The organism is Agromyces lapidis (assembly GCF_009749405.1).
In the GTDB taxonomy this organism is placed as follows: Bacteria; Actinomycetota; Actinomycetes; order Actinomycetales; family Microbacteriaceae; genus Agromyces; species Agromyces lapidis.
Genome location: NZ_WBIQ01000008.1, coordinates 223331 through 281001, shown reverse-complemented (window position 1 = coordinate 281001; position 57671 = coordinate 223331). Strand labels below are relative to the sequence as shown.

Below are 57671 nucleotides of genomic sequence, written 5' to 3'. Positions count from 1 at the left end.
TCGGCGCGAGCCTCGTTCGCGCTGTCCTCGTCGTCCATCTCGAGCGCGAGCTCGACGAGCACGTCGAGGTCGTCGAGGCGCTGCTCGACGTCGGTGATCTTCTTGAGCTCGGCCTGGCGGTGGCTGAGCGCGCTCGTCACCTTCTGCGCGTTGGCCGTGTCGTCCCACAGGTCGGGCGCACCGGCCTCTTCGGAGAGGCGGGCGATGTCGGCTTCGAGGGCATCGACGTCGACGACGGCGCGGATGTCGTTGAAGGTGGCGCGGAGTGCGGAGATCTCGGGCGCAAGGTCAAGTTCGAGCATGGCGCCCTCCAGCCTAGTCGCGCGCGGGGCCGATGCTCACGCGGATGCCTCGCGCGAGCACCCGGGTCGCGGGGCGACCGGGTGTAGCGTCGAGGTGATGACCACCGCCACGCCCTCGTTCTCGTGGCGTGGCATCGTCCTTCCGGCCTACCTGCCAACGCTGCTCTTCTCGCTCGGCGAGGGGGCGATCATCCCGGTCATCCCGGTCGTCGCGACCGAGCGCGGCGCCTCGCTCGCGCTCGCGGGCCTCATCGCGGCGATGCTCATGGTCGGCGAGCTCGCGGGCGACCTGCCCGCCGGATGGCTCGTGGCCCGCATCGGCGAGCGCAACGCGATGATCGGGGCGGCCCTGCTCGCCGTGACGGGCGTGCTCGTCGCCCTCGCCTCCCCCACGACCTGGGCGCTCGGCATCGGCGTGTTCCTGCTGGGGCTCGCGACGGCGGTGTTCGGGCTCGCCCGGCACGCGTTCCTCACGAGCTACGTGCCCGAGCGGGTGCGCGCCCGCGCCCTGTCGACGCTCGCCGGGGTGTTCCGTGCCGGCTGGGCGATCGGCCCGTTCGTCGCGGCGGGCATCATCGCGCTCGCCGGGTCGTCGGAGCCCGTGTTCTGGGTGCTCGTCGCCAGCTGCTTCGCGGTCGTCGTCGTGCTCGTGCTGCTGCCCGACCCCGAGCGGGTGTTCGGGGCGGCGCGGCTCGCGCGCGAGGCATCCGCTGCGCCGGCCGGTGAGGCGGCGCTCGCCGACGGCGCGCTCGCCCCGGGCGAGCGGCAGGGCGGGGCGGATGCCGCGTCGCACGGCGTGTTCCGCGCGATCAGGACCCATCGCGGGGTGCTCGCGCGCATCGGCACCGGGGTGGGGCTGCTCGCGGCGATCCGGGCGAGCCGCACGATCATCCTGCCGCTGTGGGCGGTGTCGATCGGCGTGCCGCCCGAGCAGGCGGCACTCGTGATCGGCGTCTCGGCGGCGATCGACTTCGCGCTGTTCTACGTGAGCGGCCAGGTGATGGACCGGTTCGGCCGACTCTGGAGCGCGATCCCCGGCATCGTCGGGCTCGCGGTCGGACACCTCGTGCTCGCGTTCACGCACGACGTGCCCGCCGCGGTGGCCTGGTTCACGGGCGTCGCGGTGCTCTTCGGCGTCGCGAACGGGCTGTCGAGCGGGGTGATCCTGACGCTCGGCGCCGACCTCGCGCCGAAGGCGAACCCGGCGCCGTTCCTCGGCGCGTATCGCACGATCGGCGACGCCGGGCAGGCGATCGCGCCGCTCGTCGTCGCGGGGGTGACCTCGCTCGTCTCGATCATGGCGGCGGCCGCGACGATGGGCGTCGTCGGCCTCATCGGCGCCGCGGCGCTGCTGCGCTGGGTGCCGCGCTACGTGCCGCGCCGGCACCGCTGAGTGCGCTGACGCGCCGACGGTGCTGCGCCTCGGCGGACAGCGGGCTCAATCGGCGGCGGGCTCAACCGGCCTCGGCGTCCGTCTCCGCGTCCTCTTCGGCCTGGAGCGTCGCGAGCACGCTGAGCAGCAGGAAGCCCAGGCCGCCGACCGCGATGAGGCCGACGAGCCAGTTCGCGACGCCCGCAACGGGCCCCAGCCCGTGCAGCTGCACGCCGATGACGCTGAGACCGAGCCCGACCAGGGCGCCGGCGACGATCGTGAACGTGACCGCCCTGAACCAGCGTCGGCGCCGGATGCCGAGATCGATCGAGCGCTGCTCGAGCACCACGGTGATCAGCACGAGCGGATAGACCGCACTGAGCACCGCGCACGTGGCTTCGGTCATGTGCGCGAGCCTAGCGCCGGCGAGCGCGTCGAGGTGCGTTCGCCGGCGCCTGGCGGCGATCAGCGACCGTTGAGCTTCTCGATCTGCATGACGAGGATGACCCGATCGGGGTGATCGGCGGGGACGGCGGTGTCGGCGTCGCCGTAGCGCTGGCCGAGGTGCACGTAGAAGGCGCCCTCGGGGTCGGGGACGACCTCGGCGAGGCGCCCGCGCACCTCGACGTACTTGTGCGCGTTCTCGGGGTCGGTCATCGCGAGCGTCATCGCCGGGTTCTGCTGCAGGTTGCGGAACTTGCCCCGCTTCGTCGTGTGCGTGAAGCGGATGGTCTGCGTGTCGGCGTCGAACTCGAACCACATGGGGTTCACCTGCACCTCGCCGTTCGGGCGGGTGGTGCCGAGGAAGGCGAACACGGGCGCGTTCAGGATGCGGGTGAAGTGGTCGTTGATCTCGATCGTCATGCTTCAAGTCAAGCAGTCACGGGCGCCGGGCATTCCCGAGGCGATAGGGATGCCCCGGCGGCAACCTCGCCCGAGCAGCGAACGCCACCTCGCCATCACCACGATCGGCGCCTGCCGGGCAATCAAGCAGCTAGCGCCCGTGCGATCTGCGGTTTGTAATACGCGGCGAGAGAACCCCCATCGAAGTCGATCGAGGACAGACACGCCACGATGATCGAGTGGTCACGAACGTTCGTTCGGATCTGCTCATCGGGCAGACCTGCCTTCACGACGTAGCGCAGGTACCCCGCAATCCATTTTCCCTTCACCAGTGTTCCTTGTTGGGAAGTGACGAACGCAGCATTAATGTGTGCGTCCACTCGGGCTAGATCTGTCTCCCATTTCGCCTGATCGACACCTTTCGAGAGTTCCTTGGTGAGGGACTCCAACGCTCGATCATCCAGAGTGCCGTATGCCCCAGCGTGGATCTTGGAAGTCTGCGCAAATCGAGCGCCGGCGCCGGTGTCGCAGGCCATCGCAATCAGCCGGAGCCTGATCCAATCACGCCAGAGGGTAGCGAGCGCGGAAAGAGGTTCTCCAACACGCTCGCCAACTCTCCGCACGTCGGCGTAGGCCAGGCCGAATGCTGTCGCGACAGCTCGATATGCGTCCCCATTCGCAAAGATCTCAGCCTCAATGTCCGAGTGTTTGGTGTAGATCACATGGTCGCTTTGGACGAGCGCGCTCCCAAAATCGTCGTCGTCGCGGTCAAGGAAGAACGACACGGTCGCTTTCCCTTCGGCGTTCTGCTGAACGAGCGAATCGGACTCATGAAAGAACCGGTACAGCGCAAGAGCGTGCGACTTCCCACCGGCCGCTACCCCATCTATTGAAATGTCCTGGGCAAGCCGAACCGAAAAGCGCGGTGGGCTTGGCTCTGTCGATGCCTCGATTACTCGCTCGTAGAAGGAGCGATCGTGATCAACTCCCTCGACTAGCACCCACAAGCGTGTCCGCCCCATCTTCACGCGTTGCCGAAACGCCCGAGCGTCCTGACGCAACTTACTCATAGTTCGAAGACTCTCTGGTCGGGGACATCAACCATCACCTCCGGTGAATGAGTTGCGAGCAGCAACTGTGCTCGGGGGTTGATGCGTTGCATCGACGCAACCAAGCGCTGCTGCCAATCCACGTGCAATGAGAGTTCAGGTTCATCGATCATCACCGTCGAACTACCCGCAGAGAGAACCGCCAAGAGCACCTGCAGAAGTTGTTTCTCACCGGAAGAAAGCGAAGCGAGTGGGATTTGCTTGTCTGCAAGGACAACCTGCAACGCGTCAGAACGCTGATTGAGCACTAGATGCTTGTTGCCGAGATACATCTCGTCGATAACGGCCTGCAGTTCGAACTGCGGGGCGAGCACCTCCTCTACGCGTGCGTAGACCTCTTGGATCTGCGAGACAACCATCTGGTTCTCTGTCGACTTCACGTAGCGGTTGATGAAGTCGTTGCGCCCGAGCTTCAGATAGAGGTCCTGTTCGCGCAAGAAGTTGGTCACGACCTCGTAGGCTTCGTCCGGGCTGTCGACTATCTGCCGCTCAACCAACTCTCCAGAGGCACCGCCAAAGAGAGTCGCGAGAACAGACGCAAGACCCTGCTGTTGGACCGTTCGAATGCGGGCGTTGCTGAGAGCAACATAGTTCCCCCAGACTTGGCGGACTTGCTGTGCAAAGGTGCGTTCCGGCGAAGGGCGACCTGTTGCGGCCGTCGTATATGGGTCGCGGTAGCGATTGCCACGACCCCGCGGGTCAACAACACGCGAAATCGGAAGATACGAGTGACCGAAATGACCCTCTCGCGCACGCCCCGGAATCTCGGGCCCGCTCAGCACCCGCGTCGTCCACTTGGCGGGCACCGCGCCACGGCTCGCACGAGCGATGTCAATCTCGCCGCTCGGCTCAAGATCAAACAGCTCGTCCTCTAGATCGATGAGACCGGGCGCATGAGATTGAACATAGGTTCGCTTGACCTCGATCCCCCATTCCTCTGCAAAGAAGACAACCTCAGCGGAGTCGAATGGCAGGGAGTCCAACCCCTCCGTCTCATTCGCCAGCGCAGAGTCCAAGATCTTGAGGAGCGTGGTCTTGCCGGTCCCGTTTAGACCCCAGAAGACGTTGACATAGCGATCGAGAACGCGACGAATACGACCGCCTCGCCCGGCGAGGTTGTGAACTGTGAATGAGCGGATGTACGCCATCGAGCCCTCTCAAGTAGGAGTTTCGCCTCACCATAGCGGTCGAACACGCCCGTGCTCCCTCAGGACCTCTCGAACTGGGGTCGTCATCACGAACAAAGGGTTCCTAATCAAGTACTTGATCTGTTACAGTACTCGACATGATCCAAGATTCAGCGGCATCCGGCGACGCCTTCGCGGCCGACCTGCTGCGCGGGCACACCGACACGATCGTGCTCGGCGTACTGCGCGAGCACGACAGCTACGGCTTCGAGATCTACAAGCACATCCGCGACGCGACCGGCGGCGGCTACGAGATCAAAGAGGCCACCCTCTACGCCAGCTACCGCCGGCTCGTGCGCGACGGCCTCGCCGAGGCGTACTGGGGCGACGAGTCGCAGGGCGGCCGCCGCAAGTACTACCGCATCACCGACGCGGGCCGCGCCGCCTTCCGCCAGAACGTGGCGAGCTGGGTCGCGACCCGCACCATCATCGACTCCCTGCTCGGCAGCCAACCGGCGCCGGCGAACACGAAAGGCTCACTGCGATGAACGACCGCAGCCCCCGCACCTCGACCGAGGTGCACCGCCTCCTCGACGAGGCCTTCGCGGGCATCGACCCCACCCCCGAGGCGCAAGACCTGAAGGAGGAGATCCGCGACAACCTGCTCTCGCGGGTCGCCGAGCTCGAGGTCGCGGGCGCCACCCCCGCCGAGGCGGCCCGCCGCGCGGTCGACGAGCTCGGCGACGTGCGCGAGCTCGTCGCTGCGGCCTCGGGCGAAGCCGACGTCCACGCGGATGCCACGGGGCAGGCGCCCGCGACCCGCGGCACCCGCCCCGGGGCATCCGCCGCCGAACTCGCCGAACGCAACCGCGTGCGCCCGAAGCCCGCCTTCGTGGTGCGCACCGTGGTGCTCGGCATCGTGGCGGCCGCCGCCCTCGTGACGCTCGTGCTCGGGCTCACCCCGCTGCTGCCGCTCGCGACCGGCGCCCTCATCGCGATCGCCGCGGTGCTCGGCCTCGCGATCGGCGTGATCACGGGCGACGCGCTCCACCAGGAGACGACGACGAACTACCCGCTGCCAACCGGTCGCGCCGTGCTCTTCGGTGCAGCGACGGGCCTGCTCGTCGCCGGGCTCGGCTTCGCGGCCGTCGTCGCGGTGCGGCTCGACCTCGTGTGGCTCGTGCTCGCCGCGGTGCTCGTGGTCGTCGCGATCGCCGTGCTGAGCGCCCTCGGCGCCACCCAGACCAACCGGCACAAGCCCTGGGTGCTCACCCTGCACCGCGACGCCGCCCGGGCGGGCAACCGCTTCGAGGAGGACCCGGCCGCGGCAGCCCGATTCGGCATCTACTCGGCCGTGATCTGGCTCACCGCGTTCGTGCTCGTGCCGGTGCTCGGCTTCACGGTGGGCTGGTGGTGGGCACCGCTGCCGGTCGTCGGCGCGTTCATCGCGATGATGCTCGTGCTCGCGCGCATGCTCTTCGGGCACGACGCGTCGCGCACCTCGCGCTGACCCGCCTGACACGCGCCCGGCGCCCCTCCGCGACACCCGCGGCGGGGCGCCGCCGTTGCTAGGCTCGGCTCACCCGATCCACCCGCACCCGGAGACCGATGACCGCAGAGCCGCGATCGACCCCGTCGACGCCAGAGCCCGCCTCCGCGCCCGCGCCCGTCGCTGACGCGACCACCGCCCGCACGGGCGATGGGGGAAGCCCTCGCGCCGCCGCCTCGCGCGACCTCGTGGTCGACCTCGCCAGGGTCGCGTGCATCCTGCTCGTCGTCGTCATCCACCTGCTCATGATCGGCGTCGGGTACGCACCCGACGGCTCGCTCGTCGTCTCGCGTCCGCTCGAGGCGCAGCCGTGGTTCGCCGCGGCGACCTGGTTCGGGCAGATCATGCCCCTCTTCTTCGCCGTCGGCGGCTTCACCGCCCTCGCCGCATGGCGCAGCCTCCGTCGCCGCGGCGGCGACGCGACCGCGTTCGTGCGCGGACGCGTGCTGCGCCTCGCCGGGCCGGCGCTGCCGCTCTTCGTCTTCTTCTCGGTCGTGCTCGGCGCGGCGACGCTCATCGGCGTCGACCCCGCCCTCCTCGACACGGTCGCGACCGGCACGGGTTCGCCGCTCTGGTTCCTCGCGGCGTTCCTCATCGCCCAGTGCGCGGTGCCATGGATGTCGCAGCTGCACGAGCGGGCTCCGCGCGCGACGCTCGTGGTGCTCGCTGCCAGTGCCGTCGCGATCGACGCGCTGCGCATCACGACGGACGTGGCCGAGATCGGCCTCGCGAACCTCTTCTTCATCTGGCTCTTCGTGCAGCAGCTCGGCTTCTGGTACTCCGACGGCTGGTTCCGTCGACGCCGCGTGGTGACGCTCGTCGGCATCGCCGCGGCCGCGTACCTCGTCATCTGGCCGCTCGTCGCGGCCGGGTGGTACTCCCCCGACATGCTGGTGAACCTCAACCCGCCGACGGTGCCGCTCGCGCTCCTCGGCATCGCGCAGATCAGCCTGATGAGCGCCCTGCACCGCCCGCTCAGCGCGCTCATGCGTCGCCGCCCCGCGCAGGCGGTCGTGCACCTCGTCGGCAGCCGGGCCATGACCGTGTACCTCTGGCACCTGCCGGTGATCATCATCGTCGAAGGGCTCTCGCTGCTCATCCCGGGTGCGGCGCCCGAGCCCGGCAGCGCCGGCTGGTGGGCCAGCCGCCCGCTCGCGCTCATCGTCGTGCTCGGCATCGTGTTCGCGATCGCGCCGCTGCTCGTGCGCTTCGAACGACTGCCGACCGCGATCCCCGAAGGGTTCCGCGCGCCGTCGCCGGCGGCCACCGCGGCCGCGGCAGTGCTCGCGATCGTGCCGCCGTTCCTCGTGATGCAGTGGTTCCTCGACCTGCCGATCGCACTCGTCGGCACCGCGCTGCTCGTCGCGGTGCTGCTGCTGCTCCGACCGCGACGCGGTGCGCTGCGCGCATAGACTGTTCGGGCACTCGCGGGAGTGGTGAAATCGGCAGACACGCAGGATTTAGGTTCCTGTGCCTTCGGGCGTGAGGGTTCAAGTCCCTCCTTCCGCACGAACGGAGACGCGGCCTCGGCCACCCCGAGAACTCCGGGACGTCGAGGCCCTCAGCGGCCTCCTGGGCGAGATCCCCGCATGGGGCCGGCGAGGAGTCAAGGGGTGGGCCGCCCCGCAACACGTGAGTATGTTGATGAGATGTCCTCACTGACAGAGCGACTGGCGCCCGCACTCGACATCGACGCCCGGCTCACCGAGATCGAGCGCCGCGTGAACCTGCTCGTCAACGTCACTCCGCTCAACGCTGCGGAGGCGTGGGCGGACTTCGAACGCAGCGACTTCGGCACGATCCCCACCCTGCGACTACGTCCACTGGACTTCGATCCCGACCTGGCGCAGCGCGAGCTGTACGACCTCCGGGTCGAGAACGTGGACGACCCGGCATTGCACACGCTCTTCCGGGCGAAGCGGGACGAGATCGCCCGACAGATCACCGCGCTGGAGGACCGCGACACGTCGCGCTTTCTGTACGGGTCGCTCCAGCTCTACGGAACGGTGGCACCTCCGCTGGCTGCGGCGGCAGCGGAGCTGCTCGAGACCATCCCCGCGCAGGCGCCCAGCACACAGACCGTCACGGCCGGGGCGTTCGCCGACGCGGCCCGCGCGGAGTTCGAGCGCTACCGCGCCGTGTACCCGGACTTCCCGGTCCGCGTCGAGGTGCGGGACGACATCTCCGAACTGATGGTGTCGTTCGGCCGCCTGCTCATCCCGGAGTCCGCCGCCTTCCGCGCCGATCGGGTCGAGCCGTTGTTGCACCACGAGGTCGGCACCCACGTGGTCACCTACCAGAACGGCGCCCGGCAGCCATTGACGCTGCTGACCATCGGCCTGCCCGGCTACGACGAGACCCAGGAGGGCCTCGCCGTGCTCGCCGAGTACCTGACCGGCGGGCTGGACCCGCGGCGACTGCGCGTGCTCGCGGCCCGAGTGATCGCGGTCGGCAGAATGCTCGACGGTGCCGACTTCCTGGACATCTTCGAGTCACTGCGGACCGACCACCGCATACCGGCACGGACCGCCTGGTCCATCGCCATCCGCGTCGTCGTGGGGGGCGGGTCGGTGAAGGACGCGATCTACCTGCGCGGGATCACACGTATCCTCGACGCCCTCGCCGAGGGCAGCAGCCTCGAGGTACTGCTCGTCGGCAAGCTCGCGCTCGACCACATCCCATTGGTGCAGGACCTGCTCGACCGCGAGGTGCTCCGCGCGCCGTGGGTTCGGCCACGCTGGCTGGACGCGCCCGGCGCACAAGCACGCTTGGAGAGGCTGCGCGCGGGCGCGACGGTCACTGAGCTGTACGAGGGAGAGGTGGCGGCATGAGGCTTGCATTTCTGGTCAACGACGTCGACACCGAGGTGGACGAGTACACGACCACCCGACTCGCCAGGGCCGCAGCCAAGGGCGGGCACGAGACCTGGTACATCGGCGTCGGGGACGTCGAGCTCGGCAGCGACGACGGACTGCTCGCGGCCATGGCTCGCGCCGCGAGGTGGAAGAGCGACGACACCCTCGCGAGCTTCATGGAGGGGATCAAGGCGCGCGACGCCGAGCGGATCATCATGGATGACCTGGATGTGCTCGTCCTGCGCAACGAGTCGATCGATGACCTGCAGGAGCGCCCGTGGGCCAGCCCGATGGGCGTGGTGTTCGGACAGATGCTCGCGGCCCGAGGTGTCACGGTGGTCAACGACCCGAACACCCTCCATCGAGCGACCAGCAAGCTCTACCTCGAGGAGTTCCCCGAGACGGTCCGCCCACGGTCGCTGGTGACACGAAACGCAGCGGCGATCGAGCGGTTCGTCGACGAAGTCGGCCACTGCGTCGTCAAACCGCTCTACGGTGCCAAGGGCCGCAACGTCTTCATGATCGAGGGCCGGGAGGAGACCAACCTCGCACAGATGACGGAGGCCGTCCTGCAGGACGGCTACGCCATCATCCAGGAGTTCATCGACGGAGCCGCGGACGGCGACGCTCGAATCTTCCTGCTGGAGGGCCGCATCCTCGAGCGCGACGGCAGGCCGGGCGCCTTCCGACGCGTGCCCACCGGCAACGACCCGCGCGCCAACATCAGCACCGGTGGTCGGTCGGCACCCATCGAGATCGGTGAGACCGAACTCGGCATCGTCGAGGCGCTGGGCGACAAGCTCGTCGCCGATGGATTGTTCCTCGTGGGCATCGACGTGATCGGCAGCCAGGTGGTGGAGATCAACGCGGAGAGTCCCGGCGGATTCCAGAGCATCGAGCGGCTCTACGACATCGACATCGCCGAGACCGTCATCGAGGCCCTGGAGCGCCGCACGAGCCCGGGGCCCTGACCCGTACCGCCGGTCATCCGGCCCCGAGGAGCTCCCGGCCCCGAGGCAGGCGCCCGAGCTCGGCGAGATGGCGGTGGCACTCCCAGGACCCAGCGCATGCTGCGGACTGCGACTCGCGGGCACCCGATAATGAAGCATGTCCTCCTCTCTCGAACGCCGTTCCAATCCGGCTGCCTGGGCCGCTTTCTGGCTCGCGCTGGCCGGCCTCGTGCTCATGCCCATCCCGCTGTTCATCGGGCTGATCCTCGGCGGCGCCCTCTCGATCGTCGCCGCGATCTTCGCCGTGATCGGCCTCCTCAAGGGGCTCGCGCGGGGCGGCACGGGCATCGCGCCCGTCGTGTTCGCCGCGATCTTCATCGCGCTCACGTGGGGCGGCATCTCGGTCGGGGGCGGCACCGTCTGGTAGACCGACGCGGCCGGCTCAGTCGATACGCGGCGGCCCCGCCGCCACCCGCTCGCGCGAATACTGCTCGATGCGCTCGGCGGGCACCGACCAGTCGGTGTCGAGCCACCAGGTCGCGCCGGCCTCGGCCCAGGGGCGCACCGCGGCGGCGTCGGCGATCGGGTCGAGCCCCGCGGTCGTGCCCTCCTGCACCCAGTCGAACGGCTCGGCGGCGACGCCGAGCCGCTCGCGCTCGGCGGTGATCCAGGCCATCGCCTCGGCGCCGATCTCGGGCGTGAAGAGTTCGCGCTGCGCATCGGGCCCGGCCGCGCCCTCTCCGGGCGGGGCGAAGTTCGGTAGCCAGCCGTCGAGCCGCGCGACGCGTCGCATCGACCTCGGCCGCGGCCAGAGCCCGACGGCCCAGATCGGAATGCGCGGCTGCACGGGCGGCAGCGGCAGCATCGTGTCGGTGCGGCGCACCGTGTAGTGCGGCCCCTCGTGCTCGAACGGCTCGCCCCGCCAGAGCTTCGGCAGCAGTTCGAGCGACTCGTCGAGCAGTTCGGCGCGCACGCGTCGGCCGGGGTCGTGCTCGAAGATCCAGAAGCGGTCTTCGGCCGATTCGGGCACGCCGAGTCCGACCGAGAGCGTGACCCGCCCGCCCGAGAGCCGGTCGACCGTCGCCGTCTGGCCGGCGAGCTCCCACGGACGACGACGCGGCACCGGGGTGAGCATCGTGCCGAGCCGGATCTGCGAAGTGCGCATGGCCGACGCGGCGAGCACCGACCACGGGTCGGTCGCCCAGATGCCCTCCCACACGAAGAAACCGTGCCAGCCGTGAGCCTCGGCGAGTTCGGCGAGTTCGACCGCGACGACGGGATCGCTGCCCGGGTAGATGAATCCGTAGCGCATGCGGGCGACGTTACGCCCGACGTCCGACATGCGTGCTGAAATCCCGAGCAATGCACGGTAAGGTAAGCCTTACCTGCCGAACTCCTCCACCCGAAGGACCGAAATGTCGAGCGTCTCCACCACCGCCGCCCCGCGCTCCGTCGGCGCCCAGCACGAGTCGGCCGAACCGCTCGACCCGGCCGAACCGCTCGACGTGGCCGCGCTCGTGCGCGCCGCCTCCGCCGACGACCACCGCGCCACCGAGTCGCGCGGCTTCATCACCGAGCTCATGGGCGGCGAGCTGACGCTCGACGACTACACGCGCTACCTCGCGCAGTTCGCCTGGGTCTACGAGGCGCTCGAGGCCCGTGGCATCCGCGCCGGCGACCCCGCCGTCTTCGACCCCGAGCTCGCCCGCATGGCCGCCATCGAGTCCGACCTCGCGGCGCTCGGCGCCGCCGATTGGCGCGAGACCCACCCGGCACTGCCAGCAACCGCCGAGTACGCCGCGCACCTCCGCGCCCTCGCCGACGACGACGTGCGCTACCTCGCCCACCACTACACCCGCTACCTCGGCGATCTCTCTGGCGGCCAGGCCATCGCGCGACTCGTGGCCCGCCACTACGGTGCGACGCCCGAGCAGCTCGCCTTCTACCGCTTCGACATCGCCGCCGACGAGGGCGTCGTGCGCTACAAGCGCGGCTACCGCGAGGCCATGAACGCCCTCGCGCTCGAGCCCGAGCAGGTCGACGCGCTCATCGACGAGGTGCGCAACTCGTTCCGCCTGAACGGTGCGATCTTCGACGCACTGGCGGCCTGAGGCCCCGCCGCGACCCGTCACGCACGGCGGCCGTCACTCCGCAGAGTGAGGCCCGCGTCATCCTGCAGCGGGATGCCGCGCTCGGCGAGCGCTCGGTAAACTGCAACGAAACCCCGCCGCCTGCTGACCACACCGCGCCCTGCGGCACGGTGACGGGTCCGACGACTGGAGCCACCGCACATGGTCCACACCGCACTCATCCCCTGGCTCGACCCCGAGACGATCATCGCCGGGGCCGGCCCATGGGCCCTGCTCGTCGTGTGCGGCATCGTCTTCGCCGAGACCGGCCTGCTCGTCGGCTTCCTGCTGCCGGGCGACACCCTGCTCGTGATCTCGGGCCTGCTCTCGCACCCGCTGCCCGGCTCGCCCGAGGGCGTCTTCGGCATCAGCGTGTGGTGGGTGGCGCTGCTCATCGGCCTCGCCGCGTTCCTCGGCGGTGAAGCCGGGTACTACATCGGGCACAAGGCCGGCCCCGCGATCTTCGAGCGCAAAGAGTCGGGGCTGTTCAGCGTCAAGAACGTCGAACGCACCAACGCCTTCTTCGAGCGCTTCGGCGGGCTCACGATCATCCTCGCCCGATTCGTGCCGATCGTGCGCACCTTCGCGCCGGTCGCCGCGGGCGTGGGCCACATGCCCAAGGGCAAGTACACCCTCTACAACTTCATCGGCGCGGTGCTCTGGGGCTTCGGCCTCACGATGTTCGGCTACGCGATCGGGTTCATCCCCTTCGTCGCCGACCTCGTGAAGGAGTACATCGACCTGATCCTGCTCGCCGCCGTCGGCGGCACGGCGCTCGTCACGCTGTGGCATTACCTCAGCGAACGCCACAAGGCGAAGAAGGCGGCCGCCGCGGGCGAAGACGTCATCACCGACGAAGAGGAGGCCGAGCAGCTCGTGCTCGACGCCGACGTCTTCGAGCGGGGCCCGAAGCACGACGAGCACTGACCGTCGAAGACTCGAGGATGCCCCGGGGCCGCCGTCTGCGGCCCCGGGGCTCTTCTCGTTCTCGAGCCGTGCGCTCGTCGGCGGATCGTGCCGTCGCCCGGTCGCGCCGTCGCGGTTCGGTGACGCGAACCTTCAGCAGTGCGAGCCCTGCTCCTGCTCGGCACGGCCGCCGGGCTCGAGCTGGAAGGTCGAGTGCGCGACGTCGAAGTGCTCGCTGAGGCATCCGCCGAGCTCGTCGAGCAGCGCACCCGTGCGGCCCGTCTCGAAGACCTCCGACTCGACCTCGACGTGCGCCGTGAACACCGGCTGCCCCGAGGTGATCTGCCACACGTGCACATCGTGCACGGCGACCACGCCGGGCGTGCGCAGGATGTGCTCGCGGATCTCCGCGACATCCGTCTCGGCGGGCGCGCTCTCGCTGAGCACCCGCACGACGTCGCGCAGCAGCGACAGCGCTCGCGGCACGATCAGCACCGCGATGCCGAGCGAGGCGATCGGGTCGGCCGCGCTCCACCCGGTGAGCAGGATGACGACCGCGGCGACGATCACGAGCGCCGAGCCGATCGTGTCGCCGAGCACCTCGAGGTAGGCGCCGCGCAGGTTGATCGAGTCCTTCGCGCCGCCGCGCAGCACGAGCATCGCGGCGATGTTCGCGGCCAGGCCGACGACGGCGACGACGAGCATCAGGCCGCCCTGCACCTCGTGCGCCTCGCCCTCGGCCCCGGTCACGAGCCGGTCGATCGCGCCGAGCGTGACGCTCACCGCCACGACGATCAGGATGACGCCGTTGATGAGCGCCCCGAACACCTCAGCGCGTCTGAATCCGTACGTCTGCCGGTCGGTCGCCGGACGCGCCGCGACGAACGCGGCGACGAGCGCGACGACGAGGCCGATGAGGTCGCTCGTCATGTGCCCGGCATCGGCGAGCAGGGCGAGCGAACCGCTCACGATGCCGCCGACGACCTGCACGACGACGAACGCGCCGATGATCGCGATCGCGATCCAGAGTCGGGTGCGGTTCGCGGTCGCGGCGTGGTCGTGGGAGTGATCGTGTGCCATGTCCCCTCCAGCGTAGGTCGGGTGAGGCGGCCTTCGGGGCGGTTCGGCCCAATCAGGAATGAGTCGCGTTCTCAGCGGGCGAGCGGGTTCGCGCCCGAGGGTCGCGGTCGCGACCCGCTCGGCCCTAGGCTTCCGGGCATGTCGTCGCGTCGAACGCTCGCCGTCGCCCTGTTCCTCGGATGCCTCGCCGCCGCGCTCTCCGGATGCGCCGCCGATCCCGGCTCAGGCTCCTCGCAGCCGCCGGCCGCCTCCCCGAACTCGAGCGAGACCGGCGAGGCGGCCGCGGCGCCGACGTCGCCGTCCGAGCGCTGCGGCGACACCGGCGTCGACTCCTCGGCGATGTGGCTGCCCGTCGGCGACGCGCGCTTCGACGTCGGCGTCGCCGGGGAGGGCACGACCACCGCGATCTTCGCGCACCAGCGCAACCAGGACGCATGCGGATTCTGGCCCTACGCCTCGACCCTCGCCGAGCAGGGCGTGCAGGTGCTGCTCGTGAACTCCTGCGGTTACGGCGAGACCGAATGCCCCCGCGACGCGAACCACGTCGTCGACGACGGCGCCGACGCGATCCTCGCCGCCGCCGAGTGGGCGCGCCAGAACGGTGCAGAGCGGGTGGTCGCGGTCGGTGCATCGATGGGCGGCACCACCGCGATCGTCGCGGGCGGGCGCGACGGCAGCGCCGGCCTGCTCGACGGCGTCGTCGACCTGTCGGGGCCGCTCTCGTTCCGCGGCTACGACTCGCTCGACGACGCGCCGGCGCTCACGGCCCCGCTCCTGCTCGCGGTCGCGCCCGGCGACACGTCGGTCGGCGCCGCCGAGCTGCAGCAGCTCGCCGACGCGACCGCGAGCGACGACGTCACGGTCATCGACGACGGCGTCGGCCACGGCTGGGCGATGCTCACCACCGGCACCGGGTTCAACGATTTCGCCGACCGGGTGACGACGTTCATCACGGGGTGAGGCCGGCCGATCCGGTCTACTCGGCCGTGGCCCTGACCCGACCGGCGATCCGCTCGAGCTCGGGGATGAGCGCCTCGAAGGCGCGTGCACGATGGCTGATCGCGTTCTTCTGCTCGGGAAGCAGTTCGGCCGCCGTGACCTCGCGCCCCTCGGGCTCGAACACGGGGTCGTAGCCGAATCCGTGCGATCCGCGAGGCTCGTACGCGAGCGCGCCCCGCCAGAGCCCCTCGGCGACGAACTCCTCACCGGCCGCCGAACCGTCCGCGGCTGCACCGGCGAGCACTGCCGGCACCACGACCGCGATCGTGCAGTGGAACGCGGCGCCGCGGTTCGGCCGGCGCACGTCGCCGAGCTGCGCGAGCAGCAGCTTCACGTTCTCGACGTCGCCCGCAGAATGCCCGGCCCAGCGCGCCGAGAAGATGCCGGGCGCCCCGCCCATGACGTCGACCGTGATGCCCGAGTCGTCGGCGAGCGCGATGCGCCCCGTGTGCGCCGCAGCCGCACGAGCCTTGATGAGCGCGTTCTCGGCGAAGCTGGTGCCGTCTTCGACGGGCGAGGGCCCGTCGTAGGGCAGCACGGTGATGCCCGGCATCCGCTCGCCCAGGATGCGTTGGAACTCGGCGACCTTGTGCGCGTTGTGGGTCGCGAGCACGACCTCGAGCGCGCCGGAACCCGCCGCGGCCACGCTCACTCCCCCGCCGCGAGCGATGCGGCGAGCGCGGCGCGCTGCAGCTCGGTGAGCGAGGCGGTGCCGGCGAGCGCCAGGTCGAGCAGCGAGTCGAGCTCGCGCCGGTCGAACGGCGCTCCTTCGGCGGTGCCCTGCACCTCGACGAAGAGTCCACGGCCGGTGGCGACGACGTTCATGTCGGTCTCGGCGCGCACGTCCTCGACGTAGGCGAGGTCGAGCATGGGCGTGCCGTCGATGATGCCGACCGAGACCGCCGAGACGGTGTCGATGAGCGGGGTCGACCGCTGGCCGATGAACTTCTGGCCGCGGGCCCACTCGATGGCGTCGGCCATCGCGACGTAGGCGCCGGTGATCGCCGCGGTGCGGGTGCCGCCGTCGGCCTGCAGCACGTCGCAGTCGATCTGCAGGGTGTTCTCGCCGAGCGCCTTCATGTCGACGACGGCGCGGAGGCTGCGACCGATGAGGCGGCTGATCTCGTGCGTGCGGCCGCCGATGCGGCCCTTCACGCTCTCGCGGTCGTTGCGCGTGTTCGTCGCGCGCGGCAGCATCGCGTACTCGGCCGTGACCCAGCCCTTGCCCTTGCCGTTGAGCCAGCGCGGCACGCCGTTCGTGAAGCTCGCCGTGCAGAGCACCTTGGTGCCGCCGAACGAGATGAGCGCGCTGCCCTCGGCGTGGGCGCTCCAGCCGCGTTCGATGGTCACCTCGCGCAGCTGATCGGGGGTGCGCCCGTCGGCACGGATGATCGCGGGGGCGGATGCCTCGGTCATAGGTTCTCCTGTGTGAGCTGTTCTCGGTCTGGGATGGTGACCGCTCCCGTCTGCACGAGCTCGACGCTCGGGATCTCGGGGGCGATGAGTCGGTGGGCGAGGTCGAGGAAGGCGCTCGTCGAGCGGCCGGTCGCCTCGTAGCGGTAGCTCGGCGGTTCGGGGGCGCGACGCTCCATGCCGTTCGACACGAGCACGCGGTAGACGTCGTTCGCGGTCTCGACGTCGCTCGAGACGAGGGTGACGCCCTCGCCCATGACGTACGAGATGGCGCCCTTGAGGAACGGGTAGTGGGTGCAGCCGAGCACGAGGGTGTCGATGTCGGCACGGCGCAGCGGCGCGAGGTACTCCTCGGCCACGGCCAGCAGTTCGTCGCCGGTGGTGACTCCCGCCTCGACGAACTCGACGAAGCGCGGGCAGGCCCGCGAGAAGAGCTCGAGGTGCGGGGCCGCGGCGAAGGCGTCGTCGTAGGCGCGCGACGAGATCGTGCCCTGCGTGCCGATCACGCCGACCCGGCCGGTCTTCGTCGCGGCGACGGCGCGGCGCACCGCGGGCTGGATCACCTCGACGACCGGCACGTCGTAGCGTTCGCGGGCGTCGCGCAGCATCGCCGCTGACGCGGTGTTGCAGGCGATCACGAGCATCTTCACGCCCTGCGCGACGAGGTCGTCGAGCACGGCGAGGGCGTAGCCGCGCACGTCGGCGATCTTCTTCGGCCCGTACGGCGAGTGCTCGAGATCGCCGATGTAGAGGATCGACTCGTTCGGCAGCTGGTCTTTGACGGCACGGGCGACGGTGAGTCCACCGACCCCCGAGTCGAAGATTCCGATCGGCGCATCCGTCACGAGGTTCAAGCTTAGGCGAGTCGGCGGCACGCGGTGGCGGGATGCCCCTGCGTCGCCCGTGCGCCCCAGTAGGCTCGAGTCCGTGACCGGCTCAGCTGCCCTCTTCACCGACCGCTACGAACTCACGATGGTCGATGCCGCCCTGATCGACGGCACCGCCCACCGCGAGAGCCTCTTCGAGGCCTTCGCGAGACGCCTGCCCGACGGCCGCCGCTATGGCGTCGTCGCCGGCACGGGGCGCCTGCTCGAACTCGTGCAGCGGTTCCGCTTCGACGACGCCGAGCTCGAGTGGCTCCGCGAGCACGAGGTCGTACGCCCCGCGACGATCGACTGGCTCGCCGACTACCGCTTCACGGGCGACATCTGGGGCTACCGCGAGGGCGAGGCCTACTTCCCGGGCTCGCCGCTCCTGACGATCCAGGCGAGCTTCGCCGAAGCGGTCATGCTCGAGACCATCGTGCTCTCGACCCTCAACTACGACTCGTCCGTCGCGAGCGCCGCGGCGCGCATGGTGTCGGTCGCGCTCGGCCGCCCGATCTCCGAGATGGGGTCGCGCCGCACGAGCGAACGGGCCGCGATCGCCGCCGCCCGTGCGGCCTACATCGCCGGCTTCGATGCGACCTCCAACCTCGAGGCGGGCCGCACCTGGGGCATCCCGACGATGGGCACCGCAGCCCACGCCTTCACCCTGCTGCACGACAGCGAAGAGGATGCGTTCCGCGCCCAGGTCACGGCGTTCGGGCCGAAGACCACCCTCCTCGTCGATACGTACGACATCACCCGCGGGGTCGAACTCGCGGTGAAGGTCGCCGGCCCCGAGCTCGGCGCCGTGCGCATCGACTCGGGCGACCTGCCCACCGTCGTCGCCGCGGTGCGCGAGCAGCTCGACTCGCTCGGCGCGGTCGACACCCGCATCACCGTCACGAGCGACCTCGACGAGTTCACGATCGCGGGCCTCTCGGGCGCCCCCGTCGACGCCTACGGCGTCGGCACCGCGGTCGTCACCGGGTCAGGGTTCCCCGCGGCCGGCATGGTCTACAAGCTCGTCGCCCGGCGCGACGACGCCGGCGAATGGATCCCCGTCGCGAAGGCGTCGACCCAGAAGGCCAGCGTCGGCGGCCGCAAGAACGCCGCACGGCGCCTCGACGCGACGCGGACCGCCCGCGAGGAGCTCGTGTTCGTGGGCGACGGCCCCGACGGCGAGGCCGAGTTCGACGCGGGCGACCGGCTGCGCCCGCTGATGGTGCAGCTCGTCTCGAAGGGCGAGGTCGACCCCGCATTCCTGGGCGCCGCCGGCACGACCGCCGCCCGAGCCCACCGCGCCGAGGTCATGCAGGAGCTGCCGATCGAGGCGTTCCGGCTCGGTCGCGGCGAACCGGTGATTCCGACGACGTATCGCTGAGACGCCGACCGGTGCGACGACACCCGCCGTCGACGCGGACTACGCCGACTTCATCCGCTCGTAGATCTCTTTGCAGCTCGGGCAGACCGGAAACTTCTCGGGGTCGCGACCCGGGGTCCACTTCTTGCCGCAGAGCGCCTTCACCGGCTTGCCCGTGATCGCCGACTCGAGGATCTTGTCTTTCTGCACGTAGTGCGAGAAGCGCTCGTGGTCGCCCGGCTCGATGGCCTCCTCGTTGAGGAGCTTCTCGAGTTCGCGGTCGAGGACGTCGGTGCCGCCACCCGGCTGACCGGGGTCGGCGATGCTCGCGCGCACGGTGTGGATCATGCGCTCGATTCTACGCGTCGATCACGCGGTGATGGCCTGCGCGGCCGCGACCGTGCCGCTCACGCGCGGATCGCCGCGGCGATCATCTCGGGTCCACGGGCGTCGAACACGCGCCCGCCGAACCACACGCCGACGACGAGCACCAGCAGGCCCAGGCCGACTCCGGCGGCGAAGGCAGCCGCGTGCCAGCCGGGATCGACGAGGATGCCGAGCGCGGCGAAGTACGCCGCCGGAGCCGCGACGAGCACCGAGGCGAACATCGTGAGCGACTGCACGAGCGCGGTGATGCCACCGGTCGACTGCGGCTGCTGGAACGGGCTGTCGCCGGGCTTCACCGCCGGGTACGGGAATCGCGCCGAGGTGATCGAGCCGACGCCGAGGCCCGCGAGCAGCAGGGCCGTGCTCACACCGAGCAGCGAGGGCAGCAGACGCCAGTCGTTCAGCACGAACACCGTGACGGCGCTGCCGAGCCCGATCACGAGCACGCCCGCGACGAGCACCGGCACGAGCCGACCGAGCCGGTCTGCGTTGCCGCGCACCCCGGAGGTGATGTGCAGCCAGATCGCCGTCGAGTCGTACGCGGTGTCGTTGTGCAGGCTCCAGCCGAGGAACAGGCACATGAGCGGCACCGGGATGAGCCCGAGGTACTGCATCGGCACCCCGGCGACCCCGAGCGGCACCATGACGAGCACGGGCACGATCGGCACCATGACGATCGACACCCAGTAGCGGGCGTCGCGGAACCAGTACGTGAAGCTGCGCGCCGCGACGGCACCGGTCGCACCATGGGGCATCCGGTCGAACCAGCCGAGCCCGCGGTAGCTCTTCGCCGACGCCTCGCGACCGGGGGTGACGAGCATCTTCGCGACGAGCGCCTGCCAGGCGAGCCAGATCGCGCCGAGGGTGGCGACGGCGATCAGCAGTTCGAGGATGGCCGGACCCCACGCGCCGGCGGCCGCGTCGCCGGGCACCGCGAAGACGGCGCCGAACGGGGTCCAGCCGAGGATGTCGCCGAGGACGCCGAGGATCTCGAGCCCCGAGTTCGCCCAGTCGAGCGTGACGAGCACGACGATGATCGGCGACAGCATCACGATGAGCAGCAGGCCGATGACGCCCATCAGCTCGCGCGCACGTCGCGTCGACAGCAGGAACGAGGCGAGGGCCGTCGTCACCCGGGCGAGCAGCAGGCAGGTCGCGAAGGCGAGCGCCGCGGAGATGAGGGCGAGGATCGTCTCGGCGACGCCGCGCGACCACGTGACGACGGTGCCGAGCAGCACGATCGCGAGCACGAGCGCCGGGATGCCGATGAGCCCCGCGACCGCGAGCGCCAGGGCGAGGGTGCGATCGGGCAGGCCGAAGAAGGCGAAGCGCCGCGGGTCCATCGTGTCTTCGGTGCCGAAGACGAGCGGGAACACGATGAAGCCGACGACGGTCGCAGCCCCTGCCACGACGAGCACATCGCGGATGACCGCGACGTCGTCGACGAGGCGCAGCCCCACGAGAGAGAGGAAGAGCAGCAGCGCGAGACCCAGTCCGTAGACGAGGCCGAGCACGATGCCGACCACTTGCCAGGTGCTGCGGCGGAAGATGTTCGCCAGCAGGCGCAGTTTCAGTCGGAGAAACTGTGCAACCATTCCATGCCTTCCGCTGCCTTGCGCCCGCCCGCGAGCTCGACGAATCGGTCTTCGAGGGTGTGCCCGGCCCGCACCTCGTCGAGCGTGCCCGCCGCGAGCACCCGGCCCGCGACGATGATCGCGGCCGAGTCGCAGACGCGCTCGATCAGGTCCATGCCGTGGCTCGAGAGCACGACCGTGCCGCCGCCGGCGACGTAGCGCTCGAGGATCTCGGTGAGGTTCGCCGCCGACACCGGGTCGACCGACTCGAACGGCTCGTCGAGCACGAGCAGCCGCGGCGAGTGGATCATGGCGCACGCGAGCGCGATCTTCTTGGTCATGCCGGCCGAGTAGTCGGCGACGAGCCGGTCGACGGCGTCGTCGAGGCCGAAGGCCGAGATGAGGTCGGCGCTGCGCTCGCGCACGGTGCGATTGTCGAGCCCGCGCAGCACGCCCGAGTAGTAGAGGAGCTGCGCGCCGGTCAGCCGGTCGAACAGCCGCAGCCGGTCGGGCAGCACGCCGGTCGCGCGCTTCGCGGCGTGCGGGTCGGCCCACGCGTCGATGTCGTGGATGCGGACGGTGCCCGCATCGGGCCGCAGGAGGCCGGTGATCATCGAGAGCGTCGTCGTCTTGCCGGCGCCGTTCGGCCCGACGATGCCGAAGAACGACCCCGCCCGCACATCGAGGCTGATGCCGTCGACGGCGGTGTTCTCGCCGAAGCGCTTGACGAGGCCGGTGATCGAGAGCACGTTCGGCGTGCCCTCGGGCGGCGCCGGGCGAGCGACGCGCAGCGTGCGCTTCTTGCGGGGTGCCGCGTTCTTCTTCGCGGGGATCACGGCGACCGATTGGGCCGCGATGAGGGGTGCGGATGCCTCGGCCGACGCCGTCTCGTCGATCGTCGTCGTGTCGGCCGGGGCGGGCTCGAGAGCCGCCTCGTCGACGGGCTCGACGACCGGCTCGGACTCTGGCTCGAGCTCTGGCTCGGGCTCAGCGACGGGCTCGGGCTCAACGGCCTGCGCGGGCGTCGGCTCGGCCGTCTCGGTCTCGACCTCGGTCGCCGCGGCCTCAGCCTGGGCGGCCTCGCTCGCCGCGACGGCGGCCGCGGCGGCACGGACCTCGGCCACCGGCGTGCGCCGGTCGGTGGTGGTCTCGTCGATCTCGTCGCGGCCGGGCTCGTGCTGCTCGGCGACGACGGGCGGCTCGCTCGTCGTCGCGGGAATCGTCTGGTCGACCGGCTTTCGCGGGGCGCGCTCGGCTGCAGTGGTCTCGGTGGTGACCGACGCGGCGACGCGCCGCTGCGCCTGGCGCTGCGCGCTGGCCGCGGCCGTCGCCCGGCTGCGGTCGTCGGGGGTGCTCGCCGCGCTCTTCGCAGCAGAGCCGCGTGCCGTGCGGGCGGCCTTCGCCCCCGCGCCGCGTGCGGTGCGCGCGGCCGAGGAGGCGGCGTTCGACGCCCCGGTGCGCTTCGAGTCGATCGTCTCGGCGACGGTGCCCTGCTCGGCCGCCTCGGCTGCCGCGGCCTTGTTCGCCCGACGGGTCGCCGCAGCCTTCTTCGCGGCGGCCGATCGCGCGGCCGCCCGTTCGGCGGGCGTCATCGTCTTCGTGGAGGACTTCGCGGCGCGCTTGCGGGCACCCGAGGCCTCGCTGTCCGACGCTCCCGGCACGGTTCCGCTCTTTCGAGGCGCCCCCGCACCGGTGCCTTCGGCAGCTTCGTCGTCGTGATCGGAGCGCGAAACGGAAGTCACCAAGCCAACCTACCAACGACCGCCCGCCGAGCGCGCCTCGGGAGCAGGATCGCCTGACTGTGGATTCCCTGTGCGTCATATCACGATCGCACTACGACCGGTGCCCCCGAATGGCGACTCGCGAGCACCCCCGGATACGCTGGGTTGCGGCATAACGGCGTGTCCACATGTGAACTTCCGGATGAACTCCGGGCGAACTCCGCAGAACGAGGTCGCCCGGTGGGGGCATCCGACCCACCGAAGGAGATGCAGTGACCACCCAGATCGTGATTCTCGCGGCCGGCATGGGAAGCCGGCTCGGGCGATCCCTCCCCAAGCCCCTCACCGAGCTCAGCGACGGCCGCACCATCATGCGCCAGCAGTTCGACAACGTCGAGCACGCGTTCGGTGCGAACGCCAACGTGACGATCGTCGTCGGCTACAAGCTCGAGCACATCATCGAGGCGTTCCCGCAGGCGTCCTTCGTCTACAACGAGGAGTACGACCAGACGAACACCTCGAAGTCGCTCATGCGCGCCCTCGCGGCCTCGCAGTCGGGCGGCGTCCTGTGGATGAACGGCGACGTCGTGTTCGACCCCGCCATCCTCGACCGCGCCCTCCCCTTCATCGCGCGCGACCAGTCGTTCGTGACGGTGAACACGGCGAAGGTCTCCGACGAAGAGGTGAAGTACACGACGAGCGCCGAGGGATACATCAAGGAGCTCTCGAAGACCGTCAAGGGCGGTCTGGGCGAGGCCGTCGGCATCAACTACATCTCGGGCCGCGACAAGGCCACGTTCCTCGCGCACCTGCAGCGGGTCGGCGACCAGGACTACTTCGAGCGCGGCCTCGAGCTCGCGATCGAGAAGAACGGTCTCCTCGTCGAGCCGATGGATGTCTCCGACCTCTACGCGGTCGAGATCGACTTCGCCGAAGACCTGGAGCGTGCGAACCACTTCGTGTGACCTGCACCGCACAGCGCAAGAGACGAAGGGCGGATGCTGCGGCATCCGCCCTTCGTCGTACCCGGCCGCGACGCGGTCGGGGCTCGCTCAGCGCAGGGTGCGCGCGACGCCCGCCCGCGACAGCGAGGCGGCGATGACCCGGCCGAGCCAGGTGAACAGCACGGGGCTGAGCGCGAACATGACGAGGTAGATCGCCCAGAACCACGGCGCGTAGTGCTCGGGACCGAGGGCGATGAAGGTGCCGACCGCGAGGATGATCCCCGAGCCGCCCGCGGCCACGTAGTAGAGCCACGGAGACCAGTTCTTGTAGCGCGTGAGGAAGAAGGGCAGCTCGAGCAGCGCACCGACGAGCAGGCCGGTGCCGAGGAAGCGCAGGATCCAGTGCGGGGCGAAGGCCGCGCCGACGAGGCCGGCGATGAATCCCGTGAGGATGCCGACGCCGGGGCGCTTCAGCAGTGCCAGGGCGACCGCGCTCGGCAGGAAGTGCGTGCCGATTGTGATGCCGTAGAGCATCGGCGCGATGCCGGCGACGAGGCCCGCGAAGTACCCGGAACCGGCGGCTACGAGGCCACCCCCGACCCCGATCGCGGCACAGCTGAGAATGACGCGGGTGCTGGTGCGATGCACGGGGCGCTCGATTCCTTCCGGGTCGGGCTCGGCACGTCGCCACCCGTCTGCATCAAATCTACCCCGGAGAGCCATCTACGATGAGAGGCGTGATGAGCACAACATCGGTGTCGTACCGAGACGCGCATCCGCTGCAGCGGACGCCGTTCGCGAGATATCGGCATGCGCTCTGGCTGCTCACGACGCGGGACCTCAAGGTGCGCTACTCGACCTCCGCCCTCGGTTACGTCTGGTCGGTGCTCGACCCGCTCATCATGGCGGGCATCTACTGGTTCGTCTTCACGCAGGTGTTCGACAAGGGCGTCGGCACCGATCCGTACATCGTGTTCCTGCTCTCCGCGCTGCTGCCGTGGATGTGGTTCAACGGGGCCGTTTCCGACTCGACCCGCGCGTTCCTGAAGGACGCGAAGCTCGTGCGTTCGACGATGATCCCGCGCACGATCTGGGTGAACCGCATCGTGCTCTCGAAGGGCATCGAGTTCGTCTTCGCACTGCCGGTGCTCGCGCTGTTCGCGATCGTCTTCGGTGCAGAGCTCAACTGGCAGGTGGTGTACTTCCCGCTCGCGGTACTCCTGCAGGCCGTACTGACGGCCGGGGTCTGCCTCATCGTCGCCCCGCTCGTCGTGTTCTTCCGCGACCTCGAGCGGGCGGTGAAGCTCGTGCTCCGCTTCCTCTTCTACGCGACCCCGATCATCTACGCCTCGACCGACCTGCCCGAGGGCATGCAGTTCTGGGCGGCGTTCAACCCGCTGTCGGGCATCTTCTCGCTCTACCGTGCCGCGTTCTTCCCCGAGCAGCTGATCTGGTTCGAGGTGGCGGTCGCGGCGCTGATGTCGCTCGCGTTCCTCGCCGTCGGGCTCTGGATCTTCCGTCTGTCCGAGCGTCAGGTGCTGAAGGAGATCTGATGACCGAGGCATCCGTTCGCGAACTCGGGCAGGAGTCGCCCGAGTCGTTCGACATCCGCGTCGACGGGCTCGGCGTGCGCTTCCGTCGCAACCGTCGCGGCCGGCGCTCGTTCAAAGACCTCTTGGCGGGGCGCCGTCGCCGCACCCGGCCCGGCGAGTTCTGGGCGCTGCGCGACGTCTCCTTCGACGTGCGCCAGGGCGAGGCGATCGGGGTCGTCGGCCGCAACGGCCAGGGCAAGTCCACCCTGCTGAAGCTCGTCGCGGGTGTCATGCTGCCCGACGAGGGCTCCGTCACCGTCACCGGCGGGGTCGCCCCCCTCATCGAGATCACCGGCGGCTTCGTCGACGACCTCACCGTGCGCGACAACGTGTACCTCACCGCGGGCCTGCACGGCATGTCGCGGGCGCAGATCGACGCGCGTTTCGACGACATCATCGGCTTCGCCGAGATCGGCGACTTCCTCGACACCCCGTACAAGCACCTCTCGAGCGGCATGAAGGTGCGCATCGCGTTCGCCGTGATCTCGCAGCTCGAGGAGCCCATCATGCTCGTCGACGAGGTGCTCGCGGTCGGCGACAAGGCCTTCCGCGAGAAGTGCTACCGCCGCATCGACGAGCTCCTCGCGGGCGGGCGCACCCTCTTCTTCGTCTCGCACAACGAGCGCGACCTGCGTCGCTTCTGCACGCGCGGGCTCTACCTCGACAAGGGCGCGCTCGTGCTCGACGCCTCGATCGACGAGGTGCTCGAGCACTACAACCGCGACTACGACACCGGCAAGTAGGCACGGCGCGCGCGCTGCCGCCTCCGCCCCGCCGCGCCGCACGCCGCACGCCCCGCCGCGCCGCCCCCGTCCCGCACCCGCCGAGTCGCCGAAAACCGATGTAAACGGCGGGATTTCGAGCAGTTTTCGGCGACTCGCTGAGCGCGTCGGCGCAGGCGCGTCGGCGCAGGCGCGTCGGCGCAGGCGCGTCGGCGTCGGCGCGTCGGCGTCGGCGCGTCGGCGCAGGCGCGTCGGGCGTCGGCGCGGGCGCATCCCTCCTCAGTCGGACGTGCAGATGAAGTTCTCGAAGTGGCCCGGAGTGCCCGAGAACGCCTTGCCGGTGTTGTTCTTGAGATCCTTCGTGTAGACGATGGCGGCCTCGCGGGCGGCCGAGCCGCTCGCCTGCACGTCGCCGAGGGTCGGCGCGCCGTCGAAGTCCGCCCTGGCACCGGTCACGTAGGCGAGCTTCTCGAGACCGGCGATGTTGTTCGGGTCGATCTTGCGCACGTCGTTCCAGCCGCCGTACGCCGAGTTGCACGCCGTGTACAGGTTGTACGCCCCGCCCCAGTCGAGCAGCTTGTCGCCGTCATTCGGGCCGTTGGCCGAGACATCCGCCTGCAGCACGTCACGGTCCCACCCGCCGTACTGCCAGTCGGTGCCGTGGTGGTGCTGGCGCGTCTCGGTGCGACCGGCGGCGCCGGCGCCCTCCGGCGCGGTATCGGCGTAGGCCTGCACCATCGCGAACCACGACGCCGGGTCGACCCCGGAGCGCGGCTGGTAATCGATGATGTCCGCACCCGCTTCGCTCGTCGATGCCCCGTAGCCGCCGAAGAGCACGTCGATCCACTGGCCGTCCTCACCGGGGGCGTTTCGGCCCGGCAGGTCGGGGGTCCCCACCTCCGGGTCGCCGCGTCCGCCCCACATGACGTCAGCGCCGTCGTCGCCGTAGGCGTAGTCGCCGCCCGAGTCGCCGTTCATGAGGTCGGCCCCCTCGCCGCCGTGCATCGAGTCGTGTCCCGGCCCACCGCGCATGCGGTCGGCTCCGCCCTCGTCGTGCCCGTTCTTCACGAGCACCGAGCCGTCGCGGTCGTGCGTGAGCGAGGTGCCGCGATAGAGCGGATGGGCTTCGAAGGGATGCAGCACCGCGTCCTGCGCGCCCGAATCGGGTCCGCCGAGGTTGATGCCCGGAGGGCCCTGGCTCGTGTGCGTCAGGATGTCGGGGTCGCCGGCATCGCTGCCGTCGGTCTCGACGAACCGGGTCTGCACACCGCCCCGGTCGCCGACCATCGCATCCTCGCCGGCGCCGCCCCACATCGTGTCGTCGCCGAGCTCGCCGAATTGGTCGTCGTCGCCGTCCTCGCCGAACAGCCGGTCGTCGCCGTCCTGGCCCCACTGGCTGTCGTCGCCGTCGTCGGCCCCCGCCGAGATGAGCGGGTTGGTGCCGTTGCCGCCGAAGACGAGGTCGGCGCCCCAGACGCCGGCCGCAGCGGGCGCACCCACGTCGTAGCGAGTGACGTCACGTTCGATCACGGCCGAACCGTCGTCGGGCGCGTCGTTGTCGGGGTACCGCTCCTCGTACACCGCGTACGCGGCGTCCGACCCCTCGCCCTCGACGGTGCGGTTGAGCTCGCCGTTGTCACCGAGCTGGAAGTCGGCCTCGCCGTCGCCGAAGAGCCAGTCGCCCGCGTCGCGGTGGCCTGCGAGGTTCGAACCGCCGAACTGGTCGTCCTGGCCGTCGGCCTCAGCCGGCCCCATGAGATCGGCTCCGACGCTCGGCGCACCGGGCAGACCGCCCGGGACGGCCGGCAACGCGGGCAGAACTCCCCCGACCTCGGGCGGCAGCTCGATCCCGCCGTAGGCGTCGACCGGCCGGTCGCCCACCACGATGTCGGCGGCGCCGTTGCCGTGCTGGAAGTCGGCGCCGCCGTCGCCGAAGAGCGCATCGCCGCCGTCCTGGCCGAACTCGGCGTCGACGCCGGAACCGCCGTTCAGGATGTCACGACCGAACTCGCTCGGGAACGGCCCGTCGAGGTCGTGGTACACGAGCCCGCGCCGCGTCTCGACGCCGAGCTGGCTCGTGACGTAGTGGAACTCAGAGGGCGCCGGGTCATCGAGCGCCGGGCACGAACTCGGCGCGAACTCGATGCCGGGCACATCGCGCACGATGCACGCGTTGTCGCCGGCGAGCACATCGGCCCCGCCGCCGCCCCAGAGCACGTCGCCCGCGTCGGGCTGGTCGGGGAAGCTCGAGCCGCCGACGAGGTCGTCCTCGTCCGCGTTGCCCTCGAGCCAGTCGCCGTCCTGGTCGCCCTCGACGAGGTCGTCGTGCGCGTTGCCCTGCACGAGGTCGTTGCCGCCTTCGCCGAACATCCGGTCGTTCTCGTCGTTGCCGAGCATGAAGTCGCCGCCCGATACGGCGTCGAGGTCCGCCCCGGTCTTCTCGGTGTCGAGCAGCTCGACCTCGCGGAACACCCCGCCGGTCACCGGGTCGGTCAGCCACGCATCGGCGTCGTCGGGGTCGGGATGCCTCGTGAGCACGGCGTTGTCGCCGGTCATGACGTCGTCCTCGCCGTTGCCCTGCATCTCGAGCTCGCCCTCGTCGAGCGCGTTGTTCGCGCCTTCCGGGTCGGCGAGCGGGTTGACCGGCGAGGAGCCGCCGAGGAGGTCGTCGGCACCGTCGGACACATGGTCCGAGTCCTCGTCGAAGCCGAAGATCCGGTCCTGCCCGCCATTGCCCTCGAGGTGGTCGTCGTGGGGGCCGCCGCGCAGCGTGTCGGTGCCGTGGCCGCCGAAGCCGCGATCATCGCCGCCGGTCGACCACGGGGCATCCACGGTGTCGAAGTCGCCCCAGACGAGGTCGTCACCGCCGATCGTCGGGGCGACGAGCGTGATGTCGGTCACCGGTGATCCGTTCGGCGTGCGCGGCTGCCAGCCGTCCGCGGGCGGCTCGACGAGGCGTGCGGGTGGGGCGATGACGCCCTGGTCGCCGACGAGGTCGTCTGGGCCGGCGCCGCCGATGAGGCGGTCGCCCGCGAGCTCTCCGAAGAGCTGGTCGTAGTCGTCGGCGCCGTAGAGCCGGTCGGCGGCATCCTGCCCGTGGAACTCGTCGGAGCCGGCGCCGCCGTCGCCGAGATCGGGCCCGAAGGTGCTCGGGTCGCCCGACGGGGTGATCGTGACCGCGTCGAGCGCGTCGAGCACGCCGTTCGCGCCGCCGTCGATGTCGACGTCGTCGCCGAACGCACGGTCGTCGTCGGGGCCGCCGTACATCGTGTCACCGGCATCGGGCCCGGTCACCCCGTAGTGGCCTCCGATGATGAGGTCGCCGCCCTCCTGGCCGTGCAGCTGGTCGCTGCCGGCGTTGCCGAAGAGCACGTCGCCGCCGGGGCCCCCGAAGCCGAAGTCGTCGTCGGCGTCGCCCCAGACCTCGTCGTCGCCGGTCTCGCCGAAGAGGTGGTCGGCGCCGCCGTTGCCGTGCACGAGGTCGGCCCCGGAACCGCCGAAGGCGTTGTCGGCACCGCCCTCGCCGTAGACACGGTCCGGCCCTGCACCGCCGCCGAGCGACGGGTCGCCGACGCCGACGGTCTCGCTCGGATGCGCCACGCGGGCGCCGGCGGCACCGTCGACGGTGCCGTTGTCGCCGAGCACGAGGTCGGCGCCGTCACCGCCGTCGGCCGTGTCGCCGCCCATCGTCGCGTCGCTCGCGCCGTCGCCGTCGCCGATGAGCTCGTCGTCGCCGGCCTCGCCGTTGATCGTGTCGGCGCCCGGGCCGCCCCACAGGCGGTCGCCGTCGGTCCCGCCGTTGAGCGCCGGGTCGGCGTCGGACTGGCCGTGCACCTCGTCGGCACCGGCCTCGCCGTTGATCGTGTCGGCGCCGCGCCCGCCGTAGAGCAGGTCGGCGCCGTTCGACCCGAACAGCTGGTCGGCGCCGTCACCGCCCTGGATGCGGTCGGCCGAGTCGTCGACTCCGCTCGCGACGAGCCGGAACCCGCCGAAGAGCAGGTCGTCGAGCCCGCCGCCGAAGATGCGGTCGGCACCGCCCTCGCCCTCGACGCGGTCGTTGCCGTCGCCGGGCTGTGCGGCGGGCGACTCGTCGCTCACGTCCTCGGCGATCTCCTGGTCGCCGTAGAGGCGGTCGTCGCCGCTGCCGCCGAGCACCGTGTCGTTGCCGGCGCCGCCGATGATGGTGTCGATGCCGTCGAGCTCGTTCTGCACGCCCTCGGGCAACGGCGCGCCCGGAGGCACTTTGAGCTTGTCCTTGCCGCCGCGCAGGGTGTCGTTGCCGGCGTCACCGCGGATCGTGTCGCCGCCGAGGCCGCCGTCGATGACGTCGTTCTTGCCGCCGCCGCGCAGCGTGTCGGTGCCGTCGCCGCCCGTGATCTGGTCGATGCCCTCGCCGGTGCCGTCGGCCTCGTCGCCCGATGCGGTGTTCGTGCCGTCGCCGAGGGTGATCGTGTCGTCGTCGGGGCCGCCGACGACGACGTCGTCACCCGAACCGGTCACGATCGAGTCGTTGCCGGTGCCGAGCCTGGCGTCGCCGACCGGCGCGGTGAACGGCCAGCGGTTCGGGTCGTCGGGCGGGGTGTCTCCGCCGACGTTCGATTCGTTCTCCGGGTCCTCGCCCGCTTGGGCACCCTCGCCGGATCCCGAGAACAGGAACGAGTCGTTGCCGGTGCCGGAGTCGAGCTTCACTCCGACGCCCTCGTAGGGCTGGCTGTACCCGAACGCCGTGACGATGAACGGGTAGTCGCCGTCTCCGTCGGGTTCGGCCGCCATCTGCCGCACGGTGAAGCTCTCGTTCTCGACCTCGGTGAACGCCGTGCGGGCACCGGCCCGCGGGCCGACGTTCAGCACGACCCATCCACCGATCTCCTCGGCGAGCACCGGCTCGTTGTCGGCGCAGGAGGAGGAGAACTCGAAGAGCGTGATCTCGGCGAGCCGCCAGCTGTCGGAGTAGCAGAACGGACACACCCCGAACTCGGCGAACACCTCGAGGAACGCGACGAGCTTGCCCTCGATGTCGAAGAGGCAGATCGGCGTCGGGAACTTCTCGATGATCTCGTCGATGTGCATGCGGCCGTCGGCTTCGGGCGTGTCGTTGAGGTTGAGCCCGAACGTCGCCGTGATGCCGCCGCGCACGCCCGCCTCGGCGATGAAGATATCGAGCTTCGCGCCGGCCGTGATCGTGCCGGAGACCTCGAACTCGGCGATGTCCTTGCCTTCGGTGTCGAGGTCGGTGAGGTACAGGCTCTGCAGGAACGGCGTCGCGATCGACTCGGCGTCGAGCGTGATGCCGTCGCCGCCGATCAGCTGCTCGCCGAGCATGCGGATGCCTCGCGTCGAGACGCCCGCGCCGATCTCGGCCTTCGCGTCGAGCGCGCCGCCGATCGTGACGTAGAGCACCCCGAAGAACGGTCCGAAGCTCATCGTGTACTCCATCTGCACGGTGAGCGGGTCGGGCCGCCATTCGACGACCGCGCAGTCCTTGCCGAGCAGGAGGCCCACGAGGCACGACGGGTCGTCGAACACGGGGTAGCTGAAGTCGGACGCGTCGCCGGAGCCCGTCGAGGCGCCGAGCGCATCGAAGTCGTCGGCCTTGCCGTCGTCGGCGAGCGGGTCCTTGACCTTCGATGCGAACTCCGACTTCTTCGCGGGCGAGCCGGCCTCGCTCTCGACTGCGTCCTCGTCGTAGAGCTCCTCGACCTCGTCCGGTGTCGGCGGTGCGCCATCGCGCGCCGAGTCCGCGGAGAGCGAGAGAGATTCCACGAGCACGATCGACTCGCCGTTCGCGAGCGTCTTCGCGAGCTCGAGGAACTCGAACACCTGGTTGATGTCCTTCAGCAGTGAGACGTCGACGGCCCCCGTCAGCTCGGCGAGGTCGACCATCGTCACCGGCGGTCCGTCGAAGAGCTCGGAGAGATCGCTGATCACCGGGATCGGCGAGAACAGGAATTCGCGGAGCGGTTCGATCGGCTCGATGATGGGGTCGATCGTCGCGATGACCTCGCCGAACATCTTCGTGAAGAGCTCACCGGCCTTCACCCCGATGTCGTTGAGTTCGATCGTGGGATCCGAGCTCGTGTCGCCGTCGAAGCTCCAGTCGAGCACGAAGTCAGCGGTGAAGCTCGGCAGGGTCTTGTTGACGGTGCTGTACGTCTCCCCGCTCGAGATCCCCGTGTCGATGCCGAGGTCGAGGTGGATGCCGCCGGTGATGCTCGGCTCGGTGAGGAAGTCGCCGACCTCACCCGAGACGAACGACGCGATGGGGATGATGCCGGTGCAGTGCTGCGCCGCATCGACGACGCCGGCGTCGTACGGTGCGGCCAGGTTCTCGCAACCGGATGCCTCGAGCCCGAGCTGCGCGGTGAGGCTCGCGCCGCTCGCGGCCCCGCCGGGCTCGTTGTCCGTCGCCTCCATGCCGATGAAGCCGATGCGACCTGCGATAGGTGTGGCTGCCGTGAGGTGGGCGCCGAGGTTCACACGGACCTCCTGCGGGCCGTCGGCGTTCTCGGGGTCGGCGGCACCGGTGCCGGGCACGGGGTTGTCGAGCAGGTAGAAGCCGTCATCGCGCGAGATGCCGAAGCCGAGCTCGACGGTCCAACCGGCCTGCGCCGTGACCTTGCCGGTGAGCGAGAGCGGCAGGCCGGGCAGGCCGAGGTCGAGCGGGATCTCTGCGGTGCCGGGGCACGCGGTCGTATCGGGGCACCCGTCGCCGCTGATCGTGCGCGCGCCCTGCCCGAGCTCGAGTTCGATCCGCAGGTCGAGGAGATCGGCGAGCGGGGCACCCGACGGGCACACGACCTCGCCGCCGACGCCGTCGTCGCAGACGGCGACGACCCGGATGTCGGTGGCACCCGGCACGGTGTCCCCTGCCGCTTCGGCGGGCCAGGCGCCGACCGCGCCGTAGTCGCCGTCGCGCAGCACTCCGGCGGCCACGAGCTTGTCGGCGAGCACCTGGCGGATGCCGTTCGGGCCGTAGACCGCGTCGTCGACGTTCGCCGTCGGAAGGCCGGGGATCTGCGGGTCGTCGAGGAATGCCTTGACGTCGGCGAGCCCATCGGCGAGCGCCGTGAGGTCTTCGCCGACGACGGGCAGCCGGCCGCCCGCCTGACTGGCCTTGATCGCGAGATCGAGCAGCATGCCGATCGACTTCAGCCCGTCGGTCAGGCTGTCGAAGCTGAAGTCGAGGCTCGAGAGCACCGAGTCGAGCGCTGCGGGCGCGGTGACGTCGGGTGCGGCGGCGAGGTCGTCGATCGCCACCGTCAGGTAGTCGTCGGCGCTCGGCGTCGCGCGCGGTGCCCCGCTGAGCGTCTGCAGTCCGCTGCCCGGGTCGTACAGCACCGGCAGCGCGGCGCAGCCGAAGGCACCCGTCACGGGCACTTGCCCGGGCGCGGCGCACTCGTAGCCGCCGTCCTCCGGGGAGCCGGCCGTGAAGTCGAACGTGCCCGCGAAGTAGTCGGCCACCGGCATCGGCGCCTCAGCCGGGTCGCCGGGTGCGGGCGCATCCGATCGTCCGAGCGCGAACTCCACCCCGACGGCGATCCGTCCGGTCTGGTTCGCCGCGTCGCCGAGCTGGGCGCTGAACGGCCCGAGGTGCACGGCGAGCTCGGTCGCACCGGGCGAGGATTCGGTGACCTCGGCGGTCACGGCGAGCCGGCTCGAGTCGAGCAGCTTCGGCTCGGTCGGGTCTGAGCCGGGCTCGAGCCCGACGACCACGCCGAGTTCGAGCGATGCCGCGAGCGCGGCGTGGAGCTCGCCCGCGCCGGAGGCGCCGGCGATCGCGGGGATACTCGCATCGGCGAGCGAGAGCGGCACGTCGATCGCGTCGGTCTTCTCACCGCTGAGGTCGATGACGAGCACCGGGTCGAGGTCGGAGCCGTCGTCGAGATCGCGCAGCCGGAAGCCGACGTCGAGCCCGAGAGCCGCCTCGAGCTCGGTCTCGAAGTCGGCGAGGTCGACGGGGAGCTCGCCGCCGCGGAACTCGTCGTAGGCGTCCTTCAGTCCGGTGACGTCCTGCAGGAGGCGCTCGATGCCGCGGTTGAGGAAGGGCACGGTGGCGCCGCCGCCGAGTGCCGAGTCGACCGAGTCGACGGCGTCCACGACGGAGCCGAGACCATCGAGCGCACGCCCGAGCAGGCGCGAGGGAGCCGAGGTGTCGACGTCGAGCGACCGCAGCAGTGCCATCTCGTCGTTGCCGCCGCTCGCGGTGAAGCTCGACGGGTCGAAGCCGGTGCCCGCCACGGTGATCGTGCCGGCGTTCTCGGTGAAGTGCTGGGCGGGGTCGGCGCCGTGGCCGTGCACCTCGAGGGCGGCTTGGACGGTACCGTGACGGGTCGCCGCCGCGACCGGATAGCTCGCAGGCTGCGCGCCCTGCGGGTGGAGGCCCGAGAGCAGCTCGGTCAGCCGCGGGGTCGTATCGCCGCCCGAGGCGGCGTCGACATCCGCTTCGGTGGTGCTCGACCCGCCGTCCTGGTCGAGTTCGTAGCCTCCGGTGACGGCGGCGGGCACGAACCCGATCTGCCCGCTTCCCGCCAGGTCGACGTCGACCTCCTGCGTCAGCCGAACCTCGGCCCCGTCGACGAGTCTGGTCTCGAACCGCTCGTAGACCATCGGGTCCTCGAACTCGACGACGGCGGTGGACGGGTCGTCCTCGCCCGCCGCTCCCTCGCTCGAGGCCTCGGCGAGGTCGATCACGATCGGCAGGTCGATGTCGACCGCGACGTCGGTCTCGGGCGTCTGCTCGGCACCGGCGGTCACCGCGCGCAGTCCGGTCTGGTCGAGCAGCTGGTCGCCGAAGGCGAGTTGGGCCGCGGGCGGCGGCACCGGCAGGTTCGGGTCGAGCGGCGGCAGCACGGTCTCCGCGACGCCGTCGAGCTCGGTCGAGATCGTGAAGTCGAGCTCGACCGACGCGTCGTCGCGATCGTAGACCGGGGTGATCTCGGCGTCGACGCCGGTGATCGCACCCTCGATCGCGTCGGCGAGATCGCCGACGGTGGCGATCCCGATCTCGATCACGGGATCGACCGGGTCGGTGGGGTCGTCGCCGGACGGCGGTGTCACGGTGATGAGCGACTCGGCGAGTGCGGCGAACTCGCCGCCGAGGTCGTAGAGGTCGGCGAGAGTCCCGCTGAGGAGCGGCAGCTCGGCGTTGACCGACGGGTGCCGCTGCAGCGCACGGAGGAGGGTGCCGTACTGCACGAGCCCCGACACGAGGTCGGCGGGGCCGATGCGCGTGAAGGCCTCGAACGCGGCGAGGTCGCCCTCGCTCGCGGTGAGCACGGCGAGCAGGTCGGGGTCGGTCGCGAGATCGGCGTCGAGCGCGAGCGACGGCGGGTCGAGGGCGTCGAGGCCGAGCAGCGAGGAGCCGAACCCGATGTCGGCGGTCGCACTGCCGTCGACGGCGAAGGTCGTGAGCTGGTCGGCGGGGATCGTGAGCTCGCCGGGCGTCTCGTCGCCGCCCTCGAATGCGGGCGGCTCGAACATGGCGAGCCGGCCGTCGCCGTTCACGTCGTCGATGGTTCCCGTCCACTCGGCTGAGACGTCCACGGTGCTGCCGTCGAGGATCTCCACGTCTCCGACGCCGACTGCGGCAGTGCCCCCGGGGAACGCGAACTCGCCGTCGCCGGCGAGGTCGGCGGTGAACGACACGTCGGGCTCGCCCTCGGTGGCGTCGAGCCAGAAGCGCTCGCCCTGCGGGTCGGTGCGCACGATGCCCGAGAACTCGAACGCGAGTTCGTAGGGGGCGGGGTCGGCCTCCGCGGTGACGAGTCGCAGCGGTTCGCCCCCGGGGCCGTCGGGATCGACGATCGCGAGCGGCGATTCCACCGTACGCGTGGCCCGGATGGTGAGGTCGAAGCCGCGGGTCTCGCCGGAGTCGACGAGGTTCGCGGTCGACACGTCGAGCTGGGTTCCGGCGACGTCTGCGTCGAGGCCGTCGACGGCATCCATGAGATCGGCGGTCGTCGCCACGGGGTCGAGTGCGAGCAGCGCAGACTTGACGCCCGTCGCGAAGGTGCCCGCGAGCTGCATCGCGGCGCCGGGATCGACGACCGTCGCCCCCGGGGCGGTGTCGGCCAGCGGCAGTGCGGCCGCCAAGGGACCGACGTCCTCGTAGTCGCCGAGCGCGACCTCGGCGAATGCGGCGATGCCGGCACGGAGCTTCGCGACGTCGTCGGGATCGGCCGCGAGCGGCTCGGCATACGCCGCCTGCGCCGCGCCCGTCAGGGCGAGCGCCCAGGCGCCGACCACGGCGACCGCGCGGAACGCGATGCGTCGCCCGCGCCGGCGATGCGGGTCACCGGATCCTCCCGCATGCGAGGTCGAACGGTTCAGGTCATTCTGGGCGCGCATGAGAGTCCCCCCGGGTCGATGCAGCCCGGCGCGCACGGGTCGTGTGCGCGCCCGAAGCTGTTTCTACTCCGCTGCCGACCCCGTCGACAAGAGAAACCCTCACTTTGGGGGGCAAAATCAGTCGCGGCGTCTAGGATCGTCGCCATGTCCGACCGCGTGCATTCGATCACCTCGATGGGCCAGAACGACCCGCGCGAGGGCGCCGAGTCGCCGACCGGCTCGCCCGCCGACGCGGGTCGCGCCCATGGCGTCGAGCGGGCGATCGACCGCGCCCTCGCGATCCAGCGTCCGATCGTCGTCGCGCATCTGCGGAGCATCCGCCGTCGAGCACCCGGCGCGACCCCCGACCAGCTCGTGCGCATCCTCGAGCGCCGCTACCTCGCCGCGGTCACGACGGGCGGCGCCGCCGTCGGCGCGACCGCCGTCGTGCCCGGCATCGGCACGGGCGTCACGCTCGCCCTCTCAGGCGTCGAGACGGCCGGGTTCCTCGAGGCGACCGCGCTCTTCGCGCAGTCGGTCGCCGAGGTGCACGGCATCCACGTCGAGAACCCCGAGCGCGCCCGGGCGCTGGTCATGACGCTCATGCTCGGGCAGGAGGGCAGCGACCTCGTGCGCCAGTTCGCCGGTCAGGCGACGGGCTCGGGCGTCGCACGCAACGCCTACTGGGGCGAGCTCATCACCAACAGCCTGCCGAAGGCCGTCATGGGCACCGTCGTCGACCGGCTCCGTTCGGTCTTCATCAAGCAGTTCGCCGTGAAGGGCGGAGCGGGCATCATCGGCAAGGCGATCCCGTTCGGCATCGGCGCCGCGATCGGCGGCATCGGCAACCACGTGCTCGGGCGTCGCGTGCTGACGCAGTCCCGGCTGGCCTTCGGCCAGGCGCCCGCGGTGCTCCCGCTCGAGCTCGAACCCCGCGGCGACGAGACCGTGGTCACCGCGACCGGCCGGCGACTCGCGCGCACGGCGGGCATCGTCGGCGGTGCCGTCGGTCGCGCCGCGAAGCGGCCGTTCGCGAAGCTCACGGCCGGGCGCGATGCAACCGACCCGGTCGAGCCGGGTGACGTCCACGAGGGCGGGGCCGGTTCAATCGAGGCGGATGCCCCGCGGCCGAACGAGCCCTGAGGCGCGCCGGTACATCGCTAGACGAGCTCCTCGTCGTCGGTCTCGCCCTCTTCGTCGTGCTCGTCGACCTCGCCGTCCTCGGCGTGCAGGGCCGCGAAGCGATCCCATTCGGCCATGAGGTGGTCGATCGCCGCATGGAATCGGGCGGTCGTGACGCCCGGCGTCGTGTCGCCGAAGTAGCGTTCGACCCAGTAGCCGAGGCGGGCGAGCGCCTCGGCGTCGTGCGCGACCTCGTCGACCCTGGCGACGAGCGCCGCTCCGTCGCCGGCGACGAGCCACTCGCAGGCCTGCAGGTAGCCGCCCGTGTCGATCTGCGCGGCCGGGTTGGCCGGGCGGGTGATCAGCAGCGGCTTGCCCGCCGCGAGCCGGTCGTAGACCATCGCCGAGATGTCGACGATCGCGACGTCGGCGGCGGCGAGCTGCCAGCCGAGCTTGGGGCCGTCGTCGAAGACGTGCTGCGCCCCGGGGTCGGCGGCGTTCGCCTGCTCGATCGCCTGGATGATGCGCTTGTTCGCCGCCGCATAGGCCTCGTCGACGACGCCCGAGCGGGGGTGCGGCCGATAGATGACGCGGTGCCGCCCGGTCGCGAGCAGGCCCTCGACGAGTGCCACGCCGTGCGAGGCGATCGAGCCGTAGGCCGCCGCTGCGCGGTCGCCCTCCCAGGTCGGCGCGTAGAGCACGACCTCGCGCTCGTCGGGCGTGTACGGCAGCGGGGCGCCGTCGAGGTAGTGGTCGGCCTGCGGACGCCCGATCGGGATCGCCCGCTTGTCGAAGTCGTAGTCCCACAGCACCTTGTCGAGCCGCGCGCGGGCCGCGTCGCCCGCGATCAGGGCGTAGTCGTACGCCTTGAACTGGTTCGTGGTCATGTACATCTTGTCGGACTCGCCGTGGTTGACGAACACGTGCCAGCGGCGACCGTAGCGCATCATCTGGAAGTTCTTCGCGTTCTGGTTCACGTAGAGGATCACGTGCAGGTCTTGCTCGTGGATCACCCGCTCGAGGTCGGCCACGCGGCGCACGTAGGCGACGGGCAGCGGCGACTCGTCGAAGAGCTTCAGCGCGGCGCCCGACGCCCGGCTGAGCACCAGCACGGGGTGGGTCTCGGCGAGTTCGGCGAGCGGTGCGTACCACTGCCGCAACTGGTACAGGTTGACCTTGCCGTCGGCGAAGTACACGCCGATCTTGAAGCGATGCGGCTCGAGCGGCGGCCGCTCGGCGAGCTTCGCCTTCAGCGCGCGCTGCGCACGCCGGGACCACATGATGTCTTTGGCGAGCTTCACTGCGCGTCGCGCGTCTTTCCTCAATCCCACCGTCCAAGGGTAGCGAGGTCTGACTGAGCGGATGCCGCGCTGCGGGCGCTCGGGCGAAAGCGAAGGCCGATCGTGACGAGCGGCGGTCAGACGACCGGCGGCCGCCCGGCACGCGTCATCCGCCAGACGGTGCGCCACCGCATCGGGCGACGCTCGCCGGGAGACTCCCGCCACCCGGCCGCCCAGCCGCCGAACCAGGCCTTGAGCGCGGCGGGCTGTCGCGCCCAGCGCAGCATCTGGATGCCCGTCCACGAGCCGACGTAGAACGGCACGAGCAGCGCAGGCAGGTTGCGTCGGGCGAGCCACACCCGGTTGCGGGCGTTCAGGCGGAAGTAGTACGAGTGCCGCGCGGGGTCGATGACGGGATGGGCGGCCTCGAGCGAGCCCTCGTACCAGGCGATGCGTCCCGTGTCCCAGACGCGCCAGGCGAGTTCGATGCCCTCGTGCGCGTAGAAGAACGGGTCGGCCCAGCCGCCGGCCTCGTCGAAGGCCGCGCGCGGCATCAGCACCGCGCCCTCCCAGCACGAGAAGACCGGACTCGAGTGCGCGGGGTCGCCCTTTCGGATCCGCGGGATCCAGCGGCGCGGCGAGACGAGTCCCGTCGGATCGACGACGCGCGGCTGGACGAGGCCGAGCTCGGGCCGCTCGGCGAGCAGCCGGACGCCGTCGGCCAGGAACGCCTCGCTCGGGAGGAACGCGTCGTCGTCGAGGAAGAACAGGACCTCGCCCGACACCTCGGTGACGCCCGCGTTGCGGCCGGCGGGGATGCCGAGGTTCTCGGGCAGGTGACGGGTGCGCACCCCCGCGGGCAGCGGGGGCTCGGCGGTCGCAGGATCCCAGCCGTTGCCGACGACGATCACGTCGGTCTCGACGCCCTGCTGCACGAGCACGCTGCGGATGCCTCGCGCGAGCTCGTCGGGACGCTTGCCCATCGTGAGCACCACGACGCCGACGCGCGGAGCCGGGCTCGTCTCAGGAACGGACACGACGGGACGCCATGATCGCGACGAAGTGCCCGATCACGGCCAGCACGGCGAGCGGAAGGAGCGCGGCGACGACGAAGCGGTCGACGACCGGCTGCCCGGCGAAGAGCCCGACGAGGGCGGCCGCGAAGGCGATGAGCGTGAGCTCGACCGAGTGGTACAGCCGATGGAACGGCAGGAACCTGGCCGCCTTGCGGAGCTTCGCGACGAGGCCGCCGCGCGGCGCGGTCTCGCCGTGGGTGTCGGCGAGCTTCGCGAGCCCGGCGTTCGCACGGGCGACGTGCACCATGTCGTTGAGCGCCTTGTTGAGCACGATCACGAGGGCGAGGAGCGCGCCGATCGTCGTCCAGAGGAAGTCGGCGGGGAACTCGAGCGGGTACGCGGCCGCGCGCAGGCCGAGCGCGAGCGGGATCAGCGCCTCGGTCGTGTAGTGCCCGACCTTGTCGAGGAAGACGCCGGCGGGTGAGGAGGTGCGCCGCCAGCGGGCGACCTCGCCGTCGCAGCAGTCGACGAGCATCTGCAGCTGGCCCAGCACGACCGCGAGGAGCGCGCCCCAGATGCCCGGAATCAGGAGCGCGGCGGCCGTCGACCAGCCGACGAGGATCATGAGCCCCGTGACCCCGTTCGCAGAGATCGGCGTCTTCAAGAGCATCCACGTGAGGTAGATCGAGAAACGGCGCAGGTACAGCGACGCCGTCCAGTGCTCGGCGTTGCGCCGGCCGCGCACCTCGGGCGGCTGGGCGACGGCACGCAGCTCGGCGATGCTCGCCGGCCGCACCGTCACCGGTCGGGCGTCAGACATCGTGCTCACCTTCCCGTGTGCCGTGCGATGTTGCTGGTCAGCGAGAGATAGCCGAGCACGAAGCCGATGCCCCACGTGACATGTATGCACGGCAACACTACGAGAAACCATGCGGCCGTGCTCGCACCGCGCCCGCGCGCGGCCGAGAACGTCGCCGCGGCGACGAACAGCAGGTACACGACCGGCGCAACGAAGCCGAGGAGGAGCCACGGCGTCGCGCCGAGCAGCGCCTGCACGATGCCGCCGATGCCGAGCAGGAGGCCGAGGGTCACGCCGACGACCATCGCCGGCGGGATGAAGTAGCGGATGCCGTTCGACGCGGGGAAGCGCCGCGCGAGCTCGCCGCGCCAGAGCCCCGTCGAGAACATCTGACGGGCGAGCCGGTCGACGCTCGAGCGAGGGCGATACGTCACCGCGAGCTCGGGCGTGAACCAGACGGTGCCGCCCGTCTCGCGCAGGCGACGGTTGAGCTCCCAGTCCTGGCCGCGCTTGATCGTCTCGTCGAAGAGGCCGACGCGTTCGAGCGCGTCGCGCCGGAAGACGCCCAGGTAGACCGTCTCGGCGGGCCCCTCGGCGCCGCCGACGTGGAACGCCGAACCGCCGAGGCCGACCTTCGTCGTGTAAGCGAGGGCCACGGCGCGCTCGAACGGCGTCTCGCCCCGCGCGTCCATGATGCCGCCGACGTTGTCGGCGCCGGTGCGCTCGAGCGTCTCGACCGCGATTCGCGCGTAGTCCTGCGGCAGCATCGAGTGCGAGTCGACGCGCACGACGACCGGGTAGCTCGCGGCGCGGATGCCGATGTTGAGCCCCGCGGGGGTCGAGCCGACCGCGTTCTCGAGCACGCGGATGCGATCGTCTCGCGACGCGAGGTCGGTGACGAGCTCGTTCGTGCCGTCGATCGACGGACCGAGGGCGATGAGCACCTCGACGGGGCCGGCGTAGTCTTGCGCGAGAATCGATTCGACCGCCTGGCGAACGTGCGCGACGTCGTTGAGCACGGGCATGACGTACGACACGCCGACGAGCGACGACGGGGTCGTCTCGGGGTGGTGCTCGGGCATGTTCCTCACTCGCGCTGGGGTCGATCGAGCCTAGCAGCAGCGCTCCCGAGGGCGGCATTCCCGGAGACGCCGAACGGGGCCGGATCGATTCCGATCCGGCCCCGCCGCGTGGCATCCGTGCCGTTCAGGCTCAGCCCTCGTACGTGTCGAGGGTGACCTCGACCGTCTGGGTCTCGCCGTCGCGGATGACGGTCAGCTCGGCCGTGGCACCGCCCGCGAGCGCCCGCACCTGCGCGGTGAGGTCGGTCTGGTCGGTGATCGGCAGGCCGTTGAACTCGGTGACGACGTCGCCCGCCTCGAGGCCGGCCTTCTCGGCCGCGCCACCGGGGGTGACCTCGGTGATGAGGGCGCCGACGGTGGTGCTCTTCTCGTCGGACTCGGCCGAGGTGACCGTCGCGCCGAGCAGGCCGTGCGAGGCCGAGCCGTCTTCGATGATCTCCTTGGCGATGCGCTCGGCGAGGTTCGACGGCACGGCGAAGCCGACGCCGATGTTGCCCGCCTCGGCCGACTCGCCGGCCGAGAGGATCGCGACGTTCACGCCGATGAGCTTGCCCTGCGCGTCGAGCAGCGCGCCGCCCGAGTTGCCGGGGTTGATCGCCGCGTCGGTCTGGATGACCGGCAGCGAGACGCGTCCGGCGTTCGCGCTCGGCTGCTGGGCCTGGCCGCCGCCCTCTTCGGGGATGTCGAAGAAGAAGTCGAACGGGCTGTCGCCCTCGCCGCCCTGCTGGCCGTTGTCGCCCTCGCCCTCGCCAGAGCCCTCGTCGCCCTGCGCGTCGTCGGGGGTCGACGGCGCCGCCGAGGAGGCGACGTCGATCGAGCGGTTGAGCGCGCTCACGATGCCGTTCGTCACGGTGCCCGAGAGACCGAGCGGTGCGCCGATGGCGATCGCCGTGTCGCCGACGTTGAGCTGGTCGGAGTCGGCGAACTCGAGCGGGGTGAGGCCCGAGGCGTCGACGAGCTTGATGACCGCGAGGTCGGAGAGGGGGTCGGTGCCGACGAGCTCGGCCTCGTAGAGGTGGCCGTCGTTCGTCTTGACCTGGATCGTCGGGTCGCCGGTCGCGCCGTCGAGCGTCACCACGTGGGTGTTCGTCAGCACGTAGCCGTCGTCGGAGAGGATGATGCCCGAACCGGTGCCCGCGCCCTCGTTGCCCGCGACCGAGATGGTCACGACGCTCGGGCTCGCCTTCGCGGCGACGGCGGTGACGGCGGTCACCTGGTCGGTGTCGTTCACGACGATGTTCTGCGCGGTGCCCGAGCTCGAGGTCGAGGTCGCGTTCTGGTTGCCCGAGACGAGGGCCGTGATTCCCGCGCCCGACGCGCCGCCGATGAGGGCGGCCGCCACGATCGCGGCGGCGACGCCGAGGCCGACGCGGCGCGGCTTCTGGGCCGGCGCGGTGGATGCCTCGGGGCCGGTGCCGTACGGCGGAACGCCCGCGAGCGGGGTGGTCGGCTGGGTCGCGCCGGGCTGGGGGCCGCCGAAGGCCGGCGGGACCTGCCCGGGGACCGGAACGGTGGGGGCCGTCTCCGGGGCGGCGGGGGCGGCCGTCGCCTGCTTGGTGTACTGCGGGGCGTGGTACGGCTGCGGGGCCTGGCCCGGCTCGTACACGGTGCCGGTCGCGGCGGGAGCCGCCGGAGCGGCAGGAGCCGCCGGAGCGGCGGGAGCCGCCGGAGCGGCAGGAGCCGCCGGAGCGGCGGGAGTCGCAGCCGCGGCGGGTGCAGCAGCAGGAGTCGCAGCCGCAGCGGGTGCAGCGGCGGCGGGCGCCTCGGCGGCGGCCGGGGCAGCAGCCTCGGGCGCCTCGGCGATGGTCTCGGTGGTGGCCGTTTCGGCGGCAGTGCTCGCGGCGGCGGTCGTCTCGGTGGTGCTGGCCTCGGGAGCCGTGAGCTCCTCGGTGACCTCGGCGTCGCGGGCCTCGCCCTGTGCGCCGTCAGTCGTGTCGGTCATGTCTGCTCCTTCCAAAGCGATGCCAGCATCCCTCGCCAAGCTGTGCACCGGATCGGCGGTTCCTATGTCCTTGCTATCACCGAGCAGGGATTCGTCCGAACGACCCGTGCGAGGCGACGATTCCCTGCGCCAGCGTACCCGTGCGGGGCTTCGCGTACGGTGTGAGCATGAGCGACTTCTCCCCCGCGCCGGGCCTCAGCCCGTGGCAGCGCACCGCCGCCGGAGCAGGCCTCCTCGGCGCCGACGGCAGTATCGCGGCGACGATCTTCGCCGAGATGAGCGCCCTCGCAGCCCGCACGGGAGCGATCAATCTCGGGCAGGGCTTCCCCGATGAGGACGGCCCCGTCGAGGTGCTCGAGGCGGCTCGCGCCGCGATCGCCGAAGGGGTCAACCAGTACCCGCCCGGGCTCGGCCACGCGGTGCTCCGCGAGGCGATCGCCGCCCATCAGGCGCACTGGTACGGACTCGGGTTCGACGCGGCATCCGAGGTGCTCGTGACGGCCGGCGCGACCGAGGCGCTCGCCGCGACCGTGCTCGCCTTCGTCGACCGGGGCGACGAGGTCGTCACCTTCGAGCCGTACTACGACGCCTACGCGGCGCTCATCGCCCGCGCGGGCGGCGTGCACCGGACGGTGCCCCTGCACTGGGTGTCGGAGGAGCAGGCCGATGGCGGGGCATCCTGGCGCGTCGACCTCGACGAGCTGCGCCGGGCGGTCACCGATCGCACGCGGCTCGTCATCGTCAACTCGCCGCACAACCCGACCGGCGCGGTCTTCGACGACGAGGTGCTCACGACGATCGTCGAACTCGCCGAGCGGCATGACGCGCTCATCGTGACCGACGAGGTCTACGAACACCTCGCGTTCGATGCGCCGCACCGGCCGATCGCGACGCTGCCGGGCGCCCGTGAGCGCACGATCTCGATCTCCTCGGGCGGCAAGACCTTCTCGACCACTGGCTGGAAGGTGGGCTGGCTCACCGCGCCGGCGCCGCTCGTCACCGCCGTGCTCGCCGTCAAGCAGTACCTCACCTACGTCAACGGCGCGCCGTTCCAGCCCGCGATCGCGACCGGCCTCGGCCTGCCCGACGCGTTCTTCACCGGCGCGGCCGCGGCCCTCGCCGCGAAGCGCGACGTGCTGAGCGCCGGGCTCGAGCAGGCCGGGTTCGCGGTCGCGCGCCCGCAGGCGGGCTACTTCGTCGTCGCGGATGCCACGCCGCTCGGCTTCTCCGACGCGGCCGAGCTGTGCCGACGGCTGCCCGAGCTCGCGGGCGTCGTCGGGGTGCCCGTGTCGGCGTTCGTGCACGCCGACCGGCACGACGCCTCCCGCAGCCTCGTGCGCTTCGCCTTCTGCAAGCGCATGCCCGTGCTCGAAGAGGCCTCGGCACGGCTCGCGGCGCTCGGCCCGCGCTGACCGGCGCGCAACGCCCCGTCCGCGCTCAGCGGTGCACGACCCCGTAGCGTCGAAGCGACAGCGCGGGGTTCGTGCGCCGCACCGCCGCGATCCGCTCGCGCGAGACCCACGCGACCGCGATGCCCGGCTGCTCGCCGAGCGCCGCGAGCTCGACCCCCATCGGGTCGACGACGAGGCTCTGCCCGACCGCGACCGGCGGGGTCTGGTCGGCCGCGGCGAGGTAGACCGTGTTCTCGATCGCGCGCGCCAGCGCGAGGGTGCGCCAATGGTGCTCCTTCAGCGGGCCGCGCACCCACTCGGCTGGCACGAGCACGAGGTCGGCGCCGGCGTCCACGATGACCCGGGTGACCTCGGGGAACCGCAGGTCGTAACAGGTCTGCATGCCGACCGAGACGCCGTCGACCTCGAAGATCTCGGGCTCGTCGAGCGCACCGGCGACGACTCGATCGGACTCGCGCTGCCCGAACGCGTCGTACAGGTGCTGCTTGCGATAGCGCGCGACGAGGCGCCCGCCGTCGTCGAGCGCCACGAGGGTGTTCGAGAAGCGCGCCTCGTCGCCCGGGATGCGCTCGAGCACGCCCGCGACGAGGTGCACGCCGAGCTCGCCCGCGAGGGCTCCGAGCGCCCGCACGAACCCGCCCTCGAGCGGTTCGGCGGCGTCGGCCATCTCCTGCCCGAGCTCGGGCGTGAAGTACATCGAGTACTCGGGGAACACGACGAGCCGCGCACCGCGCCCCGCGGCGAGGCGTGCGAGGCGCTCGATCTCGCCGAGGTTCTCCGCGGCATCCGCCCGTGGTGCGAACTGCGCGATCGCGATCGCGAGCTCGTCGCCGTCGGATGTCTCGGCACCCTGCCGGGTGTCGGGCGCCACGGGTTCGTGGTCGGGGGCAGCCGTGCCGTGCGTCATGGCACCAGCGTAGGCCGCGGGCGGAGCGACGGGTACGCGCTGTGCGAACGCGCCGGGCGCGGGCGCCGACATCACCGGCGAGTGAGCAGAAGGCAAAGTCGAGGACACTCACCGCGCCCTGCTCTTCCCAACTGCAGTACTGCAAGTGGTACATGTGATGTGATGGTTATGAACGAGTCATTCCCCGCCTATAGAACGTCTCATTCGACCGGCCCACTCCCGGAGGTCGGCTCGCTGTCGTCGATGACGGTGCATGAACGTCGTCGAGTTGCTGGTCGTGATGACATCGACGAGTCACTTGCGGAGGCTCTGCTCCTTGACCCGGATGAGGAGATCCGCGCGGCGATCCTGTCGACGGCCTGGGTCACGCCTGAATGGCTACGGCGCCTTGTCAAGAGATACCCGGCCGAAATCCAGAACGCGATGCAGCATGAGGAGGCGCCGTCCGAGTTCCTCGAACTTCTGTCGGTCGGCTATACCGGAACACACACAAGGCAACGATTGACTGAACTTCTCGGCGCTGACGCGGATCTGGCCCGGGAATTCCTCGTCGCATGCTCATCAGTCGACTCGAGCGACACCTCCACGACGCTTGGAGACGTTTGGCGGCAGCTCACAGCCGTTTAGAGCCAGCACATCGCCGGAGACGTTCCTGTACGCAGGAAGCCGAGCGCACCGAAGCACCCCCACTCCGCGCGCGTCGACCGAAGTACGCAACCGGCCGGCCGCTGCCTCGACGGCAGCCGGTCTCGCAAGCACCGCCCCAGTAACGCGGCCCAGCACCACAAGTTCGCGCACGAACCTCCGCTGAGAGCGGCCGAGACGGAACACGCACGAATAGCAAGAGGCCGGTACCGAACTTCTTCGATACCGGCCTCTTCAGTGCGATTCTTCGAGAATCGAAACTCGATTCCTCAAGTGCGCCATTGGTTGCGGGGGCAGGATTTGAACCTACGACCTCTGGGTTATGAGCCCAGCGAGCTACCGAACTGCTCCACCCCGCGTCACAAGGAAGAGTCTACACGGCATCGGGGGCAGCTCGAACCGGACGGCGCTCCTGGGCGTCAGAGCGAACGACGCGTCGGGATTCACACCCGCCCGCGTCACATGGCAGCGCCGGATCCGGCAAGACAAAAGGCTCCTGATCGGGTGAAACACCTGATCAGGAGCCTTTCTTTGTTGCGGGGGCAGGATTTGAACCTACGACCTCTGGGTTATGAGCCCAGCGAGCTACCGAACTGCTCCACCCCGCGGCACAAGAGAAAACACTAGCACGGGAAGCCGCCTCGGTCCAATCGAGCCCCTGCCCAGACCCGCCGACGGTCGCAACCGGACCTCGCCCGACGATCGACCCGCCGAACGTGCAGTATCTGCACGCACGGCCGATTCGCTTGGAGGTCTCCACAGCAGGCGCGGGCCTTCGGCCGTGGCATCCGCGAACCTTTGTTAAGACTCTTTCTTTTCGGTCGCTGTGCTTGGTACCGTCTCGCAACCGCCGTAATCGCGGCGGCCGGGACCACGATCGATGAGGATTCATGTCACCACTCCCCCTGCTCCGCGGGGCGGCCGTCGCCGTCGCCGCAACCGCGCTCATCGCCACCGCGGCGACCGCTCCCGCCACCGCCCACCCGCGTCATCAGCCCGAGGGCCCGAGCGAGATCAACGGGTACCGCAGCGTCGGCTACCTGATGGCCGACACCCCCGTCACGCGCGACTTCCAGATCGCCGACCTGCTGAAGAGCGGGGCCATCGAAGACGTCACGCACATCAACTACGCCTTCGGCAACGTCACCGAGAACCTCGTCTGCGAGATCACCGACGTGCCCGGCGAGGGCGACGCGTACAACGACTACCTGCGTCTCGTCTCGCCGCAGGACTCGGTCGACGGCAAGCGCGACCAGAAGAACAGGCACCAGCGCCTCGCCGGCAACTTCAACCAGTTGAAGAAGCTCAAGCAGGCGAGCCCCGACACGAAGGTGCTCATCTCGCTCGGCGGCTGGACCTGGTCCGACCACTTCTCGGCCGCTGCGGCCACCGCCGAGAGCCGCGAGAAGCTCGTCACCTCCTGCCTCGACGTGTACCTGCGCGGCAACCTGCCGAAGGTCGGCGGCCTCGGCGGCGAGGGCGTCGCCGCCGGCATCTTCGACGGCATCGACGTCGACTGGGAGTGGCCGGTCAACGGCGGCGAGACGTCGAACGCGAGCCCAGCCGACCGTGAGAACTTCCTCGCACTCATGGAGGAGTTCCGCCGCCAGCTCGACGCCTACGGCGCCGAGACCGGCGAGGACTACCTGCTCACAGCCTTCGCCCCCGCCGGCGGCTGGAACACCAACGCCGGCGGATGGACCGACCCGCGCCTCTTCGAGGTCGTCGACTTCCTGAACATCCAGGGCTACGACTACGCGGGCGGATGGACCGGCAACACCGGCCACCAGGGCAACCTCCACCCCGACGGGGCGAACAACTGGGGCCTCGCCCTCGACAACGCCGTGGGCCTGTACACCGCCGCAGGGGCCCGCCCCGATCAGCTGAACCTCGGCATCCCGGCCTACGGTCAGGGCTGGACGAACGTGACCGTCGGCGACCGCGCCGTCTGGACGCCCGACCCCACCGTGACCTCGATCGGCACGAAGCCCTACTCCGAGATCCGCTCGATCGGACAGGGGTACTACGACCCCGCGCTGGGCGCGTCGTGGCGCTACGACGCCGTGAGCGGCCAGTGGTGGAGCCTCGACGACCCGAAGTCGGTGCAGCAGAAGGCCGAATGGCTCGCCGAACAGGGCTTCGGCGGTGCGATGTGGTGGGACCTCTCGGGCGACTACCGCAATGAGCTCGGCTCGACCCTCGGCGACACGCTGCGTGCCGCCGAGGAGGGTCCGCTCGACTGATCCACCCCGAGCACAGCGGATGCCTCGGAGCGGACTCGCTCCGAGGCATCCGTTTTGTTCGGGATCGTGGTCTCGATACGCTGCGCTACTCGACCGACGCTGCCGTGGCCTCGAGACGCTGCGCTACTCGACCGACGCTGCGCTACTCGGCCGAGGGAGTGCGCGCGACGAGCTCGTACGAGAGCGGCAGCCAGCGTTCGGCCGGCCAGCCGAACATGCCCTCGCCGAGCTCGACCGTCGCCGGGAACACCTTCCACGGCACCGAGTAGTGCTCGGTGAACGCCTCGAGCTCGAGTCCCGCATCGCGGAGCGCGCCGAGCACCTCGTCGATCGGATGCGCCCACTCCCAGGTGCGCGCGTGCTCGAGCCGCGCGTCAGGGTCGGCGTAGTCACCGGGATCGTCGAGGACCTCGGGCTTCTCGCTCTGGTAGGCGTACTTGATCGACGGCAGACCGCCGGGCCCGTCGTCGCCGTCGAAGACCATCGCGGTCGGATGCCCCTCCGCGAAGTACAGGCGGCCGCCGGGCTTCAGGTACCAGGCGACGATCCGCGCCCACTCGGCGACGTCGGGCAGCCAGTTGATGGTGCCCCACGTTGCGAACACGAGGTCGAACGACTCGGGCTCGGGCAGCATGTGCCGCGCGTCGTACACGTTCGCCTCGATGAATCGGGCGCGATCGGCGACGCCGATCTCGGCGGCCATGCGCCGCGCCTCGGCGACCGCCGCGGGCGAGAAGTCGATGCCGACGACGTTCGCCCCGCGGTTCACGAGCGAGAGCGAGTCGGAGCCGAAGTGGCACTGCAGGTGCAGCACGCGCACGCCCTCGAGCCCCTCGGGGAAGAGCCGTTCGATGCCCGCTCGCGCGATCGGGTCGAGCACTCCCCCGCCCGCGCGGAGCGGCGCCTGGTCGTAGAACGTGCTCGCGAGGTGCACACCGACCCGCTCGTCCCACCCGGCCCGATTGTCGTCGAGCCAGTCGCCCGCACGCAGTTCGACGCTCATTCGCGGCCGGAATCCTCGGTGCCGCCGGTGCCGCCCTGCGTCTCGTCGGTGAGCGCGATCATCTTCGAGATCGTCTCGGCGAGCTTCGCGTCTGCGGCGCCGTACGCCACCCAGTCGCCCTCGGCGAGCGCCGCCTGCTTGTCCTTCAGCGCCTGCGCGGCCTGGTTCAGCAGCGCCTGCATCTCGTCGCTCGGCGTCTCGGGCGAGGTCGGAGAACCGCCGTCGCCCTCGCCGTCACCCGGCGCGGGGGTCTCTCCCGGCTCCACCTCGTTGTCGCCCGCCGACGCACCCGAGTCGCCGCCGAACAGCACGTCGAGCGCCTGGTCGAGGGTGTCCTGGAAGGCGATCTGGTCGCCGAAGGCGACGAGCACCTTCTGCAGCAGCGGGTAGCTCGTGTCACCCGTCGACTTCACGTAGACCGGCTGCACGTAGAGCAGGCCGCCGCCGACCGGCACCGTGAGCAGGTTGCCGTTGATGACGTCGGACTGGCCCTGCTTCAGCAGGTTCAGCGACTGCGAGACGCTCGGATCGGAGTTGAACTTCGCCTGCACCTGACCCGGCCCTGGCACGTTGTCGTCTTCGGGGAGGGTCAGCAGCCTGAGCTTGCCGTAGCCATCGGAGCGTTCGCCGTCGGCGGCCCCGGCATCGGAGTCGACGGCGAGGTAGCCGCGCAGCACGTTGCGACTCTCGTCGCCTCGTGCCTCGGGAATGAACGTCGAGTACAGCGAGTACGCGGGCGCGTCCTGCCCGGGCATCTGCATCGTCAGGTAGTACGGCGGCTGCAGCAGCGCGGTGTTCGCGCCGGCCGTCGGGTCCTTCGGCGTCGTCCAGGCGTCTTCGCGCGAGTAGAACGGGCTCGCCTCGGTCACGTGGTAGCGACCGAGCACGGCACGCTGCACCTTGAACAGGTCGGATGGGTAGCGCACATGGGCCATCAGATCGCCCGACATCTTGCTCATCGGCTCGATCGTCGACGGGAAGATCTTCTGCCAGGTCTGGAGGATCGGGTCCTCCTCGTCCCATGCGTACAGCGTCACGGTGCCGTCGTAGGCGTCGACCGTGGCCTTCACCGAGTTGCGGATGTAGTTGATCTCGTCGAACGCCAGCGCCGGAGCGAGCCCCTCGCTGTCGGCGATCGCCTCGCTCATGCTGACCTTGTTCGAGTACGGGTACTGGTCGGAGAGCGTGTAGCCGTCGACGATCCAGACGAGACGGTCGCCGACGATCGACGGGTAGGTCTCGGAGTCGAGCGTCAGGTACGGGGCGACCTTCTGCACGCGCTGGATCGGGTCGCGGTCGTAGAGGATCTGCGAGTCGTCGGTGACCTGGTCGGAGAGGAAGATCTGCTCGGACTGGAACTTGAGCGCGTAGACGAGCTTCGTGAAGATGTTGTCGAGCTTCGGCCCGCCGTCGCCCGAGAAGGTCGTCTGCGTCTGCTCCTCGTTGTCGCTGCCGGCCGGGTAGTCGAGCTCGATGGGCTCGCTGTCTTTCGGGGCACCGACGATCGAGTACTGCGGCGAGTTCTCGCCGAAGTAGACGCGCGGCTCGAATTCGCCGAGCGAACCGGCCTGCGGGATGCCCGACTCGAGGAACACCGGCTGGCCGTCGACCGAGCGCTGGTTGCCGGCCGCAGCCACGAGGCCGTAACCGTGCGTGTACACGAGGTGCGAGTTGTACCAGGTTTCGGCGTCGCCGAGGCCCGAGAGCTTGACGTCGCGCACCGCGACCACCGTGTCCTGCGTGGTGCCGTCGACCTCGTAGCGGTCGACATCGAGCTGCTTCGGGAACTGGTAGTACTGGCGGAACTGCTCGAGCTGCTGGAACGCGGGCGAGATCACGAGCGGGTCCATCAGGCGGATGTTCGCAGTGGTCTCGGCATCGGAGCGGAGCGCGCCCGGCTCGGCGTCGGTCTTCGCCTCGAAGGGGATCTCCTCGACGTCGGCGACGCCGTACGCGTCACGGGTGAGGTCGATGTTGCGCTGGATGAAGGGCGCCTCGAGCGACTTCGCGTTCGGGTCGACCTGGAAGCGCTGCACCACCCACGGGTAGAGCGTGCCGATGAGCAGGCTCGTCACGATGAGGAGCGCCGTGCCGATGAGCGGCAGCCGCCAGCGACCCATCACCGCGGTCACGAAGAAGAGGATCGCGACGACGACGGCGATGCCCGCGAGGATGCCACGGCCCGGAATCGTGGCGTACACGTCGGTGTAGGCGGCACCCGTGATGAGCGAGCCCGACTCGGTGACCGTCGCGTACTGGTCGAGCCAGATGCTGACGCCCTGCAGCAGCAGGTAGAGGCCCGCGGTCACGGCGATCTGGATGCGCGCCGACTTCGAGATGACGACCTCGCGGCCGCTCACCCGGATGGCGCCGTAGAGGTAGTTCGTCGCGACGACGAGCAGCACCGAGAGCAGCACGACCGCCGAGGCGAAGCCGACGACGCTGCGGTAGAAGGGCAGCTCGAACACGAAGAAGCCGACGTCGAAGCCGAACTGCGGGTCGGTCTGGCCGAACGGGGTGCGGTTCAGCCACGCGAGCGTGACCTCCCAGCGGCTCGACGCCGAGACGCCGGCGAAGACGCCGAGCACCACCGGGATGCCGTACATCGCGAGCCGACGCAGGGGCTCGAACACCTCCTGGTAGCGGTCGAGCTGCGAGTTGAGCTTCGCGTAGACCGGACGGGTGCGGTAGGCGATCTGGATCGAGCCCCAGATCGGCAGCGCCATCGCGAGGAACCCGATGACGAACAGCGAGACGCGCGCGATCCACTCGGTGGTCAGCACCGAGAGGAAACCGAGCTGCTGGAACCAGAGCACATCGGTGTAGAGGCCCGCGAACACGAAGAACGCGATCACGAGGACGGCCACCACCCCGATCGTGATCGCGATCGGCGCACGACGGCGCGGGATCCTCGGTTCTTGCGGCTGTGCTGACACTCTCGGCCTCTTGCTTCGGTCGGGATGGGATCGAGACTCCATTTTAGAGTCGCGATGCTTGGAATCTGCTGGTCAGGGCGCGTCGCACGACGGGTAGGAACCCGTCAGCTCGCCGTCTCCGAGGTCTTCGACGATCGCGCGCGCCTGGTCGAGCGTCGTCACGGCGAAGACGGTCATGCCGTCGGGCACGTTGCCGACGACCTCGTCGCAGTTCGATTCGGGCGCGAGGAACCAGTCCGCGTCGGCGCCGTCGGCGCCCCAGAGCTTCTGGCGGATGCCGCCGATCGGCCCCACGGCGCCCGCCGAGTCGATCGTGCCGGTGCCGGCCACGATCTCGCCGCCGGTCATCGCCCCGGGCGTGAGCTCGTCGACGATGCCGAGCGCGAACATCATGCCGGCGCTGGGTCCGCCGACGTCGTCGAGCTGCAGTTCGACGTCGACCGGGAACTCGTAGTGCATGCGCACGCCGACGCCGAGCACGGCGGTGCCGTCGCGGTCGACCGGGGTGACCTCGACGGTCTCGCGCTCGCCGTCGCGATCGATCTCGATCGACGCCGGGGCATCCGTGCCGTGCTCGCGCACCGCCGTCTGCAGCTCGCCGATGGAGTTCACCGGGGTTCCGTCGAGCGAGACGACGACGTCGCCCTCCTCGAGCACGCCCTCGGCGGGCGATCCCTCGAGCAGGCCGACGATCGTCACCTCCCGCGGAAACTCGTAGCCGAGTTCGACGAGCGCGGCGGCGATCGCGTCCTGCTGCGAGTCGACCATCGCCGCCTCGTTCTGCGCGTCGCGGTCCTCGTTGCTGACGCCGGGCGGGAAGACGGCCTCGATCGGCATGACGGTGCGGGTGCCGTCGCCCCATGCCCAGAGCACCTCGAGCCAGTTCGGCGTGTTGCCGGGCCGGCCGACGACCGAGACCGTGAGCAGGTTGAGCTCGCCCTCGGTCGGGTACGTCGTCTCGTCGGGGATCGCGATCAGCGGCACCTCGTCGCCGTCGGCGTTCTCGGCGACGCCGAGGGTGTCGTAGACGGGGCCGGGCTGCTCGATCACGTACGGCGACGGCAGCAGTCCGAACACGATCGCGATGACCGTGGCGACGGTGACGGCGGCCCAACCGATGCGCTCGCGCCGCGAACGCCCACCGCGCTCGGCGGGCGCCGACGAGTCGTCGGTGAAGAGGGCCATCGGGCAGTCCTTTCGCGCCGTGCACGGCGACGGGCCGGTCGCACGCGGCGACGGGCCGAGGTGGAGGAGAGGGCCGACCCGGCGCTGTTCGCGAAGGGCGGACACCCGGATTGCAAGCCTAGGCCATTTCCCAGACGCGACGCCGGATGCCCGCGTTACGGTTGAGGAGACGAGAGCTGGAGGTGGCGCACGTGGCCGATCAACAGGGCGAACCCGGCGACCGGAACCCCGAGGACGAGTTCCGCGACATGCTGCGCGAACTGCTGTCGGGTGCCGGTGGCATCGACCCGACGAGCCTCGCGGGCGCCGCGGGTCTGCCGAACGACCCGGCGAGCGTCGCCGCGCTCTTCGGCCAGCTGCAGCAGGCGATGAACCGCAGCGGCGACGGCATCGACTGGAGCGTCGCGACGCGTCAGGGCGAGGAGCGCGCGGCCACCGGCCAGACGCAGATCTCCGACGCCGACCGCGCCCGCTTCGACCAGGCCTTCCAGGTCGCGTCGCTCTGGCTCGACGAGGCCGTCGACTTCTCCGCTCCCCAGCAGACGCCCGAGGTGATCACCCGGCGCGCGTGGGTCGCCGCGACCATGCCGATCTGGACCCAGCTCGCCGAGCCCGTCGCGCTCTCGATCTCCGACGCGCTCACCCGGGTGATGCTCGAGCAGGCGCCCGAAGAGATGCGCGGCATGATCGAGAACGCGAGCAAGATGCTCCGCGGCATCGGCGGGGCCCTCTTCGCGATGCAGCTCGGGCAGGTCGTCGGCCAGCTGTCGACCGAGGTCGTCTCGGGCGGCGACATCGGCATCCCCCTCCTCGACGACTCGCGCGCGGCGATCCTCCCCCAGAACGCCGCGGTCTTCGGCGAAGGCCTCGACATCCCCGCCGACCAGGTCGAGCTCTACCTCGCCGTCCGCGAACTCGCGCACGCCCGCCTGTTCCGGCACGCGCGCTGGCTGCGACTGCACCTGATCACCGCGATCACCGCGTTCGCGCGCGGCATCGACATCGACACCGAGCGCCTCGAAGAACTGGCCGAGGGCTTCGACCCGTCGAACACCGACGAACTCCGCCAGGCGGTCGTCGGCGGCACGCTGATCCGCCCGAAGAGCGAGGCGCAGCAGGCCGCGCTCGGCCGGCTCGAGACGATGCTCGCGCTCGTCGAGGGCTGGGTCGACCAGGTCACGGCGGATGCCACGGGCCGGCTGCCGCGCACCGACGCCATCGCCGAGTCGATCCGACGCCGTCGGGCCTCCGGCGGACCGGCCGAGTCTGCGTTCGCCACGCTCGTCGGGCTCGAGCTCCGCCCCCGCCGTCTCCGCGACGCGGCGACGATGTGGCGCGCGGTGACCGAGGCCGTCGGCGTCGAGGCGCGCGACGCGCTCTGGGCCCACCCCGACCTGCTGCCGACCTCGGCCGACCTCGACGACCCGAGCGCGCTCGTCGCACGCCTGACCGGAACCGACACGGCCGAGAACGAGGCCGACGACGAGTTCGACCAGGCGCTCGAGCAACTGCTGCGCGGCGAGACCCCGGCCGGCCCCGGCGAAGACGGCGAGACCCCCGCGAGCTGAGGCCCGGCTGCGCTGCGGCCCGGCGCGCGCAGGCGCGTGGGCGAACCCTGTGGAGGGATTCCGACGCGGCGCGGCCCGGTGCGGGATGCTCTCGGCATGTCACCGCGCATCGACCCGGCACTCCCCCTCGTCTGGCGTTCGCCCGACGAGCTCCAGCTCGGCGGCGAAGTGCCGCGCGTCGTCATCCGCGATCCTGGCCCGCTCGAGAACGGGCTCCTCAGCGCGCTCAGGCACGGCGCGAGTCGCGCGACGCTCGAGATCATCGGCCGCGGACTCGGCGGCACGCCCGCCGCGATCGAACGGCTGCTCACGAGCCTCGGACCGGCGTTCGAGGTCGAGGCCGAGGTGGAGGCCCGTGAGGCCGCTGAACCCGCCCGACCGGTGCTGCTCGACACCGACGGCGCGTTCGGCACCCTCCTCGAGCGGCGCCTCACCGAGCTCGGGCACCGGGTGATCGGCGGCGATGGGGTCGAGACGGGCGCGACGACGGCGCCCGCCCTCGTCGTGATCTCGGCGCACTGGGTCATCCCACCCGCCCGCCATCTGCCGTGGCTGCGCGCCGACGTGCCGCACCTCGCGGTCGTCGACGACGAGTCGGGCTGGCGCATCGGTCCGCTCGTCGAGCCCGGGCGAGGTCCGTGCCTCCGCTGCCTCGAACTCGCCCGCCGCGACCGCGACCCGGCCTGGCCGGTCATCGCCGCGCAGCTCGCCGGTCGTCCGGCGCCGCCGCCGGTACGCGGCATCCGCACCCTCGTCGATGCCGCCGCAGCGGCGGCCGCCGTCGTCGACGACCGGCTGCGGTTCGGCGAGACGCCCCTCGTGGGGCGGAGCCTCAGGCTCGGAGCCGCCGGCGACCCGCCGGCTGCGGGCCACCCGCCGCACCCGGAGTGCGGTTGTCGAGCTCCTGGAGGAAGCGCGACGGCTCCCGCTCTCCGCGCTGCCCGTCGCCCAGGCGCGCCCAGCTCAGCTCGAGCCGACGCCGTGCCCGCGTGAGTCCGACGTAGAGCAGGCGGCGCTCCTCGTCGATCGCGTCGAAGCCCTTCGCGTAGCTGATCGGCAGCATCCCCTCGGTGAGGCCGACGAGGTAGACCTCGTCCCACTCGAGCCCCTTCGCCGAGTGGAGGGTCGCGAGGGTCACCACGGCGAGCGCGGGCTCGTGCTGCGCCTCAGCGCGTGCCCGCAGGTCGTCGGCGAACTGGCGGAACGTCGTCCCCTCGGGGGCGTCGTCGACGAGCCGGGCGATCGCGTTGAGCGACTCCCAGCGCGTGCGCACGGCGCCGGGCCCCTCGGGGGCCTGCGCACTCCAGTCGAGCCTGCGCAGCACGTCGCTCACCGACTTGAAGAGCGGCTCGCCCGTGACGGTGAGCGCCGCCGCACGGAGGTGCTGCACCGCTTCACGCACCTCTGGCTGGTCGAAGAAGCGTGCGGCGCCGCGCACCCGCGAGCCGACGCCGACCTCGTCGAGCGCGCGCTCGAGGATCGCGGACTGCGAGTTCACGCGCATCAGCACCGCGATGCCCTCGGGCGCGACGCCCGCGTCGATGCGATCCCTGATGCGGGTCGCCACGCCCCTGGCCTCGGCGAGGTCGGAGGCGTACTCGGTGACGCCAGGCTCGGGCGCCCGCTCGCCGGGCGCGGCGGAGACGAGTCGCAGCGCGCCTTCGCGACCGCGCATGAGCCGGTTCGCCGTGTCGACGATCTGCCCCGTCGATCGGTAGTTGCGTTCGAGGCGCACGACCGTCGCCTCGGCGTAGCGCCGCTCGAATCCGAGCAGGTAGCTGGAACTCGCGCCGGCGAACGAGTAGATGGTCTGGCTCGCGTCGCCGACGACGCAGAGTTCGCTGCGGTCGCCGAGCCAGAGCTCGAGCAGCTGCTGCTGGGCGGGCGAGACATCCTGGTACTCGTCGACGATGAAATGGCGGTAGCTCTCGCGCACCTGCATCGCGACGGATGCCTCGGACTCGATCATTCCGGCGGTGGCGAGCAGCACGTCCTCGAAGTCGAGCATGCGCCGCTCGTCCTTCACCTGCTCGTACGACTCGACGAGCTCGAGGAACTGCTCGGCCGTGAGCCGCCCGGGCGCTCCGCGGCTCGCGAGCCGAGCGGTGTACGACTCGGGCCCCTGCACGCTCACCTTGCGCCATTCGATCTCGGCGGCCACGTCGCGCAGCGTCGCCACGTCGACCTTGAGCTTCACCCGCTCGGCGGCCTGGCCGAGCAGGCGACCCTTGTAGTCGAGCACCCGCGGGGCCGGACCGCCGACGACGATCGGCCAGAAGTGGTTGAGCTGCGCGAGCGCCGCGGCATGGAACGTGCGGGCCCGGACGGCCCCGGCCCCGAGCGCCCCGAGCCGCGCCCGGAGCTCGGCGGCGGCGCGCGAGGTGAAGGTGAGGGCCATGACCCGG

The 57671-nt window shown here is 70.7% G+C and carries 44 protein-coding genes and 3 tRNA genes (2 of these 47 running past the window's edge); 20 read left to right on the top strand and 27 right to left on the bottom strand.

The window, feature by feature from the left end; genetic code table 11:
• Positions 1 to 302: the 5' portion of a peptide chain release factor 2 gene (prfB, locus tag GQQ93_RS14100; RefSeq protein ID WP_157424857.1), read on the bottom strand. 805 nt of this gene lie to the left of the window's left edge; only the first 302 of its 1107 coding nucleotides appear in the window; its start codon is at positions 300 to 302; its stop codon lies beyond the left edge, outside the window.
• A gap of 97 nt (positions 303 to 399) precedes the next feature.
• On the opposite strand from prfB, the gene GQQ93_RS14095 reads away from it, so the two are divergent.
• Complete coding sequence (locus GQQ93_RS14095) at positions 400 to 1695, top strand: MFS transporter (RefSeq protein WP_157424856.1); 1296 nt, start codon at positions 400 to 402, stop codon at positions 1693 to 1695.
• Positions 1696 to 1756: 61 nt separating this feature from the next.
• Here the strand turns inward: GQQ93_RS14095 and GQQ93_RS14090 are convergent, their stop codons facing one another.
• From GQQ93_RS14090 to GQQ93_RS14075, 4 genes are all read right to left on the bottom strand, one after another.
• The gene (locus GQQ93_RS14090) at positions 1757 to 2080 is read right to left on the bottom strand and encodes a hypothetical protein (RefSeq protein ID WP_157424855.1); all 324 of its coding nucleotides are present in this window, start codon (positions 2078 to 2080) and stop codon (positions 1757 to 1759) included.
• Positions 2081 to 2139: 59 nt separating this feature from the next.
• A complete protein-coding gene (locus GQQ93_RS14085) occupies positions 2140 to 2538 on the bottom strand; it encodes a PPOX class F420-dependent oxidoreductase (protein ID WP_157424854.1) in 399 nt (132 codons plus the stop codon).
• A 122-nt stretch (positions 2539 to 2660) separates the two neighbouring features.
• Complete coding sequence (locus tag GQQ93_RS14080) at positions 2661 to 3587, bottom strand: hypothetical protein (protein ID WP_157424853.1); 927 nt, start codon at positions 3585 to 3587, stop codon at positions 2661 to 2663.
• Positions 3584 to 4774 (bottom strand): AAA family ATPase, encoded by a 1191-nt coding sequence (locus tag GQQ93_RS14075; protein WP_157424852.1) that lies wholly within the window; start codon positions 4772 to 4774, stop codon positions 3584 to 3586. Before GQQ93_RS14075 ends, GQQ93_RS14080 begins: the two co-directional genes overlap by 4 nt.
• Positions 4775 to 4911: 137 nt before the next feature.
• Between GQQ93_RS14075 and GQQ93_RS14070 the strand changes: the two genes are divergently transcribed.
• The 7 genes from GQQ93_RS14070 to GQQ93_RS14040 all read left to right on the top strand — a co-directional run bounded on the left by GQQ93_RS14070 (position 4912) and on the right by GQQ93_RS14040 (position 10534).
• On the top strand, positions 4912 to 5301 hold the full coding sequence (locus GQQ93_RS14070; protein ID WP_157424851.1) for a PadR family transcriptional regulator: 390 nt from the start codon (positions 4912 to 4914) through the stop codon (positions 5299 to 5301).
• The gene (locus tag GQQ93_RS14065; protein ID WP_157424850.1) at positions 5298 to 6263 is read left to right on the top strand and encodes a permease prefix domain 1-containing protein; all 966 of its coding nucleotides are present in this window, start codon (positions 5298 to 5300) and stop codon (positions 6261 to 6263) included. The genes GQQ93_RS14070 and GQQ93_RS14065 overlap by 4 nt, the downstream gene beginning before the upstream one ends.
• Before the next feature lie 98 nt (positions 6264 to 6361).
• Entirely contained in the window at positions 6362 to 7714 is a 1353-nt protein-coding gene (locus tag GQQ93_RS14060; protein WP_157424849.1) for an acyltransferase family protein, read from the top strand.
• Between the two features lie 15 nt (positions 7715 to 7729).
• Positions 7730 to 7811: transfer RNA gene (locus tag GQQ93_RS14055), tRNA-Leu, on the top strand.
• Between the two features lie 140 nt (positions 7812 to 7951).
• Positions 7952 to 9133: a peptidase MATCAP family protein gene (locus GQQ93_RS14050; protein WP_246192333.1), complete on the top strand. Its 1182-nt coding sequence runs from the start codon at positions 7952 to 7954 to the stop codon at positions 9131 to 9133.
• On the top strand, positions 9130 to 10128 hold the full coding sequence (locus GQQ93_RS14045) for an ATP-grasp domain-containing protein (RefSeq protein ID WP_157424847.1): 999 nt from the start codon (positions 9130 to 9132) through the stop codon (positions 10126 to 10128). Before GQQ93_RS14050 ends, GQQ93_RS14045 begins: the two co-directional genes overlap by 4 nt.
• Before the next feature lie 136 nt (positions 10129 to 10264).
• Entirely contained in the window at positions 10265 to 10534 is a 270-nt protein-coding gene (locus tag GQQ93_RS14040; RefSeq protein ID WP_157424846.1) for a hypothetical protein, read from the top strand.
• A gap of 15 nt (positions 10535 to 10549) precedes the next feature.
• Here the strand turns inward: GQQ93_RS14040 and GQQ93_RS14035 are convergent, their stop codons facing one another.
• Positions 10550 to 11419 (bottom strand): LLM class flavin-dependent oxidoreductase, encoded by an 870-nt coding sequence (locus GQQ93_RS14035; RefSeq protein ID WP_157424845.1) that lies wholly within the window; start codon positions 11417 to 11419, stop codon positions 10550 to 10552.
• Positions 11420 to 11522: 103 nt separating this feature from the next.
• Between GQQ93_RS14035 and GQQ93_RS14030 the strand changes: the two genes are divergently transcribed.
• Positions 11523 to 12218: a biliverdin-producing heme oxygenase gene (locus GQQ93_RS14030; protein WP_157424844.1), complete on the top strand. Its 696-nt coding sequence runs from the start codon at positions 11523 to 11525 to the stop codon at positions 12216 to 12218.
• Positions 12219 to 12398: 180 nt separating this feature from the next.
• Positions 12399 to 13163, top strand: coding sequence for a DedA family protein (locus GQQ93_RS14025; protein ID WP_157424843.1), 765 nt, complete (start codon positions 12399 to 12401; stop codon positions 13161 to 13163).
• Between the two features lie 132 nt (positions 13164 to 13295).
• Here the strand turns inward: GQQ93_RS14025 and GQQ93_RS14020 are convergent, their stop codons facing one another.
• A complete protein-coding gene (locus tag GQQ93_RS14020; protein WP_157424842.1) occupies positions 13296 to 14222 on the bottom strand; it encodes a cation diffusion facilitator family transporter in 927 nt (308 codons plus the stop codon).
• 138 nt (positions 14223 to 14360) lie between these two features.
• Between GQQ93_RS14020 and GQQ93_RS14015 the strand changes: the two genes are divergently transcribed.
• Positions 14361 to 15182 (top strand): alpha/beta hydrolase family protein, encoded by an 822-nt coding sequence (locus tag GQQ93_RS14015; RefSeq protein ID WP_157424841.1) that lies wholly within the window; start codon positions 14361 to 14363, stop codon positions 15180 to 15182.
• Between the two features lie 16 nt (positions 15183 to 15198).
• Here the strand turns inward: GQQ93_RS14015 and rdgB are convergent, their stop codons facing one another.
• Genes rdgB through murI form a run of 3 tightly spaced genes read right to left on the bottom strand, consistent with a single transcriptional unit; the run spans position 15199 to position 17479 of the window.
• On the bottom strand, positions 15199 to 15867 hold the full coding sequence (gene rdgB / locus GQQ93_RS14010) for an RdgB/HAM1 family non-canonical purine NTP pyrophosphatase (RefSeq protein ID WP_157424840.1): 669 nt from the start codon (positions 15865 to 15867) through the stop codon (positions 15199 to 15201).
• Between the two features lie 2 nt (positions 15868 to 15869).
• Complete coding sequence (gene rph, locus GQQ93_RS14005) at positions 15870 to 16637, bottom strand: ribonuclease PH (protein WP_157424839.1); 768 nt, start codon at positions 16635 to 16637, stop codon at positions 15870 to 15872.
• Positions 16634 to 17479, bottom strand: coding sequence for a glutamate racemase (murI, locus tag GQQ93_RS14000; RefSeq protein ID WP_157424838.1), 846 nt, complete (start codon positions 17477 to 17479; stop codon positions 16634 to 16636). Before murI ends, rph begins: the two co-directional genes overlap by 4 nt.
• Positions 17480 to 17606: 127 nt before the next feature.
• Between murI and GQQ93_RS13995 the strand changes: the two genes are divergently transcribed.
• Positions 17607 to 18881 carry a nicotinate phosphoribosyltransferase gene (locus tag GQQ93_RS13995; RefSeq protein ID WP_376863409.1) on the top strand — a complete coding sequence of 425 codons (1275 nt, stop codon included), beginning with the start codon at positions 17607 to 17609 and terminating at the stop codon, positions 18879 to 18881.
• A gap of 39 nt (positions 18882 to 18920) precedes the next feature.
• Here the strand turns inward: GQQ93_RS13995 and GQQ93_RS13990 are convergent, their stop codons facing one another.
• Genes GQQ93_RS13990 through GQQ93_RS13980 form a run of 3 tightly spaced genes read right to left on the bottom strand, consistent with a single transcriptional unit; the run spans position 18921 to position 22563 of the window.
• Positions 18921 to 19208, bottom strand: a complete 288-nt coding sequence (locus tag GQQ93_RS13990) for a DUF3039 domain-containing protein (RefSeq protein ID WP_022890567.1) — start codon at positions 19206 to 19208, stop codon at positions 18921 to 18923.
• 59 nt (positions 19209 to 19267) lie between these two features.
• Positions 19268 to 20842, bottom strand: coding sequence for a hypothetical protein (locus tag GQQ93_RS13985; protein WP_246192332.1), 1575 nt, complete (start codon positions 20840 to 20842; stop codon positions 19268 to 19270).
• A complete protein-coding gene (locus tag GQQ93_RS13980) occupies positions 20818 to 22563 on the bottom strand; it encodes an ABC transporter ATP-binding protein (RefSeq protein ID WP_246192331.1) in 1746 nt (581 codons plus the stop codon). Before GQQ93_RS13980 ends, GQQ93_RS13985 begins: the two co-directional genes overlap by 25 nt.
• 251 nt (positions 22564 to 22814) lie before the next feature.
• Here GQQ93_RS13980 and GQQ93_RS13975 point away from each other — a divergent pair, with 251 nt between their 5' ends.
• Positions 22815 to 23507 (top strand): phosphocholine cytidylyltransferase family protein, encoded by a 693-nt coding sequence (locus GQQ93_RS13975; RefSeq protein WP_157424836.1) that lies wholly within the window; start codon positions 22815 to 22817, stop codon positions 23505 to 23507.
• A gap of 87 nt (positions 23508 to 23594) precedes the next feature.
• Here the strand turns inward: GQQ93_RS13975 and GQQ93_RS13970 are convergent, their stop codons facing one another.
• The gene (locus GQQ93_RS13970) at positions 23595 to 24134 is read right to left on the bottom strand and encodes an ECF transporter S component (protein WP_170296206.1); all 540 of its coding nucleotides are present in this window, start codon (positions 24132 to 24134) and stop codon (positions 23595 to 23597) included.
• A gap of 92 nt (positions 24135 to 24226) precedes the next feature.
• On the opposite strand from GQQ93_RS13970, the gene GQQ93_RS13965 reads away from it, so the two are divergent.
• Together GQQ93_RS13965 and GQQ93_RS13960 are read left to right on the top strand one after the other, a co-directional pair.
• Complete coding sequence (locus GQQ93_RS13965; protein WP_157424941.1) at positions 24227 to 25039, top strand: ABC transporter permease; 813 nt, start codon at positions 24227 to 24229, stop codon at positions 25037 to 25039.
• On the top strand, positions 25039 to 25821 hold the full coding sequence (locus tag GQQ93_RS13960) for an ABC transporter ATP-binding protein (RefSeq protein WP_157424834.1): 783 nt from the start codon (positions 25039 to 25041) through the stop codon (positions 25819 to 25821). The genes GQQ93_RS13965 and GQQ93_RS13960 overlap by 1 nt, the downstream gene beginning before the upstream one ends.
• Positions 25822 to 26079: 258 nt before the next feature.
• Here GQQ93_RS13960 and GQQ93_RS13955 read toward each other — a convergent pair whose 3' ends face one another.
• On the bottom strand, positions 26080 to 36147 hold the full coding sequence (locus GQQ93_RS13955) for a hypothetical protein (protein WP_157424833.1): 10068 nt from the start codon (positions 36145 to 36147) through the stop codon (positions 26080 to 26082).
• A 144-nt stretch (positions 36148 to 36291) separates the two neighbouring features.
• Between GQQ93_RS13955 and GQQ93_RS13950 the strand changes: the two genes are divergently transcribed.
• Positions 36292 to 37269 carry a hypothetical protein gene (locus GQQ93_RS13950; protein WP_246192330.1) on the top strand — a complete coding sequence of 326 codons (978 nt, stop codon included), beginning with the start codon at positions 36292 to 36294 and terminating at the stop codon, positions 37267 to 37269.
• A gap of 17 nt (positions 37270 to 37286) precedes the next feature.
• Here the strand turns inward: GQQ93_RS13950 and GQQ93_RS13945 are convergent, their stop codons facing one another.
• The 5 genes from GQQ93_RS13945 to GQQ93_RS13925 form a co-directional block, all read right to left on the bottom strand.
• The gene (locus GQQ93_RS13945; RefSeq protein ID WP_157424832.1) at positions 37287 to 38579 is read right to left on the bottom strand and encodes a CDP-glycerol glycerophosphotransferase family protein; all 1293 of its coding nucleotides are present in this window, start codon (positions 38577 to 38579) and stop codon (positions 37287 to 37289) included.
• Positions 38580 to 38665: 86 nt separating this feature from the next.
• A complete protein-coding gene (locus tag GQQ93_RS13940; RefSeq protein ID WP_157424940.1) occupies positions 38666 to 39511 on the bottom strand; it encodes a glycosyltransferase family 2 protein in 846 nt (281 codons plus the stop codon).
• A gap of 40 nt (positions 39512 to 39551) precedes the next feature.
• Positions 39552 to 40364: a CDP-alcohol phosphatidyltransferase family protein gene (locus GQQ93_RS13935; RefSeq protein WP_157424831.1), complete on the bottom strand. Its 813-nt coding sequence runs from the start codon at positions 40362 to 40364 to the stop codon at positions 39552 to 39554.
• A 5-nt stretch (positions 40365 to 40369) separates the two neighbouring features.
• Positions 40370 to 41425: a glycosyltransferase family 2 protein gene (locus tag GQQ93_RS13930; RefSeq protein WP_246192329.1), complete on the bottom strand. Its 1056-nt coding sequence runs from the start codon at positions 41423 to 41425 to the stop codon at positions 40370 to 40372.
• Between the two features lie 130 nt (positions 41426 to 41555).
• Entirely contained in the window at positions 41556 to 43367 is a 1812-nt protein-coding gene (locus GQQ93_RS13925) for a S1C family serine protease (protein ID WP_157424830.1), read from the bottom strand.
• A 167-nt stretch (positions 43368 to 43534) separates the two neighbouring features.
• Here GQQ93_RS13925 and GQQ93_RS13920 point away from each other — a divergent pair, with 167 nt between their 5' ends.
• Positions 43535 to 44779, top strand: a complete 1245-nt coding sequence (locus GQQ93_RS13920; RefSeq protein ID WP_157424829.1) for an aminotransferase class I/II-fold pyridoxal phosphate-dependent enzyme — start codon at positions 43535 to 43537, stop codon at positions 44777 to 44779.
• Between the two features lie 25 nt (positions 44780 to 44804).
• Here GQQ93_RS13920 and GQQ93_RS13915 read toward each other — a convergent pair whose 3' ends face one another.
• Positions 44805 to 45686 (bottom strand): carbon-nitrogen hydrolase family protein, encoded by an 882-nt coding sequence (locus GQQ93_RS13915; protein ID WP_157424828.1) that lies wholly within the window; start codon positions 45684 to 45686, stop codon positions 44805 to 44807.
• Between the two features lie 168 nt (positions 45687 to 45854).
• Between GQQ93_RS13915 and GQQ93_RS13910 the strand changes: the two genes are divergently transcribed.
• Complete coding sequence (locus GQQ93_RS13910) at positions 45855 to 46313, top strand: hypothetical protein (protein WP_157424827.1); 459 nt, start codon at positions 45855 to 45857, stop codon at positions 46311 to 46313.
• 300 nt (positions 46314 to 46613) lie between these two features.
• Here GQQ93_RS13910 and GQQ93_RS13905 read toward each other — a convergent pair.
• Positions 46614 to 46690 (bottom strand) — tRNA-Met (locus GQQ93_RS13905).
• A gap of 175 nt (positions 46691 to 46865) precedes the next feature.
• A tRNA-Met gene (locus GQQ93_RS13900) sits at positions 46866 to 46939 on the bottom strand.
• A gap of 282 nt (positions 46940 to 47221) precedes the next feature.
• Between GQQ93_RS13900 and GQQ93_RS13895 the strand changes: the two genes are divergently transcribed.
• Positions 47222 to 48574, top strand: a complete 1353-nt coding sequence (locus GQQ93_RS13895) for a glycoside hydrolase family 18 protein (protein ID WP_157424826.1) — start codon at positions 47222 to 47224, stop codon at positions 48572 to 48574.
• Between the two features lie 142 nt (positions 48575 to 48716).
• Here GQQ93_RS13895 and GQQ93_RS13890 read toward each other — a convergent pair whose 3' ends face one another.
• Genes GQQ93_RS13890 through GQQ93_RS13880 form a run of 3 tightly spaced genes read right to left on the bottom strand, consistent with a single transcriptional unit; the run spans position 48717 to position 53698 of the window.
• Complete coding sequence (locus GQQ93_RS13890) at positions 48717 to 49577, bottom strand: class I SAM-dependent methyltransferase (protein WP_157424825.1); 861 nt, start codon at positions 49575 to 49577, stop codon at positions 48717 to 48719.
• The gene (locus tag GQQ93_RS13885; protein WP_212277346.1) at positions 49574 to 52555 is read right to left on the bottom strand and encodes a UPF0182 family membrane protein; all 2982 of its coding nucleotides are present in this window, start codon (positions 52553 to 52555) and stop codon (positions 49574 to 49576) included. Before GQQ93_RS13885 ends, GQQ93_RS13890 begins: the two co-directional genes overlap by 4 nt.
• A 30-nt stretch (positions 52556 to 52585) precedes the next feature.
• Positions 52586 to 53698: a YlbL family protein gene (locus GQQ93_RS13880; protein ID WP_157424824.1), complete on the bottom strand. Its 1113-nt coding sequence runs from the start codon at positions 53696 to 53698 to the stop codon at positions 52586 to 52588.
• 191 nt (positions 53699 to 53889) lie between these two features.
• Here GQQ93_RS13880 and GQQ93_RS13875 point away from each other — a divergent pair, with 191 nt between their 5' ends.
• Positions 53890 to 55266, top strand: coding sequence for a zinc-dependent metalloprotease (locus GQQ93_RS13875; RefSeq protein ID WP_376863223.1), 1377 nt, complete (start codon positions 53890 to 53892; stop codon positions 55264 to 55266).
• Between the two features lie 832 nt (positions 55267 to 56098).
• Here the strand turns inward: GQQ93_RS13875 and GQQ93_RS13870 are convergent.
• A protein-coding gene (locus GQQ93_RS13870; protein WP_246192327.1) for an ATP-dependent helicase crosses the window boundary here: on the bottom strand, positions 56099 to 57671 show its 3' portion. The gene runs 221 nt beyond the window's last position; 1573 of the gene's 1794 nt are visible here — the last part of the coding sequence; the start codon falls outside the window, past its right edge; it ends in the stop codon at positions 56099 to 56101.

Bases quoted from the DNA above. Each gene is read 5' to 3' on its own strand.
- GQQ93_RS14095 (WP_157424856.1), top strand. From the start codon at position 400: ATGACCACCGCCACGCCCTCGTTCTCGTGGCGTGGCATCGTCCTTCCG.
- GQQ93_RS14090 (WP_157424855.1), bottom strand. From the start codon at position 2,080: ATGACCGAAGCCACGTGCGCGGTGCTCAGTGCGGTCTATCCGCTCGTG.
- GQQ93_RS14085 (WP_157424854.1), bottom strand. From the start codon at position 2,538: ATGACGATCGAGATCAACGACCACTTCACCCGCATCCTGAACGCGCCC.
- GQQ93_RS14080 (WP_157424853.1), bottom strand. From the start codon at position 3,587: ATGAGTAAGTTGCGTCAGGACGCTCGGGCGTTTCGGCAACGCGTGAAG.
- GQQ93_RS14075 (WP_157424852.1), bottom strand. From the start codon at position 4,774: ATGGCGTACATCCGCTCATTCACAGTTCACAACCTCGCCGGGCGAGGC.
- GQQ93_RS14070 (WP_157424851.1), top strand. From the start codon at position 4,912: ATGATCCAAGATTCAGCGGCATCCGGCGACGCCTTCGCGGCCGACCTG.
- GQQ93_RS14065 (WP_157424850.1), top strand. From the start codon at position 5,298: ATGAACGACCGCAGCCCCCGCACCTCGACCGAGGTGCACCGCCTCCTC.
- GQQ93_RS14060 (WP_157424849.1), top strand. From the start codon at position 6,362: ATGACCGCAGAGCCGCGATCGACCCCGTCGACGCCAGAGCCCGCCTCC.
- GQQ93_RS14050 (WP_246192333.1), top strand. From the start codon at position 7,952: ATGTCCTCACTGACAGAGCGACTGGCGCCCGCACTCGACATCGACGCC.
- GQQ93_RS14045 (WP_157424847.1), top strand. From the start codon at position 9,130: ATGAGGCTTGCATTTCTGGTCAACGACGTCGACACCGAGGTGGACGAG.
- GQQ93_RS14040 (WP_157424846.1), top strand. From the start codon at position 10,265: ATGTCCTCCTCTCTCGAACGCCGTTCCAATCCGGCTGCCTGGGCCGCT.
- GQQ93_RS14035 (WP_157424845.1), bottom strand. From the start codon at position 11,419: ATGCGCTACGGATTCATCTACCCGGGCAGCGATCCCGTCGTCGCGGTC.
- GQQ93_RS14030 (WP_157424844.1), top strand. From the start codon at position 11,523: ATGTCGAGCGTCTCCACCACCGCCGCCCCGCGCTCCGTCGGCGCCCAG.
- GQQ93_RS14025 (WP_157424843.1), top strand. From the start codon at position 12,399: ATGGTCCACACCGCACTCATCCCCTGGCTCGACCCCGAGACGATCATC.
- GQQ93_RS14020 (WP_157424842.1), bottom strand. From the start codon at position 14,222: ATGGCACACGATCACTCCCACGACCACGCCGCGACCGCGAACCGCACC.
- GQQ93_RS14015 (WP_157424841.1), top strand. From the start codon at position 14,361: ATGTCGTCGCGTCGAACGCTCGCCGTCGCCCTGTTCCTCGGATGCCTC.
- rph (WP_157424839.1), bottom strand. From the start codon at position 16,637: ATGACCGAGGCATCCGCCCCCGCGATCATCCGTGCCGACGGGCGCACC.
- GQQ93_RS13995 (WP_376863409.1), top strand. From the start codon at position 17,607: ATGGTCGATGCCGCCCTGATCGACGGCACCGCCCACCGCGAGAGCCTC.
- GQQ93_RS13990 (WP_022890567.1), bottom strand. From the start codon at position 19,208: ATGATCCACACCGTGCGCGCGAGCATCGCCGACCCCGGTCAGCCGGGT.
- GQQ93_RS13985 (WP_246192332.1), bottom strand. From the start codon at position 20,842: ATGGTTGCACAGTTTCTCCGACTGAAACTGCGCCTGCTGGCGAACATC.
- GQQ93_RS13965 (WP_157424941.1), top strand. From the start codon at position 24,227: ATGAGCACAACATCGGTGTCGTACCGAGACGCGCATCCGCTGCAGCGG.
- GQQ93_RS13960 (WP_157424834.1), top strand. From the start codon at position 25,039: ATGACCGAGGCATCCGTTCGCGAACTCGGGCAGGAGTCGCCCGAGTCG.
- GQQ93_RS13955 (WP_157424833.1), bottom strand. From the start codon at position 36,147: ATGCGCGCCCAGAATGACCTGAACCGTTCGACCTCGCATGCGGGAGGA.
- GQQ93_RS13950 (WP_246192330.1), top strand. From the start codon at position 36,292: ATGTCCGACCGCGTGCATTCGATCACCTCGATGGGCCAGAACGACCCG.
- GQQ93_RS13940 (WP_157424940.1), bottom strand. From the start codon at position 39,511: ATGGGCAAGCGTCCCGACGAGCTCGCGCGAGGCATCCGCAGCGTGCTC.
- GQQ93_RS13935 (WP_157424831.1), bottom strand. From the start codon at position 40,364: ATGTCTGACGCCCGACCGGTGACGGTGCGGCCGGCGAGCATCGCCGAG.
- GQQ93_RS13930 (WP_246192329.1), bottom strand. From the start codon at position 41,425: ATGCCCGAGCACCACCCCGAGACGACCCCGTCGTCGCTCGTCGGCGTG.
- GQQ93_RS13925 (WP_157424830.1), bottom strand. From the start codon at position 43,367: ATGACCGACACGACTGACGGCGCACAGGGCGAGGCCCGCGACGCCGAG.
- GQQ93_RS13920 (WP_157424829.1), top strand. From the start codon at position 43,535: ATGAGCGACTTCTCCCCCGCGCCGGGCCTCAGCCCGTGGCAGCGCACC.
- GQQ93_RS13915 (WP_157424828.1), bottom strand. From the start codon at position 45,686: ATGACGCACGGCACGGCTGCCCCCGACCACGAACCCGTGGCGCCCGAC.
- GQQ93_RS13910 (WP_157424827.1), top strand. From the start codon at position 45,855: ATGAACGAGTCATTCCCCGCCTATAGAACGTCTCATTCGACCGGCCCA.
- GQQ93_RS13895 (WP_157424826.1), top strand. From the start codon at position 47,222: ATGTCACCACTCCCCCTGCTCCGCGGGGCGGCCGTCGCCGTCGCCGCA.
- GQQ93_RS13890 (WP_157424825.1), bottom strand. From the start codon at position 49,577: ATGAGCGTCGAACTGCGTGCGGGCGACTGGCTCGACGACAATCGGGCC.
- GQQ93_RS13885 (WP_212277346.1), bottom strand. From the start codon at position 52,555: ATGGAGTCTCGATCCCATCCCGACCGAAGCAAGAGGCCGAGAGTGTCA.
- GQQ93_RS13880 (WP_157424824.1), bottom strand. From the start codon at position 53,698: ATGGCCCTCTTCACCGACGACTCGTCGGCGCCCGCCGAGCGCGGTGGG.